This window comes from Streptomyces sp. NPDC030222, assembly GCF_055573115.1.
Genome location: NZ_JBVICA010000009.1, coordinates 114,147 through 160,110, shown reverse-complemented (window position 1 = coordinate 160,110; position 45,964 = coordinate 114,147). Strand labels below are relative to the sequence as shown.

Sequence of the window (45,964 nt, the reverse complement as noted above, 5' to 3'; positions counted from 1 at the left end):
GCTCGCTGCGGTTTGGCAGGCGCGGAGCGCGGCGCCCTAAACGTGCTGACGGAGATCAAAACGAGTGATTCCTCGCCCCCCCGACCGGAGGGGCCCGCCCCCCGCCCACCTGCCGCGGCCCGGGCCCTTCCGTTGGTGGAGGCGGACGGGGCACTACGAGCACGTCCGCGTCCGCGTCGTCGGCTTACGGGCCCGCCCGGGCCCTCGCCGGCCACTCCGGAGCTTCTCTGATCGGCTCAGTGATCCCCGATGTTGTTCAGGGATGTGAGCCAAGCGCCTTCGTACCCTGGTGCCGAACGGCAGGAGCCGACAGCCCTCGTGACACGTCCCTCCGGACGCAGGTCGGTGAAGGTCTCGCGACCTCACCGAGGAGGGTGCCCGACGTCGCCTGGGCGCCCGGCGTGCACATGACGGTCTGCCATCGCATCGCTACGGATCGCTAATCCGACTGGTGAGCCTTGCGGGGTGCCGGACCGCGCCAGTCGCGGCACCGCAGCGGCATGCCGGAGGCTCCGGACGCCGCGGGGCGCACCGCGAGGACCTGGTTCACGCCGATGCGGCCGCGCTCGAAGGAGATGGCGGAGGCGGCCATGTAGAGCAGCCAGACGCGGGCGCGTCCGGGGCCGACGAGCCGCACGGCCCGGTCCCATCCGGCTTCCAGGTTGCCGACCCAGCGGCGCAGCGTGAGGGCGTAGTGCTCCCGGATCGACTCGACGTCCCGTGCCTCGAACCCGGCTTCCTCCAGCAGGGCGACGGTACGCCCGACGGGGGCGAGCTCGCCGTCCGGGAAGACGTAGGCGTCGATGAACTCGTCGACGCGGTACGCCTCCTCGTTCCGCTCGGGACGCCGGGAGATCTGGTGGTTGAGCAGTCGTCCGCCCGGCTTGAGGAGGCCGAACAGCTGGTCCGCGTACTCGCGGTAGCGTACGGCGCCGACGTGTTCGGCCATGCCGATCGACGAAATCGCGTCGAAGGGGCCGTCGGTGACGTCGCGGTAGTCCTGGACCCGGATCTCGACCCGGTCGGTCAGCCCCTCCTCCGCGACCCGCTTGCGGGCGTACGCGGCCTGCTCGCGGGAGAGGGTGACGCCGACGACCCGGGTGCCGTACTCCCGGGCCGCGTGGATGGCCATGGAGCCCCAGCCGCAGCCGACGTCCAGCAGCCGGTCGTCCTCGGACAGCGCCAGTTTGCGGCAGATCAGGTCGAGTTTGTCGTGCTGGGCCTCTTCGAGGGTGCCGTGGTCCCAGTAGGCGCACGAGTAGACCATGGACGGCCCGAGGACCAGTTCGTAGAAGTCGTTGCCGACGTCGTAGTGGTGGCTGATGGCCTTCTTGTCCCTGCGCCGGGTGTGCAGTGGGCCGGTGCGCCGCACGGCCTCCTCGGGGGGCGGGGCGGGCGGCAGCCCTGGGCCGGCGAGGGCGAGCAGCGAGCGGACCGCCGTGCGCGTTCCGGGGTCGCGTACGGCCCTCAGTGCGGCCGGGAGTCCGCCGGGACCGCCCGCGCGCCTGTCGGTGTCCTCCCCGCCGCGTTCCCAGAGGACCCCGGCGAGCAGCTCCAGCATCTCGTAGAGATCACCGTCGACATCCAGCTCACCGGCCACCCAGCCGCGCACGAGGCCGAGTTCACCCGGCCTCCACACCAGCCTCCGCAGGGCCCGGCGGTGCCGGACGACGAGGGTGGGCGCACCGGGCGGTCCGGCCTCGCTGCCGTCCCAGGCCCGGATCCGTACGGGGAGCGGGGCTCCCAGCAGATCCTCGGCGAGCGTGGTGAGCCGCTGTGCGGCGTCGGCCATGGTGCACACCTCCGTGACATGGGGTACCCCCGGCTCAACGGAACAAGGGGAGGGATCGCAGAAATGTCCGGCACCACGTAAACACGGCCGACCGCGGATCGAGTCCTCACCTCGCGCAAGGTCGCAGCAAAACAGGCGCACGCGTCCGTCTCATGCGCCCCCGGCGTGCGCTCCTGTGCCCGCGGAGGCACCGGAAGCATCGGAAGCAAGGAGGCCGGAGGCAGGGAGATACGCCGGGGGGGCGCGGGGCGCGCAGGGCGCGGCCGGGCATCGGCGGACACATGCACCGGCGACATGCCCGTTCACCCCCGTAAGGGCGCGGAAAGCCGGGGCGGCGCGGACGGCCAGGAGACCGTGAACGCCCGAAATGACACGGATGGCCGGGAGACCGTGAATGGCCAAGACGCACGGATGGCCGAGACCGCGAATGCCCGGGACGGCACGGACCGCCGAGACCGCGAATGCCCGGGACGGCACGGACCGCCGAGAGAGCGCGAAAACGCCGAGAACCGCCCGCACCACGGATGGCGGACGGTTCTCGGAAGGGACCGCGGAGGGTCAGGAGGCCTTGGCCTTCTCCGTCTTGTCGGCGGAGGCGGCGGCCGGAGCCGGTGCCGGCTTGGCTGCCTCGTAGAACTCCTCGCGGGGGGTCTCCATGGCGCCGAGGGAGACGACCTCGCGCTTCAGGAACATGCCCAGGGTCCAGTCGGCGAAGACGCGGATCTTGCGGTTCCAGGTCGGCACGGCCATGCCGTGGTAGCCACGGTGCATGTACCAGGCGAGACGGCCCCGGAGCCTGATCTTCATCTTGCCCATGACGATCATCGCCACGCCCTTGTGCACACCGAGGCCCGCGACGGCTCCCTTGTTGGCGTGCTCGTAGGTCTTCTGCGGGAAGCCGCGCATCCCGGCAATGACGTTGTCGCCGAGGACCTTGGCCTGGCGCAGCGCGTGCTGGGCGTTGGGCGGGCACCAGGCGTTCTCGACGCCGGCCTTGCGGGCCGCGACGTCGGGGACCTGGGCGTTGTCGCCGGCCGCCCAGATGTAGTCGGTGCCCTGGACCTGGAGGGTCTCGGAGGTGTCCACGTGACCGCGCGGGCCGAGGGGCAGACCGAAGCGGACGAGCGCCGGGTTGGGCTTGACGCCCGCGGTCCAGACGATCGTGTTGGAGTCGACCTCGAGGCCGTTCTTCAGCACGACGTGGCCGTCGACGCAGGAGTCCATGGAGGTGCTGAGGTACACCTCGATGCCACGTGCCTCGAGGTGCTCCTTGCCCCACTTGCCGAGCTGCGGGCCGACCTCGGGGAGGATCTTGTCCGCGGCGTCGACGAGGACGAAGCGCATGTCCTCGCGGCTGACGCTGGAGTAGTACTTGGCCGCGTCGCGGGCCATGTCCTCCACCTCGCCGATGGTCTCGGCACCGGCGAAGCCACCGCCGACGAAGACGAACGTGAGCGCCTTCCGGCGGACGTTCTCGTCGGTCGTGGAGTCGGCCTTGTCGAGCTGCTCGAGGACGTGGTTGCGCAGGCCGATCGCCTCCTCGACGCCCTTCATGCCGATGCCCTGCTCGGCGAGGCCGGGGATCGGGAAGGTGCGGGAGACGGCGCCGAGCGCGATCACCAGGTAGTCGAAGGGCAGCTCGTAGGCCTCGCCGACGAGCGGCGCGACCGTGGCGACCTTGCGGTCCTGGTCGATGCTGGTGACCCGGCCGGTGAGGACCTCGGCCCCGGGCAGCACGCGTCGCAGCGGGACGACGACGTGCCGGGGCGAGATGCTGCCGGCGGCGGCTTCGGGCAGGAAGGGCTGGTAGGTCATGTACGAACGCGGGTCGACGACCGTGACGGTCGCCTCGCTGTGGCGCATCTTCTTGAGGATGCGCCGAGCTGCGTACAGGCCTACGTACCCACCGCCTACTACGAGGATCCTGGGACGCTCCGTGGTGCTCATGCCATCGAGTATCCACCCCCCTCCGAGGGGTCGCTCGTGAGCCCCTTCACAAGCTCCCACCGACCCTCTGCTACACTCCGCCGCCCACGTGACCGAGGTCATGGCGCCGTCCGGGAACCTCGGTGTAACGGGGGACGCTGTCAACACCGCGTGAGCTGGCCCTTGACCGCGCAGGGCAGGCGGAACGCCGCCTTCGTTCATATGGGCGCAACGCGCCCCACACATGCCGGAGTGGGGGCGCTCGGCCGCAGCAGGGCACGAAAAAGGGCCCAGAAGGCCGTCCGGAGGCACTTTCCACGGCAGTCGGGGCCCAATTCCTTGTGAAGAACTTCACGAACTTTCCCGGCAACGGCTCTCCGGAGGGCCGGATTCAGCCGGATCCGGCCCTCCCGGGGGCTCCGAGGAGCGCGGATCGCCGCTCAGGCGACGGACCAGGCGATGCCGTCGAGGATGTCGTGCTCGCTGACCACGACCTCGCGCGCCCCGGTCCGGTCCATGATCGACAGCAGTACCAGCGCCCCGGCGGCGATGACGTCGACCCGGCCCGGGTGCATGACCGCGATGGCGGCCCGCTCGGCGTGTGAGGAGGCGACCAGCCGCTCGGTGATCTCGGCGACCTGCTCGTAGGAGATGCGGGCGTGGTGGATGCGCGACGAGTCGTACTCCTCCAGGCCCAGCGCGATGGCGGCCACCGTGGTGACCGAGCCCGCGAGGCCGACCAGCGTGCGGGCCTCGCGCAGCGGCACGGTCCGCTCGGCCAGGTCCAGCGCCGCCTCGACGTCGGCGCGGATCGCGGCGATCCGCTCGGGGCCGGCGGGGTCGTCGACCACTCCGTCCCGGACCAGATGGCGCTCGGTCATCCGGACGCAGCCCACGTCCACGGAACGGGCGGCCCGGACGTGCTCCTCGCCGACCACGAACTCGGTGGAGCCGCCGCCGATGTCCACCACCAGGAACGGCTTGTCCAGATCCGTGCGCCCGGACAGCTCCTTCGTGGCACCGGTGAAGGAGAACTCGGCCTCCTGGCCGCCGCTGATCACCTCGGGCTCGACGCCCAGGATGTCCATGACCCCGCGCACGAAGTCATCGCGGTTCTCGGCGTCGCGGGACGCCGAGGTGGCGACGAAGCGGACCCTCTCGGCACCCAGCTCCTTGATCACCGCGGCGTAGTCGCGGCAGGCGGCGAAGGTGCGCTCCAGGGCCTCGGGGGCGAGCCTGCCGGTACGGTCCACGCCCTGGCCGAGCCGCACGATCTCCATGCGCCGGTCCAGCTCCACAAGCTCACCGGTGGCGGGGTCGGCGTCCGCGACGAGGAGGCGGATCGAGTTCGTACCGCAGTCGACGGCGGCGACACGGGTCATGCCGACTCCTCCTTGTCCTCCACGGCCGGAGCGTTGTCCGACTGCCCGCACGGCGTGACGCACGGCCCCTTGGCCCACCACTCCGGCAGCATGGCGATCGCCTCGTCGCCCAGCGGGTTCACCCCGGGGCCCGCGGCCAGCGAGTGGCCCACCAGCACGTGCAGGCACTTCACACGGTCGGGCATGCCGCCCGCGCTGGGGAAGCCCTCCAGCACCTCGATCGCGTCGCGGCGCCGGATGTAGTCCTCGTGCGCGGCGCGGTAGGCGGCGGCCAGCTCGGGGTCGGTCGCGAGGCGCTCGGTCATCTCCTTCATGACGCCGTTCGCCTCCAGCGTGCCGATCGCCGAGGCGGCCCGCGGGCAGGTCAGGTAGTAGAGGGTGGGGAACGGCGTGCCGTCCTCCAGGCGGGGGGCCGTCTCGACCACGTCCGGCTGCCCGCAGGGGCAGCGGTGCGCGATGGCGCGCAGACCGCGCGGCGGGCGGCCCAGCTGCTCCTTGAACGCGGCGATGTCCGCGTCGGTGGGCGGGGTGTGCGGGGTCGGCGGGGGTGCGGCTTCCATGCGTGCCTTCGTCTAGTTCCTGCTGCCGGCCGTTCTCGTCACCGGCGGCTCTCGGTGCCGGCGGTCACGGGGTGCCGGCGGTTGTCGGTGGCGGCGGCTCCTGCCGCCGGCCGTCACGGCGTCACTGCCGCTCGGGACGGTCGGCGGAGTCGACGCCGTCCCAGAAATTGTCGTACCAGGGGCGGTCGGTCGCCGCCTCGTCGGGACGCCTCTGCCTGGCCGCGTCCGGGTCGACCACGGTGAAGGACGTCTCCCCCGGCCGTACGTAGTGCAGGTGCTCGCGGGCCAGCCGCTCGATGTAGGCGGAGTCCTGGAGCCGCGCCTTCTCGTCGCGCAGCTCCTCGACGCGCTGCCCGGCCCGGTCGGCCTCGCGCTGCTGCTCGGCGATCTCGCCCCGTTGCGACACGTACTGCCGCATCGGGTAGGCGAGCGCGACGATCAGGGTGCACACCACCAGGGCGAGCAGGGCGGCGCGGCCGGTGAGCCGGGAGCGGCGGGCCTGGCGACGGGTCTGCGAGCGGTAGACCCGGGCGGCGGTCTGCTCGCCGAGCAGCCGCAGCCTGGTCGCGGTGGAGAACCGGTCCCGGTCCTTCCCGGCCATGTCCGCCTCCCCTGTCGCCACACACGTACGTCCCCGCACACGGTACGGGACCGAGTGCGGGGACGTACGGATCTGCCTGTCGTCAGCCCTTGAACCGGGGGAACGCGGAGCGGCCCGCGTACACCGCGGCGTCGTCGAGGATCTCCTCGATGCGCAGCAGCTGGTTGTACTTGGCGACGCGGTCCGAACGGGCCGGGGCACCGGTCTTGATCTGGCCGCAGTTGGTGGCGACGGCCAGGTCGGCGATGGTGGTGTCCTCGGTCTCGCCGGAGCGGTGGGACATCATGCACTTGAAGCCGTTGCGCTGGGCGAGCTCGACGGCGTCGAGGGTCTCGGTCAGCGAGCCGATCTGGTTGACCTTGACCAGCAGGGCGTTGGCGGTGTCGTTCTCGATGCCGCGGGCGAGGCGTTCGGGGTTGGTGACGAACAGGTCGTCGCCGACGAGCTGGACCTTGTCACCGAGCCTGTCGGTGATGGTCTTCCAGCCGTCCCAGTCCTCCTCGTTCAGCGGGTCCTCGATGGAGACCAGCGGGTACGCGTCGACGAGCTCGGCGTAGTAGTCGGTCATCTCCGCGGCGGTACGGGTCTGGCCCTCGAACTCGTAGACGCCGTCCTTGTGGAACTCGGTGGCGGCGACGTCGAGCGCCAGCGCGATGTCCTGGCCCGGCTGGTAACCGGCCTTCTTGATGGCCTCCACGATCAGGTCGAGGGCGGCGCGGTTGGACTCCAGGTTCGGGGCGAAGCCGCCCTCGTCGCCGAGGCCGGTGGACAGGCCGCGCTCCTTGAGCACGCCCTTGAGCGCGTGGTAGGTCTCCGTGCCCCAGCGCAGGGCCTCGGAGAACGACTCGGCGCCGATCGGGGCGATCATGAACTCCTGGATGTCGACGTTGGAGTCCGCGTGGGCTCCGCCGTTGAGGATGTTCATCATCGGCACGGGCAGGACGTGCGCGTTGGGTCCGCCGAGGTAGCGGAAGAGCGGCAGGTCGGAGGCCTCGGACGCGGCGTGCGCGACGGCGAGGGAGACACCGAGGATGGCGTTGGCGCCGAGCGAGGACTTGTCCGGGGTGGCGTCCAGGTCGAACATCGCCTGGTCGATCAGACGCTGCTCGGTGGCGTCGTAGCCGACCAGCTCGGGGCCGATCTGCTCGATGACGGCGAGGACGGCCTTCTCGACACCCTTGCCGCCGTAGCGGTTCGTGTCACCGTCGCGGAGCTCGAGGGCCTCGAACGCACCGGTGGAGGCACCGGACGGCACGGCAGCACGGCCGGTGCTGCCGTCGTCGAGGCCGACCTCGACCTCGACGGTGGGGTTGCCTCGGGAGTCGAGGATTTCCCGGGCTACGACGACGTCGATGGACGGCACGAGCATCTCCTTCTGGGATGTGACGCTTGAAACGCATGGTCTCTTTGGCCTTGCGGCAAGAGACTAACCGGCCCGGGGGCGGAGCCCCGCCGGTGCCCGCCCCGTGGGACGAAAAGAATCACGAAAGCCTGCGATCCGGCCTTACGACACCGAAACGGGAAGAAGCCCCGACCCGGCGCGCACGGGGGGAAAAGCGCACCGGGCCGGGGCGGTCGGCGGATGCATCGCCTCAGAAGAGGTGATGCACGCTCAGGCGAGACGGAGCTTCTGTCCCGGGAGGATCAGGTCGGCGCTCTTGAGGACGTCCTTGTTCAGCTCGAAGAGCTTCTTCCAGCCGCCCTTGACCTTCTGCTGGGTCGCGATGCCGCCGAGGGTGTCACCGGCCTTGACGGTGTAGACGGCCTTCTTGACGGCCGGTCGGGCCTCGCTCCGGGAGGCCCGCTCCGCCGCGACGGCGGCCTTCGGCGCGGCGGGCTTCGACACGGCGGGCTTGGGGGCAGCGGTCACGGCGCCGGTGTAGGGGGCATTGGAGAGACCGACACCGCAGACGGGCCAGGCGCCCTTGCCCTGTCCGGCGAGGACCTTCTCGGCGATCAGGATCTGCTGCTGCTTGGTCGCCTTGTCGGCGGTCGGCGCGTAGGCGGTGCCGCCGTACGCCGCCCAGGTGGAGGCCGAGAACTGCAGGCCGCCGTAGTAGCCGTTGCCGGTGTTGATGGACCAGTTGCCGGTGGACTCGCACTGGGCGACCTTCTCCCACTCGGCGGCGGTCGCGGCGGACGCGGACCCGGACGCCATGAGCGGCACGGCGACGGCGGCGCCGGCGACACCGGCGTACGCGACGAGACGGGTGGCCTTGGACGGACGACGGTGCTTGCCCTTGCTGGAAAACAGCATGGTTCGACTCCTCACCGACGCCTGCGAGGTGAGCTGTCGGGTTCGGGCCGGATGAGTGCCCGGCCGCGCGCTGGGCGCGCGGCTCCACCCCTAGCCGGCCAAGGCCGTCCGACACGGCGTCACAGAGGACGCGTGTCAACGGCCAGGCCCGGCACTTACCTTGGGTCCCCCGCTCCTGCCTTCGGCGCTTGCGCGACGCATGGTCCCGGCGTCCGCCGGCAGGACTCGGCGTGCGGTCGTCGGGGCTCGCGGTGGCGAGCGGTTACGACCGTAAACACACATCTCGGCGCGGTACAAAGCCGATCAGGGTCAAAGAGACTCATGTCTCACTTACACAGAAACGGACAATCCGCCGCGAACTACTTGTGATTGATGAGCAAGTTGTCCGACTTGCCCGCCTCGGCCGACTCTGTGGCCTCGGTCTCGCCCTCCGTTGCAGACGTTCCGAGTGCAAGGCTCTGGCCAGGGCGAATGAGATTCGGGTTGGCGCCGATCGTCTCGCGGTTCGCCTCGTAGAGGGCCGCCCAGCCGCCGTCAAGCTGCTGCTCGTCGACGATGACCGACAGGTTGTCACCGGGCCTGACGGTGTAGGCATCGGCACCGACGGCCGCGTCACGCGCCGATCCGTCACCTCGTGAGGCATGACGGCCACTCTGGTGGATATTGTCCGTATTGCCAGCATCTGCCCCGGCTTCAGCAGCCGGGACTCCGCGATGCTTGCCGGTACCGGCCTGGACCTCGGGGGCCGTGGACTCCGTGGCACCCGGGGCCCCGGTTTCGACCTCCTCCGCGGCACCCTTCGCGGCTCCCTCGGCGCCGCGTGCGGGCGCACCGGTCGTACCGGCCTCCGGAGCGACGGCGACGGCCCCCTCGGCCGCGTCCGCTGCCGCACCCTCGACGGACTCGCCACCCTCGCCCTGTTCGCCGGACTTGTCCGACCCATTCGATCCATCCGACTCGTTCGCCTTGTCGGACTCCACCGGATTCGTGGGCTTCACCGGCTGCACGGGGGTTCCCGGGTCCACGTCCGCATGGGCGCCGCCCTCGGCCAGTCCGGCGCTCACCGCGCAGGACTGCCAGGCGTCGGGGCCGCTGCCGGCGAGGACCTTCTCCGCGACGGCGATCTGCTGGGCGCGGCTGGCGAGGTCCGGGCGCGACGCGTAGGCGGAGCCGCCGTAGGCGTCCCACTGCTCCTGCGTGAGCTGGAGACCGCCGTACTCGCCGTTGCCGAAGTCGGCACTCCACATCCGGCCGCTCTCGCAGTCGGCGACCCTGTTCCAGGTCTCCGCGTCGGCGGCGTTGGCGTTGGCCGCCGCGAGCAGCGGAAGGGCCAGTGCGGAGCCGGTCACCCCCGCGGCGACGACAAGGGCGGGAGCCTGACGGGGTCGGCGGTGTCTACCGTTCCCGGAGCGCATGCGGTGGGCCTTTCGCGTGACTACTGGGATGGACGGTGAACCTAGCCGCATTCGAACGTCAGTCACAAGTCGATGCAGCGCAGATCACGTGAAAGTCACGAATTTGATGGTGCGTCAGTTTCGATGAGGGGTGAACTCTACGGGCAATGTGCGCAATCCCCGCATGATGAGTCCCCCACGCCATCGCAAATCGGCTGGATCGACCGCAAGCCGCAGATCGGGCAAGCGGGTCAGGAGCGTCGCAAGTGCCGTCTGGCCCTCCAGTCTTGCCAGCGGCGCTCCGAGGCAGTAGTGGATGCCGTGCCCGTAGCCGAGGTGCTGGTTGTCGCGCCGGGCCAGGTCCAGCGTGTCCGGGTCGTCGAAGCGCTCCGGATCACGGTCGGCGGCGGCGAGAACGACCAGCACGGGATCGCCGGCCTCGATGCGCTCCCCCCCGAGGGAAAGCGCTTGCGTGGCGAACCGCCACGTCGCGAGCTCCACCGGCCCGTCGTAGCGCAGCAGTTCCTCGACGCCCGTTGCCAGCAGGCCGGTCTCCCCGGCGGCCAGCGACGTCTGCAACCGCTCCCGCTGGACGGGGTTCCGCAGCAGTGCGTAGGTGCCGTTGCCGATGAGGTTGACGGTCGTCTCGAAGCCGGCGAAGAGCAGGATGAACGCCATCGCGGCGGCTTCGTTCTCGGTCAGGTGCTCGCCGTGGTCACTGGCCCGGATCAGACCGGAGATCAGGTCCTCGCCCGGGTCCTCCCGCTTGCGGTGGATGAGCTCGGCCAGATAGCCCCGCATCCTCTTCACCGAACGGGCGACCCCGCCGCGCGGACCTCCCCCGTGCCGGATCATCATTCCCGCCCAGTCACGGAAGTCGTCCTGGTCTTCCGAGGGGACCCCGAGCATGTCGCAAATGGCGTAAATGGGGAGCGGGAAGGCGAATTCGTGGATGAGGTCGGCCTCCCCTTTTGTTGCAAAGCCGTCGATGAGACGGTCCGTCAGCTCCTGCACGCGCGGCGCGAACTCCGCGACGCGGCGCGGGGTGAACGCCTTGGACACCAGCCGCCGCAGCCGGGTGTGGTCCGGCGGGTCGATGTTGAGCAGATGCGTCATCAGCTCGGCCTTGCGCTCGCCGGGAATGCCCGTCTTCCCCTTGGCGTGGGCGGGTTCGTCATGGTGCGCGGGATTCTTCGACAGCCGCTGGTCGGCCAGCGCCTGCTTGGCGTCCGCGTACCGCGTCACCAGCCAGGCCTCGACCCCGCTGGGCAGCCTGGTGCGGTGCACCGGCGCGTGCTCCCGCAGCCAGGCGTACGCGGGATAGGGGTCGGAGGCGAACTCCCAGGTGAAGAGCTGGGGAGGCGTTCCTGCGGAGTCGTGGGCGGGGCTGTCGGCGTTCACCCCTCGACGTTAGCCCCGACGGTCAGTCACCGGTCGGGCAGTCCCTCGGCCACGCGGATGGCGTCACGGTAGGCACGGCCCGCGGCGCGCAGCGCGGCCTCCGGGTCGACGCCCTCGGACTGGGCGCGGACGGCCAGGGCGAGGAGTTCGTAGCCGATGCCGTCACCGGCTGGCAGCGGGACGTCCAGCCCCGCCGTACGGACCCGGGAGGCGAGCTTCGCGACGAGGGCCAGACCCGGCTGGCCCAGCGGTACGCCGTCGGTGACCGACTCGCGCTGCTTCTCCGCGGCCTTGGTGCGCAGCCAGTGCTCCTTGACGTCCTCCGCGGTCTCGGCGGTCTCCTCGCCGAAGACGTGCGGGTGGCGGTGGATCAGCTTCTCCACGATCGTCCCGGCCACGTCGTCGACGGAGAACGGCTCCTCCGGGTCCTCCTCGGCGATCCGGGCGTGGAAGACGACCTGGAGCAGGACGTCGCCCAGTTCCTCGCGCAGTTCGTCCCGGTCGCCGTCCTCGATCGCCTCGACGAGTTCGTACGCCTCCTCGATGCCGTACTTGGCGAGGCCCTTGTGGGTCTGCTGCGAGGACCAGGGGCACTCGACGCGGATGCGGTCCATGACCTGGACGAGGTCGAGCAGCCGGGAGCCCGGCAGATCGTACGAGCCGGGCAGCAGCTCCAGCTCCGGCATGGCCACCCGGCCCGAGCCGGCGAGCCGGGCGAGCCCGTCGGTCAGTGCCCTGTCCCCCTCGCCGGACGGCAGGACGACGACGGTCCGCCCGCCCGCGCAGGCCTCCAGCAGTTCCCGAGCGGTGGGAGCGGTGTGCTCGACCTCGACGCCGGCCTCACGCAGATACGGCAGCTGGGGGTGGCCCGGGTCGGCGCACAGCACCCGGTCGGCGGTGCGCAGGGTCTGCCACGCGGGCCAGGACAGCAGTCCCGGCGCCACCCGGTGGCTGGCGGTGAGCAGCACCACGCGTCCCGTGCCGGGGGCGTCGGGTGCGGTGCTGCGGCGGTCGGGGGTGTCTTCGCGGGTCACCCTCCGAAACTACCCCGCCGTCGGCGCGTCCCCGGAGCCGCCCTGGGGGGCCTGGGCGATCCACGGCGCACGGTAGTCGCCGAGCTGGATCCTGGCGTCGTCCCAGGTGCCGTACCTGGGGTTCACGTCGATGCGTAGCGCCTTGGACGCGGCTGTGAGCGCCGTGCCGACCTTCTGCTGGCCTTCGGGAGTGCCGAGGTTCGCCCCCAGCGCCCCGGCCAGCTTGGTGAGCAGCACCTCCTCCCGGACGGCCTGGTCGATCTGGGCGGGGGCGACACCGCGCTGCTGGAGCAGCATCGCGGCCAGCTGGTCCGGGCCGCCCGCCTGCGCGGCTGCCGCCGCGCGGGCCTGCTGCACGTCCTTGCGGGTCACCGTCACCCCGGCGTCCTGAGCGGCCCGCTCCAGGATCCGGTCGAGGATCATGCCGTGCAGCTTCGCCCGGCCGAGACGTCCGGTGTTGCGGACCAGCTGGGCGGCGTGCGGCGAGGCCTCCTGGGCGGCACGGACCTCGGCGACCTGTGCCTGCAGGGTGGAGACCTCGATCCGGTCGCCGCCGACGAGGGCTGCCGCCCCCGGGTGGGCCTGGCCGCCGCACGCGGCGAGCAGCGGTCCGATGGCGAGGAGTGCGGCGGAGACGGAGAGCGCGGTGCGACGGCGGCGGTGCAAAGGAGCCTCCCGGCGTGGGTCGTGCGACTGAGAACGACCTTGCGGTGATCGATGTTAGGCAGTTGATGTGGCGGGGGCCACTACTTCGCGGTCACTGCTCGGCCCTGCGTGGCCGCCGCGGCCGCTGCCTGCCCTGCCCAACGACTGCGGGCGCCGCGGGTCTCGCCCGGCGGGGCGGGCCGGACGGGGCGGGCCGGACGGGGCGGGCCGGACGGGGCGGACGGGTTCGTCCCGTCCGGGTGCCGGTCCCGGTCCCGGTGCGGTCGGGGTGCGGTCCGGGTCGGGGCAGCGTCCGGGTCCGGCCCCGGGCGGGGGCCGGGTCCAGGCGGGTCCGGCTCCGGGTCGGCGTCCGGGTCCGGGTCCGGGTCCAGGCGGGTCCGGGTCCGGGCGGGTCCGGGTCCGGGCGGCTCCGGCTCCGGGCGGGGTCGGCGTCCGGGTCGGGGCGGGGTCGGCGTCCGGGTCGGGGGCGGCGTCCCGGTCCGGCCCCGGGCAAGGACCTGGTCCCGTCCGGGCAAGGACCTGGTCCCGTCCGGACCCGGGCGCGGCATCCGGGTCCGACCCCGGGCAAGACCCCGTCCCCGTCCGGACACGACACCCGGGCCCGGCCCCGGCTGAGGTCCGGGTCGGCTCAGATGCGGCGTACGGCCTGGTGCCGGGCGAGCTGCCGGCGCAGTTCGCCGGACATGGGATGGTGCGGTCCGTAAGTGCGTTCCACGTCGAACAGCAGCGCCTGCAGGTGCTGGTACGCGGCCGCGTGGTCGCCCACCGCCAGGAGGAGGTTGCCCATGCGCTGGCGTATCTCGAAGGCGCGAGCCGGGTCGGTGCCGCCGGTGACGTACTGGTTCTCGAAGTAGGGGAGCAGGGCGCGGTACTCGGCGAGGGCCGCGGTCGCCTCGCCGAGCTGCTCCAGGCAGTGGGCCGCGTCGTAGCGGTACTGGAGGGCCTGCGGGTCGGCGAGTCCGGACTCGGCGGCACGGTCGTCGGCGAGGCGACGCAGCTCGGGCAGCGCGCGGCGGTACTGGCCGTCGTCCATCAGGGTCGTCGCGTACTGCTTGCGGAGGATCCGGACGACCGGGGAGTGCTCGCCGTGCTGGGCGGCGGCCGCGGGCAGGATCCCGCCGAGGATGTCCACGGCCTGGGTGATCCGGCCCTCGCCGAGGAGCCGCTTGACCTCGTCGACGGCGCCCGCGACATCGGGGGCCGCCGGGCCGGACACGGGTGTCGGCACCGGTACGGACGGGGCCGGCGCGGCCGGGCGGTCGGGCCAGGGCGCGTGCGGGCGCAGGAACGGACGGGTCGGGTCGAGGGGTCCGGTGACGGCGGCGCCCCGGGCGGGCAGCAGGGGGAGGAGCTGCTCGTACACCTGCTGGGCCGACGCGGGACGGTGCTGCGGATCCTTCGCGAGGAGGTTCAGCACCAGCGTTTCGAGGGCCTCGGGCACTTCCGGGCGCAGCCGGCGCACCGGGAGCGGCGGCTCGTACAGATGGCGGTGGAGTACGCCGAGGGCGGTGTTGCCGGTGAACGGCACGTTGCCGCTGAGGAGTTCGTGGAGCACCACGCCGAGCGCGTACAGGTCGGTGGCCGGGCCGACGGCTCCGCCCATGGCCTGCTCCGGCGCCATGTAGGCGGGGCTGCCGATGGGTGAACCGGTGTGGGTGAGGCGGGTGGTGTCGGTGTCGATGACGGAGGCGACACCGAGGTCGAGGACGGTCACGGTGCCGTCGGGCCGGACCATCAGGTTCCGCGGCTTGAGATCGCGGTGCACGATCGGCACGGCGTGCACGGCGGACAGCACGGCGCACAGCTGCGCGGCGACCGAGACGGCCCAGGGCCACGGATACGGGTCGTGCTCGGCCAGATGGTCGGAGAGGTTGGCGCCCTCGACGTACTGCATGACGAGGTAGAGCTCCTCGGCGTCGCTCCCCGCGTCGTGCACCGTGACCAGTCCGGGGTGGTCAACCTGTGCGGTGACCCGGCACTCCCGGAGGAAGCGGCGGCGCAGCTCCTCGGCGTCGTCGGCCCCCGCGACCCGGTCGGGGCGGAGCAGCTTCACGGCCACCCGGCGGTCGAGCCGGCGGTCGTAGGCGGTCCAGACCTGGCCCATGCCGCCCTGGCCGAGGACTGTGGCCAGTTCGTAGCGGCCCGCGACGATCCGGCCGCCGCTCACCGGCCGCCGCCCTCGCCGTCGGTCCTCCGCGGGTCATTGCGCAAGAGGTCGCTGAGTTCGTCGAGTTCGGCGCGGACCTGGTCGATGCGGTGCGGGGCGGGCCGCTGCGGCGGCTGCTGGGCCGGGGGCTGCTGCGCCGGGATCTGCGGCTGCGGCGGCTGCGGCGCGGGGTAGCCGTATCCCGGGCCGGTCGGCGGCACGTAGGGACCGGGCTGCATGGGAGCCGTGGTCTGGGCGGCGCCCGGCCCGTAGGGGGCTGTGTACGACGCCGGGTAGCCGGGTTCCGGGGCGCGGCGGTCGGAGTGGATCGCGACGTCCACGGCCAGGAAGTAGATCGAGACGATGAGTGCTTCGGAGAACATCAGGGCCGCGCCGACGTCGGACCACGTGTTCTCCTCGGGGAACGTGCCGACGAGGGTGAACCCCGTGACGGTCCAGGCGGCCGACAGGCAGAGCAGGACCCAGTCGACCACCTTGCGGCGCAGGATCGCCAACCGCAGCATCGGCGCGAACGCGAGGAGGCCGCAGCTCAGGAACGCGCACAGACAGAAAAGTACGCGCAGCGTGATGACCGTGCCGTCGCTGGACTGGCGCGGTGCGTTGCCTGGGCCGTTCACGATCGCTCCTGGACAGCTAATGGGAATGGTATGGCGAGACTATCGGCACGCCCTGACGCGGGGACCTCCAGTCCGCCATCTGATTCCGTCCTGATACACCCGATCCGTCGTTCTAGTCCGGGCGTACGGTTCCGTCCGCCAGCCCGTCGTGCAGTCCCTGCACCAACTGATCCCCCAGACGTCCCGCTTCACGGAGGGCCTCCTCGAACGAGGCGAGGGCACGGAAGTGCGCTCCGTAGCGCTGTTGTTCCGCGAGCGGCAGCCGGGGCAGCTGTACGCGCCTGACGTCGAGCCGGGTGGCGGTGGAGGCGTAGCTGCTGGCCTTGCGGCTGTTGGCGGTGGCGCGCAGGAAGCCGGCGAGGAACCAGGGGTCGAGGGCGGCCGGGTCGGGGCGTAGCAGCTGGAGGTTGCGGCCGATGGCCGCACCGGCCGTCTCGGCGTCGACGACCCGGGCGACGGAGCCGCCGCCGAGGATGGGGACGACGACGTCACCATGTTCGGTCCTGACGGGTTCGTCGACCAGCCCTCCGGGCCCCGCCGGGACGGTACCGGAGGGCGCGGTGCCGGCGAGAACATCGTGTTCGGTGAGGAGCGGACCGCCTGTGGGTGAGCTGCCGGAGCCGCCCGAGTGCAGTACCAGTGCGCCGGCGCGGGCGAGTTCACCGATGGTGGTGAGCGGCCTTCGGGCGGGCGGCGCCGGTTGCGCGGTCCGGGGCGTGAGGTCGGCGGTCCTCCGCAGGGTCTCGCCGAGGCGTTCGCTGACCCGGGTGAGGTCGGCGGGGCCGCCGCTCGCGTCGGGCGGCAGGTGTCTGGCGGGGGCCAGGTCGACGTCGTCGTCGAGGAGTTCGATGACGGGCACGGTACGGCTGACGCCGGGCTGCTCCACGACGGTTCCCTCGCGCTCGAAGGGCTGCCAGGCGTCCAGGACGGCGGTCTGCACGGCGTGCCAGGGCAGTTTGTCGCGTCCGCCGTCGGCGGTCAGGCCGGAGGTGTCGACGACGAGGAGTTCCGGTGTGGGCCGGTCGCCGGGCACGGGCCTGCGCAGCACCCAGATGTGGAGCGGGATCCCGTAGGGGGGTGCGGCGCCGGGGGGCAGGGCGATGACGGCGCGCAGTACGCCACGGCGCAGCAGGTCGGCGCGGACCCGGCGGCCGGAGCGGCGGGACGCGGCGGCCGGGGGCATGAGGAGGACGGCGGTGCCGCCGTCGCGGAGCCGGGCAAGCGCGTGCTGCACCCAGGCGAGCTCGGATTCGGTGCGGGCCGGAAGGCCGTACTCCCACCGGGTGTCGTAGGCGAGTTCCTCGTGTCCCCAGTTCCGTTCGTTGAACGGCGGATGGCAGAGCACGGCGTCCGCGCGGAGGGTCGGGAAGGCGTCTCCGCGGAGGGTGTCGCCGACGGCGGCGCGGACGTCCGCGTCACCGTGCAGGGCGAGGCGCAGCGCGGTGAGCGCGGCCAGTTCGGGGACCGACTCCTGGGCGTGCAGCGCGGTCGGGTTCGGTACGGCGCGCAGCAGGGAGCCGGTGCCGGAGGCCGGGTCGAGCACGGTGGCAGGGGTGCCGACGAGGGCGGCCATCAGCTCGGCGGTGCCGGGCGGGGTCAGGGTGTACTGCCGGGGGTTGGCGTCGAGGTGCCGGCCGAGCAGGAACTCGAAGGCCTGGCGGGCGCCCAGTTCCGCGGCGAGTTCGCCCGCGCCGCGCATCAGGGGCACGGATGGCAGCAGTTCGCCCGCGGCGGACGGCCGGTGGGGCGACCGGTCGTGGGGTTCGCCGAAGCGTGCTGTGAGCACCTGACCGAGGACCTCCGGGAGCAGTCCGGCCATGCGCTCGTCGGAGACGGCGGTGAGCTCCCGCCAGGCGGTGGGCCGTTCACGGACCACGAGCAGGGCGCAGCCCGTGTGGACGAGGGCGGCGACGGCTCCGGCGGGATGGGCCGTGAGCTGCTGCCAGACGCGTTCACGGAGCGGCACCTCGGCGAGCTTGCCCTGGGCACGGAGCCATCGTTCGACGTCGGCGAGCGCGAACGAGGGGCTGGTCTCGGTGCCGCCGACCGGCCGGGGAAAATCCGTGTGCCGGCGCCGCCAGTTGCTGACGGCCGCGCGTCCCACACCGGCGAGACGGGCGATCTCCGCGGCGGTGACCTCTGCTGCGTTCTCCGGCACCTGGCTTGCTCCCCTCGTGCGTGCACGCGCGGCTGGTGACTGCTGTGACGGCGAGTTTACCGACGTCCAGTCGTCCATCCTTCACAGCGTACGAGCCCGTTAGGCGAGATGTTCACTGAAACTGGTGTTGACTCGGTTCACAGGCTCTGGTCTTATTGCTCCACCGCTTCACGGGACCGCTGAGATCCCGGAAACACCCATGTCGGAGGAGCCCATGTCCCACCCCGAACCGCAGCGGCAGCAGCCGTGGGCACCTGCGCCGCGGGTGACCGACTCTCGTCCTGCCGACAACGGCCCCGGCACCGCCGCGCTGGTCAGCGGCCTCCTCGGCGTGCTCTTCGGCGCCGTCCCGGCCGTCGTTCTCGGGTTCGCCGGAATCCGCCGCTGGTGATCCTCGCCCTCCTCGTGGGGGCCGTGGACGCGCTGGTGGTCCTGCTCCTCGTCGTGCTGGCCGGCGTACTCGGAATCGTGGCGGTGGGCGTCGGCCTCGGAGGCCGCCGCCGGGCCCGGCTCGGCCGGGCCACCAACCGGGCCGCGGCCACCACGGGCATCGTCCTGGGGCTGGTCGCCCTGGCCCTCTCGGTGCTCGGCGCGGTGGCCGTGTACCGGGCCGTCGGCCCGGCGGCCGAGGGAGAACGACCGCCCGCCGCCGTTCCCCTGGACTCGTCCACGACACCGTCCGGTGGGGCCTGAGGCCCGGGGCCGCCCCGGGCGCTGCCCCGGCCCGGCCCGGTCACCCCGCCGTTCACCTGGTGGGCGGGCCGGTCGCCATGGCCGGGAATGGCCGTCCCCGAGGCTCGCCCCGGCCGCACCTGCTTCCCCTGTCCCGCTGCTTCTCGTCCCCACCTCATCCGCTGGAGGAATCCCATGTCCCGTTCGACCCGCCCCGCCCTGACCCGTTGTGGACTCGTCGCACTCGGCACGGTCGCCGTGTTCGGACTGACCGCCTGCGGCGCGCTGACGGGCACGTCCGCCCCGAAGGCCACCGGACCGTTCGCGGACCTGTCCGGACCCGAGGTGCTGAAGAAGGCCGTCGCCACCACCAAGGCCGCCAAGTCCCTGACCATGGACCTCGACCTCAAGACCGCCGACGGCCCGGTCAAGGCCCATGTGTCCCTCGACACCAAGGGCGAGTGCACGGGCGACATGACCGTCGGCACCGGCAAGGTCGGCATCATCAGGACCGGAGACACCGTCTACATGAAGCCCGACGAGGCCTACCTGCGGGAGCAGAGCAAGGGCGAACCGGCCGAGGAGACCGAAGCCGCCGTGGAGCTCCTCGCCGGCCGCTGGATGAAGATGAAGGCGTCCGACCCGGACGCCAAGGACCTCACGGAGATGTGCCAGCTCGGCACGATGCTGGCCGCGTTCGACAACGAGAGCACCATTGCGCGCAAGGGCGACGTGACCACGGTGGGCGGGCAGCAGGCCCTCGAACTGACGGAGCGGTCGGCCAAGGGCGAGGACTCGGCCTATGTCGCCACCAAGGGCGAGCCGTACCTGCTCAAGGTCGAGGACCGCACCGGGGACGAGCCGGGCACGATCGCCTTCTCGGAGTTCGACAAGCCGGTCGACGCGAAGGCTCCCGCCGCCGGGGACATCGTCGACCCGGAGAAGCTGGGCGCCTGACACCCGCCCGGCCACGCGCCGGGAACGCACCGGTACGACGCCGGAGGGGACGCCGGAGCGGACGGCCCCTCCGGCGTTCCCGGGAGGCCGCCTCCGTGAGGCCTCCCGCGGACCGGCCTCACGGAGGCCCCGCTCTCCCGGTGATGCACCGGGTCAGCCGACCCGGTGCCGGACCCATACGTTGGGCTCGACGTACACCGCGTAGCCGCGTTCCGGTTCACAGTGCACGGGGACGAGCGCGCCCGGGACCTCGACCGGTCCCGCGGTGTCGAAGGGCAGTCCGGTCCACTGCCGCCATTGCGCGAGTCCTCCGGACACCGTCATCGACGCCGGCGCCACCGAGTCGATGGTGCCGCCCGCCCGGACGTGCACCCGGAGCCAGGGGTCGTGCGGGAGCCCGTCCTCGCGTACCCGGTGCGCGTACTCGTCGATCGGCGCGTCCGGCTCCCGGTGCTTGGCGTTGGGGCGGACCGGCGCGACGAGCTCGCCGAAGCCGAGCCGGCGCGTGTTCTCGCGCATCGCCGCGAGCATCCGTCCGGAGATGCCCCGCCCGGTCCGGCCGGCGGCGACGGTGACCTCGATCGCGCTGACCGTGTCGGGCTTCCTGCCGTGCCGCAGGTCCGAGAACGCCCAGAGCAGGACCTGGTCCCAGCCGCCCGCGGGCAGCTCGCGCCGTCCCTCCGCATCGAGCGCGAAGGGGACGCTGAACGCCCGCGCCACGACCTCTCCGTCGTCGTCCGTCGCGACCAGTACGTACTCGGGCAGTTCGGCGACGATCCGGCCCATGTTCGCCCAGCCCACCGGGTCGTGGAGGATGAACTCCGGCCAGGTGTCGAGCATCTTCCAGGCGGCCTCTTGGAGTTGGGGGCGTTCGGCGAGGGTCGTGACGGTCAGGTCTGACATGGCCGCAGGCTATGACCGGCGCGCCGGGACGCGCAGGGAATTTTCCGCGCGCCATACCGTCCCGGTGCGCCCCCTCCCGGGAGGCGGGCCGGTCGCACGGCGAGTAGCGTCGCAATCGGGGACCGACGTCCGCGATGCGAGCGCGGGACCTCCCCCCTCGGGAAGGAGTCCGAGCACAAGGAGTCCGAGCATGGGGATCTTCGACCGGTTCAGACACCACGAGAAGGCCAAGGAGATGTCCGACGCCGCCGAGCGCGATCTGAACGCGCGGACCGGCGGAAAGCACGAGGACAAGATCGACGCCGCCCAGCAGAAGGCGGAAGGGGCGCTCGGCATGAAGGACGAGGACAACCCCGACCGGCCGCCGGCGGCCTGACCTGGCGCCTCTCCCCCGCGCCGCCCGCCTCCCCTCGCGGGCGGCGCCCTCCGTCCCGCCGGGCGGCGTCTCAGCGACGCTTGCAGCCCCGCACTTCACCCTTCGGCGCGCAGTTGTCGGGGTCGTTGCGCCGGACGATGTCGCCGTCCAGTGTGAGCGTGCCGGAGGACTTGTAGATGCCGCCGCCTTCGTCGGCGCGGTTGTCGATGATGGTGTTCCTCTCCAGCGTGGCGGTGCCCTTCTCGTGGAAGAGGCCGCCGCCCTGCGCCGTACCGCCCTTGGCCCTCGCGGTGTTGTGCTCGATCAGGTTCCACCGGGCGGTCAGGTTGCCGCTGTTGTCGATGCCGCCGCCGCGCGCCGTGCCGTCCTTGGCGGTCGCGGTGTTGTCGGCGATGTGGCTGTCGGTCAGCCGGAGGGAGCCGGTGTCCTTGATCCTGATGCCGCCGCCGCGCGCTGTGCCGCGGTCTGCCACCGCTCGGTTGCCGATGATCCGCGAGTCCTCGACGATCAGCGGGCCCTCGCCGGCGATACCGCCGTGGGCGAAGCCGCCCGGGGCTTCGGAGACGTTGTCCCGGACCGTACTGCGAGTGATCGTCATCGCGTCGGGGTACTCGGCGCCGTTGGTGACGGCGGCGCGCGCGAAGCCGCCACCGTCCTGCCCCTCGGTCTTCCTGGCGAAGGCGTGGTTGCCGCCGATGAAGCTGTTCTCGATCGTCGTCTCGGCGTATCCGGCGACGCCGGACCCGGCCGCGACGCTCCCGGGGTTCTCGCTCTCCACCAAGTTGTCGGTCACGAGCACCCGCTCCAGCGTCAGCGGACCGTCGCTCGCGATGCCCCCGCCCTTCGCCTGGCCCGTGGACGTGTCCCCCGTCTCGAAGACGGCGGCGTTGTGCGTGATCTCGGTGTCCCACACGCCGGCCCGGGCCGCGCCGAGGTTCTCGATGCCGCCGCCCCGGGCGAACACCGCGGACTCGGCCCTGTTGTCGCTGATCCTGCTGTGGGTGAGCGTCAGACGCCCCTCGTTGAGGATGCCGCCGCCACACGATGCCTGCTCATCGGTCGGACAGCCCTTGGCAAATCCTCCGCTGATCTCCGTCCGCGTGAGCGTCAGATTCCCCTTCTTGCCCACCCGGAGGATGCGGAACTTCTCGGTGTCCGCGCCGTACCGGTCCCGCCTTTCGCGCCTGATCGTCGCCCACCGCCCGTCGATGGCGATCTCGCTCTCGATCTCCGGCAGCCCGTTGCCGGAGCCGCCCGCAGGCCGCGTCAGCCGGTACGTGCAGTCGCGGGCGAGCCGCAGCGTGTCCGCACCGGGGGACTCGTTCGCGTCGTCGATCGCCTCGATGAGGTCCCGCACCGAACAGCGGACGTCCACCGTCCCCCCATGGGCGGCGGCGGAGGCGGGCAGCGCGACCAGGGCGCCCGCCATCAGGCCGAGGACTGCGGGTACGCGGACCGCCGGCGACCCGGCGTTCCGAAACGGCGTCGACGACATCAAGGGCTCCTCTGCACGGTTCGGCGGCCCTCGTCGCCAGGACCGAGAGGACCGGAACCAGCCGAACACGCGCGTGCGCCGCCTGCTCCCCGGCGGATCCGTTCGGGGTAACAGGCGGCGCGAAAGGAGGACGCCAGGCGGAAGGAAGGCCTACGACCCCAGGATCGTCGTCAGGAACTCGCCGACCCACCCCAGCAGTTCCCGCCCGACCAGCGGCTTGCCGCCGATCTTGCCGGTCTTCGGCCGGGGCACCAGCACCTGGTGGACCGCGGGCTTCACGATCGAGCCGGGGTAGAGCCGCTTGAGGCGCAGTTCCTGCGACTCGCGCAGCTCGACCGGTGCGAAGCGGATGTTCGTGCCCTGGAGGACGATCTCGCCGACCCCGCAGGCGCGGGCCAGCATCCGCAGTCCGGCGACCAGCAGCAGGTTCTCGACGGGCTCCGGCAGCTTGCCGTAGCGGTCCGTCAGTTCCTCCCGGACCGCCGTGATGTCCGCCTCCGAGTTCGCGGAGGCGATCGCCCGGTACGCCTGGAGGCGCAGCCGCTCGCCCGGCGCGTAGTCGTGCGGGACGTGCGCGTCGACCGGCAGCTCGATCTTGACCTCCAGCGGCGGCTCCTCCTCGGCGCCGCCCTCCAGCGAGGCCCGGTAGTCGGCGACGGCCTCGCCGACCATGCGCACGTACAGGTCGAAGCCGACACCCGCGATATGCCCGGACTGCTCGCCGCCGAGCAGGTTGCCGGCGCCGCGGATCTCCAGGTCCTTCATCGCGACGTACATACCGGCGCCCATCTCGGTGTGCTGCGCGATCGTCGCCAGCCGTTCGTGCGCGGTCTCGGTGAGCGGCTTCTCCGGCGGGTACAGGAAGTACGCGTACCCGCGCTCGCGGCCGCGGCCCACCCGGCCGCGCAGCTGGTGCAGCTGCGACAGTCCGAAGTTGTCGCCCCGCTCGACGATCAGCGTGTTGGCGTTGGAGATGTCGATGCCGGACTCGACGATCGTCGTGGAGACGAGCACGTCGTACTTCTTCTCCCAGAAGTCGACGACGACCTGCTCCAGCACCGACTCGGACATCTGGCCGTGCGCGGTGGCGATCCGCGCCTCGGGCACGATCTCGCGAAGCCGGGCGGCGGCCCGGTCGATCGACTCCACACGGTTGTGGATGTAGAAGACCTGGCCCTCGCGCAGCAGTTCACGCCGGACGGCCGCGCCGATCTGCTTCTCCTCGTACGGGCCGACGAAGGTCAGGACCGGGTGCCGCTCCTCCGGCGGAGTGGTGATGGTCGACATCTCGCGGATGCCGGTGACCGCCATCTCCAGGGTCCGGGGGATCGGCGTCGCGGACATGGTGAGCACGTCGACGTTGGCGCGGAGCTTCTTCAGCTGCTCCTTGTGCTCGACGCCGAAGCGCTGCTCCTCGTCGACGATGACCAGTCCCAGGTCCTTGAACCTGGTCTCCGACGAGAACAGCCGGTGGGTGCCGATGACGATGTCCACGGCACCTTCCCGCAGGCCCTCCAGCGTCGCCTTCGCCTCCGTGTCCGACTGGAACCGGGACAGGGCGCGCACCTTCACCGGGAACTGCGAGTACCGCTCGGAGAACGTGCCGAAGTGCTGCTGCACCAGCAGCGTCGTCGGGACGAGGACCGCGACCTGCTTGCCGTCCTGGACCGCCTTGAAGGCGGCACGGACCGCGATCTCGGTCTTGCCGTAGCCGACGTCGCCGCAGATCAGCCGGTCCATCGGCACCGACTTCTCCATGTCCTCCTTCACCTCGGCGATGGTGGACAGCTGGTCGGGCGTCTCCGCGTACGGGAACGCGTCCTCCAGCTCCCGCTGCCACGGGGTGTCGGCGCCGAAGGAATGGCCGGGCGCCGCCATGCGCGCCGAGTACAGCTTGATCAGGTCGGCGGCGATCTCCTTGACGGCCTTCTTCGCCCGCGCCTTGGTCTTCGTCCAGTCGGCACCGCCGAGCCGGTGCAGCGTCGGCGCCTCGCCGCCCACGTACTTGGTGACCTGCTCCAGCTGGTCCGTGGGGATGTAGAGCCGGTCACCGGGCTGGCCCCGCTTGGCCGGGGCGTACTCGACGAGCAGGTACTCGCGGGTCGCACCCTGGACCGTGCGCTGCACCATCTCGAGGTACCGGCCGACGCCGTGCTGCTCGTGCACGATGTAGTCGCCCGCCTGGAGCGTGAGCGGGTCGATCTGCTTGCGGCGGCGGGCCGGCATCCGCTGCCCGTCCTTGCCGGCCGCCTTCTGGCCGGACAGGTCCGTCTCGGTCAGCACGGCGAGCCGCAGCCCGGGGTCCACGAAGCCGTAGTCGATCGAACCGCAGGCGACGTGCACCAGCGACGGAGTCGGCTCTTCGAGGTCCGCGTCGAGTCGCGCCGGGACGCCCTCGCCGCCCAGCACCTCGACGGTACGCGCCGCCGGGCCGTGGCCCTCCGTCACGAACACCGTGCGCCACCCGTCGGCCAGCCAGCCCTTGGTGTCCGCGAGCGCCCGCGCCGTGTCGCCGCGGTACGACTCGGGGGCGTGCATGCCGAGCTTCAGCGTGTCCGCGTCGAGCTCGGCGTCCGCCGCGAACGGCGACACCGACCACCACATCATGCCCAGCTCGCGCGCCCGGTCCCGGACGTCCGCGATGCCCCACAGGGACGCCGCGCCGACGTCGATCGGCGCCTCGCCGCCGCCCGCGGTGGCCGCCCAGGACGCCTGGAGGAACTCCTGCGAGGTCGCCACCAGGTCCGCGGCCCGGGTCCGCACCCGCTCCGGGTCGCACACCACCGCCATCGCACCGGCCGGCAGCACGTCCAGCAGCAGTTCCATGTCGTCGACGAGGACCGGCGCGAGCGACTCCATGCCCTCGACGGCGATGCCCTCCGCGATCTTCCCGAGGAGTTCGCCCAGCTCCGGGTGCTGCTCGGCGAGCGCCGCCGCACGTGCCCGCACCTCGTCGGTGAGCAGCAGCTCACGGCACGGCGGCGCCCACAGCCCGTGCTCGGCGACCTCCAGGGACCGCTGGTCGGCGACCTTGAAGTAGCGGATCTCCTCGATGTCGTCGCCCCAGAACTCGACGCGCAGCGGATGTTCCTCGGTCGGCGGGAACACGTCGAGGATGCCGCCGCGCACCGCGAACTCGCCGCGCTTCTCGACCAGCTCGACCCGTCCGTAGGCGGCGGCCGACAGTGCCGCCGCGACCTCCTCCAGATCGGCCTGCTGTCCGGTGCGCAGGGCCACCGGCACCAGGTCCCCGAGGCCCTTCACCTGCGGCTGGAGCACGGACCGCACCGGAGCGACGACCACGGACACCGGACCGGCGGACGGATCGTCCTCCACGGGGTGCGCGAGTCTGCGCAGCACCGCCAGCCTGCGGCCCACGGTGTCGCTGCGCGGCGACAGCCGCTCGTGCGGCAGGGTCTCCCACGCCGGGTAGTCCACCACTGTGTCCGGGTCGAGCAGCGACCGCAGCGCGGCCGCCAGGTCCTCGGCCTCCCGGCCGGTCGCGGTCACCGCCAGCACCGGCCGCCCCGCGTCCCGGGCGAGTGCCGCCACCGCGAACGGGCGGGCGGCGGGCGGTCCGACCAGGTCGACGTGGGTGCGGTGACCGTCCGTGGCGGCTTCCACCGCCTCGGCGAGGGCTGGGTCCTTGGCGACGGCGTCGAGCAGACCGTGCAGGCTCATGAAGAGGCATCCGTCCGGAGAGTGGGCAACGCGAACCGCCCGACACGTCGCACGGGCCGGGGGTCTCTCCAGCCTACGCCCACCGATTTCCCCACGGGATTTCTTCGGACCACGCGTAAACCGGGCGGCGGCACGGGGCGTATTCCCCGTGAGATCTCAGTCCGCAGCAGTACCCGCACAGCCCCGGAGCCGCATTTGACCGTCGAGGAGTTCGAGGAGTTCTACGGCGCCTGCGCCAAACAGCTCGTCGGTCAGCTCTACCTGATGACCGGGGACCTCCATGAGGCCCAGGACGTCGTCCAGGAAGCGTTCGTACGGGCCTGGGGGCGGCGTTCCCGGCTGGACCGGGAGGCCGGCCCCGAGGCCTGGATCAGGACCGTGGCCTGGCGGCTCGCGGTCAGCCGCTGGCGGCGCCGGGTCCGGTCCGCCGAGGCCTGGCTGCGGCACCAGCAGATCCGGCCGCCCGTCGCACACGAACCCGACCCGGGAACGGTCGCGCTGGTCGCCGCGCTGCGGCAGCTGTCCGACCGGCAGCGCCGGGTCGCGGTACTGCACTACGTCTGCGATCTCTCCGTCGACCAGGTGGCGACCGAGACCGGCATGGCGGCCGGGACCGTCAAGTCCCATCTCGCCCGCGCCAGGGCCGCTCTCGCGCCCCACCTCGACGACTCGATCACCGGGAAGGGCCACGGTGTCTGACTTGTCCGACTTCCATGAATCCGATGAGTTCCACGGCCCTGCCGGGGCCGACGGGGCAGGCGAGTTCCGCGAGGACGCTCCGCTCGCGGAGGCGCTCAAGCGTGCCGCGGCGGCCGGGGGCGCGCAGGTCGTCCCGGCGACGGCCGCACACGTGGCGGCGCTGGGCGCACGCCGGAGGCGGCGGACGCTCGCCGTGGCCGCCGCCTGCGCGGTGTGCCTGCTGGCGGGCGGGGGCTCACTGACGGCGCTCCGGCTGACGGGGGGCGCACCCGCCGTGCCCGCCGCGCCGCCGTCGACGGATGGCTCGGTGTTCCCGTCGCCGGTGCCGTCGACGTCGCCGACCCCTCCGGGACCCGATGTCCCGCCGACCCCGACGGTCCCGCCCTCGCCAGGTTTCTCCGTCACCCCGAACGCACCGGAGACGTCGTATCCCCCGGAGGCACCGGAGACGTCGTATCCCCCGGAGGCACCGGGCGGCCCGGCCGCGTCGGTGACGCCGTCGGATGCCCGGCGCCCTCCGTACCGAACCGCGAGCCCGTCGTTCCCGCCCGAGGAACTCCGGGACGTCCCGGACCCCCGGGCCACGGCCTCCCCCGCCCCCGGCGACGGCTGACCGCATGCCCGGCACGGAAACCGACCGCATGCCCGGCACGGAAACCGACCGCATGCCCGGCACGGAAACCGACCGCACGCCCGGCACGGAAACCGAGCCCCGCACGGACGCTGCCGCGCGGCCGGGCACGGCAGCTGCGACCGGTGGCGTCACCATGCCAACGGCACGACCCATCGGCACGACCAGACGCACCGTCGAGCCACCAAGCCGGAACAACGGCGCCGCCCCGGCCGTTCGGACCGGGGCGGCGCCGCGTCACTCCGTCACTCCGTGGCGATCGCGTCGAGCACGTTCATCCGCCCCGCCCGGAACGCCGGGACCAGCGCGGCGAGGAGTCCCACGAACGCCGACCCCACGAAGACGGTGAGGATCGTCGGCCAGGGGATCTCCAGCACGCCCAGCCCTTCCAGGGCCAGCAGCTTCTGCGCACTGGCGCCCCAGCCCATGCCCAGGCCGAGTCCGAGCAGTGCGCCGAAGAGGGCGATGACGACCGACTCCAGCCGGATCATGCGGCGCAGCTGGCGGCGCGAGAGGCCTATCGCCCTCAGCAGGCCGATCTCCCTGGTGCGTTCGACCACCGAGAGGGCCAGGGTGTTCACGACGCCCAGGACCGCGACGATGATCGCGAGGGCCAGCAGCCCGTAGACGATGTTGAGGAGCTGGCCGACCTGGTCCTTCAGGTCCTGCTTGAAGTCGGCCTGGTTCAGCACCCGGTACTGCGGGTAGGGCGCGAGCGCGTCCTTGAGTGCCTGGTAGGCCTGCGTCTCCTTGCCCTCGTCCGCCTCGGCGAACACGATCAGGTTCTGCGGCACCCGCTCGGCGGGCAGGTACTGCCGGGCGGTGGAGATACCGATGTACTTCGCACCCTTGTCGACGTTCCCGTCGTCCGAGGTGATCGCCGCGACCTTCAGCTTCGCCGTGGCACCGCCCTTGAACGCGACGGTGACCGTGTCACCGGTCCTGATGCCGTGCTTCTCGGCGTAGTCGTCGCCCACCGACATCGCGTCCTTGCCGTACGCGGCGGAGAGTTCACCCGCGACGGTCTCCCGGCGCAGGTCCTGCGCGTACGTGGGGTCGGCGGCGACCACGAAGTCGTCCTCGCTCTTCCCGTCCGGGGCGGTCAGCCGGGCTTCCACCAGCTTGTACTCGGTGATGTGCGCGATGTCCGGCACCTTCTCCAGGGCCTTCTGGGCCTGCGGCACGACCGGGCTCTGGTTGCTCGACCGGACGATGAAGTCCGCGCCGACGGACCGGTCCAGTTCCTCGGTCGCGGAGGCCACCATCGACGAGCCGACCACCGACAGACAGGCCACCAGGGCGAGCCCGATCATCAGCGCGGCACCGGTCGCCCCGGTACGCCGGGGGTTGCGCAGCGCGTTGCGCTCTGCCATCCGCCCGACCGGGCCGAAGACCCGCAGGACGAGGGCGCTGAGGACCCGTACGACGCCTGCGGCGAGGAGCGGGCCGACGGCGATGAACCCGAGGAGGCTCAGCAGCACCCCGATCCCGAGGAACAGCGAACCCTCGCTCGCCTTGTCGGCACCCGCCGCGAGAAGGAGCCCGGCGGCGCCCGCCGCGGTGAGCACGAGGCCGGTCACGGCCCGTACGGCACCGGCCCTGCCGTCCGCCGGCGTACCGGCGTCCCGCAGCGCCGCCATCGGGGGCACCTTGCCCGCCCGGCGGGCCGGGAGGTACGCGGCGAGGACCGTGACCACGATGCCGAGCACCATGCCGACGACCGGTGTCGTCCACGCCACCGTGAGGTCGTCGGTGGAGAGGTGCATGCCCATGGCTCCCATGAGCTTCATCAGGCCCACCGCGAGCCCCACTCCGCTCGCCACGCCCAGCACCGAGCCGATCACGCCCAGCAGGAGCGCCTCCGCGAGGACGGACCGGTTGACCTGCCGGCGGCTCGACCCGACGGCCCGCATCAGGCCGATCTCCCGGGTCCGCTGCGCGACCAGCATCGAGAAGGTGTTGACGATCAGGAAGATGCCGACGAGCAGGGCGATGCCGGCGAAGCCGAGCATGGCGTACTTCATGATGTCGAGGAACTCGCCGACGTCGGCGCGGCTCTCGTCCGCGGCCTCGTCCTGCGTCCGCAGCTTGTACGGCCCGCCGCCCAGTTCGTCGGCGACGTTCCGTTTGAGCTGCTCGTCGCCGACGCCGTCGTCGGCGGTGACCGCGATCTGGGTGAACAGTCCGGTGGCGCCCAGGAGTCGGCGCTGTGCGGTGACGGTGTCGAAGTAGACGACGGCGGCACCCGGATTGGTGACCTTGAACGAGACGATGCCGGTGATGTTGGCGTTGATGTCGCCGGTGACGGCGATGGTGCGCAGGGGGTCGCCGAGCTTCAGTCCGTGCTTCTCGACGGTGTCCGCGTCGACCATCACCTCGGTGGGGCCGCGCGGGGCGTGCCCGGAGGTGATCTCCGTGGAACGCAGTGCGCCGGCCGTCCAGTTGCCGGCGATGGTCGGGGCGCCGGTCTCGGAGCCCATGTTCTTGTTGTGGCGGTCGACGACCGTCACGCTCGTGGAGACGACGTCGCCCTCGGCGGACTTCACACCATCGGCCTTCGCGACCTTGTCGACGAGCGCGGCGGGCAGCGTCTCCGGCCTGCCGGTCTGCGGCATCTCGTCGTCGGTCCTCGCCGACTCGGGGCTGACCGTGACATCCGCCGAGGTGGCGGCGAACAGCTTGTCGAAGGTGGCGCTCATCGTGTCGCTGAACACGAGCGTTCCACAGACGAACGCCACCGAGAGCAGTACCGCGACCGCCGACAGCGCCATGCGGCCCTTGTGGGCGAGGAAGTTCCGGAAAGAGGTCTTCAGCACGGTCACGACGTCCGTCCCCGGGCGTCGAAGTCCTTCATGCGGTCGAGTACCTGGTCGGCGGTGGGGGCGGCCATCTCGTCGACGATCCGGCCGTCGGCGAGGTAGAGCACCCGGTCCGCGTAGGAGGCGGCAACCGGGTCGTGGGTCACCATCACGATGGTCTGGCCGAGTTCGTCCACCGAACGCCGGAGGAAGCCGAGGACCTCGGCGCCGGCCCGCGAGTCGAGGTTCCCGGTCGGTTCGTCACCGAAGATGATCTCCGGACGGGCGGCCAGGGCGCGCGCCACGGCGACCCGCTGCTGCTGCCCGCCGGACAGCTGGGCGGGGCGGTGCTTCAGCCGTCCGGCGAGACCTACGGTCTCCACGACCCGCTCCAGCCACTGGGGGTCCGGCTTGCGGCCCGCGATGTCCATGGGGAGCGTGATGTTCTCGATCGCGTTGAGCGTCGGCAGCAGGTTGAACGCCTGGAAGATGAAACCGATGCGGTCCCGGCGGAGCTGCGTCAGCTTCTTGTCCTTCAACTTCGTGATCTCGGTGTCGTCGATGTGGATCTCGCCCGAGGTCACCGTGTCCAGACCGGCCAGGCAGTGCATCAGCGTCGACTTGCCCGAGCCCGAGGGGCCCATGATCGCGGTGAACGCGCCCCGGGCGATGTCCACGTCGACGTGGTCGAGCGCGACGACCCGCGTCTCGCCCGCGCCGTACGCCTTGACCACCTGACGCGCCCGCGCGGCCACGGCTGTTCGCCCTCCGGCGTCTCCGTGCCTGGGAATCGTCACAGCCGTTGTCACGTCATGTCTCCTATATCGGTCGGTTCATATACCGGCGAGCTCCGGCCGGTCGGATTCGGCGGGACTCGGGATGGTCGCGGGATGGTCGCGGGATGGGATTCCGGATCGGGATCGGGATTCGGGATCGGGATTCGGGATCGGGTCGATTGTGCTGCGCCGGGCGCACGGACGCCCTGGGGCAGGTCTCCGTCTTCGCCGGGGGCTGGCCCCACCCTCCTTCGGCCCGTAGGACGAGGGGTTCGGCCCGTAAGACGAAGGTAAGGAAGGGGGCCCCGCCCACACGTCGTCCGCCGGTACGACCGAGCCCTGGCCCGGAGTACGGACCATCCCCTAGGGGGCCGGCGTCGGCGGAACGGCCCGGACTCCGGGAAGCGTGCACCCTCCCGCTGCGTGAGCCTCAAGTGAGAAGGTGTCCGGGGCGCAGATAGATGCATAGGGAAGGGATCTCGGGGTGAGCGAAGCCACGCAAGGTGTGCCGATACCGGGAACGCCCGCTCATCCGGGAGCACCTGTGCCCCCGGATGAGCCCGAGCAGGCCCCCACGGACCCCACGACGGAACATGACGACGAGGTCCGCGCAGGCGACCACCGCCGCCCGGCCGACGCCCGCAAAGCCGACGCCGCCACGGCCGACCGCCACGCACGCGACCGGCGCGTACCCGACCACCACGCAGCCGGGTCCCCGACCCCCCGGGACGCGGACCGCCGGGGCCCGGTCGTCGCCGCGCTCATGCTCGCGATGGCCCTCGCCGCCCTCGACGGCACGGTCGTCGCCACCGCCGTCCCCCAGATCGTCGGGGACCTCGGCGGTTTCTCCGTGTTCTCGTGGCTCTTCTCCGGCTATCTGCTGGCCGTCACCGTCACCCTTCCGGTCTACGGCCGGCTCTCCGACACGTTCGGCCGCAAACCCGTCCTCATCACCGGGATCGGTCTCTTCCTCCTGGGCTCCCTGCTCTGCGCCTCCGCATGGGACATGGCCGCGCTCATCGCGTTCCGCATCGTGCAGGGGCTCGGCGGCGGCGCCGTCCAGGGCACCGTCCAGACCGTCGCGGCCGATCTGTACCCGCTCAGCGAACGCCCTCGTATCCAGGCGAGACTTTCCACCGTCTGGGCCGTCTCCGCGGTCGCCGGACCAGCCCTCGGAGGACTCCTCGCCGCCTACGCCGACTGGCGCTGGATCTTCCTCGTCAACCTGCCGGTCGGTGCCGTCGCCCTCTGGCTGATCACCCGCCACCTCACCGAACCCGCCTGCACGATTCCCCTCACGCGCCCCCGTGTCGACTGGGCCGGAGCACTGCTCGTCTTCGCCACCGGGGCGCTGCTGCTCACCGCACTGGTGCAGGGCGGCGTCGCCTGGCCCTGGCTCTCCGCGCCCTCGCTCGGCCTGCTCGCCGCGAGCGCCGTGCTCGGCGCGCTCACCGTGATCGTCGAACGGCGCGCCGCCGACCCCGTCATACCCGGCTGGGTGTGGCGCCGCCGCACGATCGCCGCGGTCAACCTCGCGCTCGGCGCGCTCGGGCTCCTCATGGTGGCGCCCACCGTGTTCCTGCCCACGTACGCCCAGACCGTCCTCGGACTGGGGCCCGTCGCCGCCGGGTTCGTACTGTCCGTGATGACCCTGAGCTGGCCCGTCAGCGCCGCCCTGTCCGACCGCGTCTACACCCGGATCGGCTTCCGGCTGACCGCGATGATCGGCATCACCGCGGCGGGGCTCGTCCTCCTCGCCTTCCCCCTGCTGCCCTTCCCGGGAGCCGCCTGGCAGCCGGCGTTGCTGATGCTGCTGCTCGGTGCGGCGCTCGGCCTCTTCCAGCTGCCCCTCATCGTCGGTGTCCAGTCGACCGTCGAATGGGGGGAGCGGGGCACCACCACCGCGTCGGTGCTCTTCTGCCGACAGGTCGGACAGAGCGTGGGCGCGGCGCTGTTCGGGGCCGTGGCCAACGCGGTGCTCACCTCACGGCTCGGGACCGCGGCGGACCTCGACACCGTGGCCCGCGCCGCCGGCAGCGGGTCCGGGGGCGGGTCGGGCGGCGACCATCTGCGCCGTGCCGTCGCCGCCGCCGTCGACTCGGTCCACCTCGGGGCGGCCGCCGCGGCGGGGATCGCGCTCCTCGTGCTCGTCCTCCTCGCGCCCCGGCGCTTCCCCGTACTGCCGGAATAGCCCAGGACCGCTCACCGTGCGACCCCGGCCTTCCGCCGTCCGACCCGGGCGCTGGACTCCTCTGCTAGCCGGGCGCGTTCGTGGACGGGGAGACCTCGCACTCGTCCTCGGCCGGCAGGCGGCCCGTGAGAGCGAGCAGGCTGTCGCAGACGTGTGCCATGTGCTCCTGCACGGCCTCCCGCGCCCGGGCGTGCTCCCGCAGCACGCGGTCGGTCTCCCGTGCGACGCGTTCGGCGGCCACCACTGCCCGCGCGATGAGTTCCGCACCGTGGGCCTCGGCCCCCTCCTGGCCGCGCCGCGTGTACTCCTCGGCCTCGGCGACCGCCCGTTCGGCCTCGGTGTAGCGGGCCATCGCGGCTGCCTCCCGCGCCGCGAACGCCTCGTCCGCCTCCGCCTCCCGTTCGGCGAACTCCTGGTCGAGCACGTCCACTTGGACGGCGTGTTCCGCTTCCAGCCCCGTGAGCGCGCCCTCCCCCCGCTTCCGGGTCTCGCGCAGCGCGGCGATCGCCTCGCCGCGCAGTTCCCGGGCCTCGGAGCGGGCCGGGCGGCGCAGTTCGTCGGCCTCGCTCCGCGCGGCACCGAGCACGTGCCGGACGCGGGCGTCGGCCTCCGCCCGTACGGTGTCGGCGTGTTCCCGCGCCGCTTCCCGCGCCTGGCGGGCGGCCGCGTCCGACGCGTCGAGGAGCGCACGCGCGTCGAGCAGGGCCGCGGTCCGTACCGCCCCCGCCTCCTCCAGGGCCAGGGCGAACAGATCGCGCGCCCGGTCGCCCAGCGATTCATAGGTCTGCGGGGGGAGCGCGGCGACCTGCTCGCGCAGCACCCCCAGCTCGGCGTCCATCTCCTTGGCGAGGACGGTGAGACGGGCGGCGCGTTCCCACGCCGCGTCGCGTTCGTCGGACAGGACTGCGATACGGCGATCGACCTGTTCCGGCCGGTAGCCGCGGCCTCGCACGAAGGCAAGGCCATGCCGTGACACCGGTGCACTCATGGGCACATCTTGATGGATGTCGGCGAATTGCCCATAACGAGACACTCCGCCCATCAGTAACGCAGACTAATGGGCCGAACGGTTGACGTGCTCTCTGGCCTGGAGTCCAGGGATTCCGGCCCGGGGCGTCTGAACTTCGAAAGGGGCGCCCGCCGTGCCTCGCACGACGGGCGCCCCCGGTCACACTCGCCGGCCCCCGCGGGTCAGAGCAGGCCGTCCCACATCTGCTCCAGCAGCACCGACCACCAGCTCTCCGGCGACGCCAGGGCCACCGGGTCCAGGGAGGCCAACTGCGCCTGGAAATCGACGGTCCAGCGGCCCGCCTGCTCGGGGTTCAGCCCGAACCGCAGCCGCCACATCCGCCCGAGCAGGGCCAGGCAGCGCATGAACTGCGGGAGCGACGTGTTCACGAACTGCGGCGGCACGGGCTGACCGCCCGGCCCGGCCTCCACCGGCACGGCCACGATGTTCGCCGTTCCGTACTGGACGCAGATCGCCTTTCCGAAGTCACTGCCCATGACCAGGTACGACGCGGCGTCCGACGCGGGCTGGAGCCCACGCTGCGCGGCCAGTTCGGCGAGCGTCGGCACGGGCTGCCCCGGCACGGCCTGCGCCCAGAAGAAGGGCCCGAAGTCCACCGGCAGGCCCGCCCACACGAGCGTCGTCGCGACGATGTCCGGCACACCCTGCCGGGACACCGCCCGCTGGTCGAACCGGAACACACCCTGGGGGCCGAACGCGCCCACCAGTTCGTTCCCGATCGCCTCCGGCGGAATCGCCGGCGCGGCCTGCGGCTGCGGCGGCAGCGGGGCCCGTACCGGTGCCGGACGCGCCGGCCCGTCCGCGACCTGGTGCAACTCGCCCTGGTGCGTGAGCAGATGCTGCACGCCCTGACGGCGGCCGGCGTGGTCCGTCCCGTAGGGGGCGACGCTGGTGATCCGCACCTGCGGCCAGGTCTCCCGGATCATCCGGGCGCAGTAGCCGCCCGGCAGCTCGCAGGAGGCCAGCTCGGTGTGCAGTTCCAGCACCTGGTGCGGCGGCACGTTCATCGCGCGCAGCTCGTGCAGCATCTGCCACTCGGGGTGCGGGGTGCCCGGCGCGGAACGGCGGATCAGCTGCTGCTCGGTGCCGTCGGCCGCCCGGTAGCGCAGCACGGCCTGGTAGCCGGGTCCGACGGTCGGCACCCCTGCCTGCTGCTGCGGATAGCCGTACGCGGGGGCCTGCGGCGGCATCTGCCCGTGCCCCGGCGCCCCATGGCCGGGGGCCCCGGGCACGCCCTGCGGCGGGCCGGGCGGCTGTGGGGCGGCCGGTCCCGCGACGCGGGGGTTCGGTCCGGCCAGCATCGTCTCCGCCTGGTGGACACCGCCGGGCGGGGTCCCGGGCACGCCGGGAGGCCCGGGCGGTGCGGGCGGCTGGGCACCGCCCAGCGAACCACCCACCGGGCCACCCAGCTGCGCGGGCGACGCCAACACCGTCGCCTCATGGTGCACACCACCCGCAGGCGTACCCGGAACACCCGGAGGACCGGGCGGCGCCGGAGGCTGCCCACCACCCAGCGAACCACCCACCGGCCCGCCCAACTGCGCGGGCGACGCCAACACCGTCGCCTCATGGTGCACACCACCCACAGGCGTACCCGGAACACCCGGAGGACCGGGCGGCGCCGGAGGCTGCCCACCACCCAGCGAACCACCCACCGGCCCGCCCAACTGCGCGGGCGAGGCCAACACCGTCGCCTCATGGTGCACACCACCCACAGGCGTACCCGGAACACCCGGAGGACCGGGCGGAGGGGGCGTCGCGCCGGAGCGGGCGCCGGGAACACCCGGGACACCCGGGACACCCGGAGGCGAGGGCGGCGGCGGGGTGGTCTGGCCCGGAACACGCCCGCCGCGCGGCGGCGGTGCCGCCTTGCCGGTGGCCGCGTCGGCGATGTCGGACGCGTCCGGCCCGACTACGGGGGCGATCGTGGTCTTCGGAAGCCGGCTGCCGCCGGAGATCAGCGCGGTCTTCGCCTCCGGGTCGACGCCCGGGGCGGACGGGCCGTCGTCCGAACCGGACAGCGGCGGCGCGAAGACGGTCTCGGGCAGCGGCACGGACGCATCGCCCGGACCGTTGCCGACATCAGTGCCGGCCCAGGGCGTGTCCCCGGTCGCCGCGGGATCCGCGGCGGGCGGCGCCGGCCACGAGACACCGGACCCACCCGGCCCGGGCGCAGGCGCAGGCGCAGGCGCAGGCGCAGGCGCAGGCGCAGGCGCAGGCGCAGGCGCAGGCGGCGGAGTCTGGGCGGCTTGCGCCGACGCGGGGCCGGCGGGCGCCACCATGTCGGCCACGGCCGGTGCGGCGGCATCCGGTGCGGCAGCGGCCGCGGGCACGCGCTCGCCCGGCACGACCCCCGCACCCGCGTCCGCGCCCGAACCGACGCCCGCACCCGAACCCGATCCGGCGCCCGTGTCCGAACCCGAACCGGCGCCCGTGTCCGACGACGGCCGACCGCCCGGCACGCCCGCCCGGTCCGCGGCCTCCTGCAGCCACTCCGGCGGAGTCAGCAGGAACGACGTCTGGTTCAGATCGATGCGCTGCGGTGCCTGCGGCGGCGTGGAGTCCGGCGCCGCCACGGCTCCGTACTCCTCCTCGTACCGGCGGATCACCTCGCCCACCGGCAGGCCCGGCCACAGCGTCGCCTCACCGCTGTCGCGGGCGATGACCAGCCGCTGTCGGCCGCCACCGGACTTCGGACCCTCCTGGCGGTCCTCCGCCCAGGCCACGAAGCCGAGTTCGAACTCCCGCACCTTCACCTCGCGGTGCTGGTACGCGGGCACGTCGCCGTTGATCCACTCTTCCGCGCGCTCCTGCGCCTGCGCGAAGGTCACCATCGCGCTCACCCCTCCACCGGGACGGCACGCGCGAAGCCGCCGTCCACCATCAGGTTCGCCACGGTCTCCAGCTCCGGCGGATTCCCGGCCAGGCGCTGGAGGAAGGCGTCGAAGTCGCCGCCGCACGGCAGCAACAGCCGTTCCACCCGGTCCTGCACGGTCCACCCGTCCTGGTCACGGCCGTCGTCGTACGCGCAGAACCACACCGAACCGGCGCCGGAACCACGGACCTTCACCGCGATCAGGCCGCCCTGCACGAAACCGACGCCCAGGTAGTCCTTGGTGACGTGGTCGCGCAGACACTTGTTGGCGTACACGAGGTCGTTGAGCGCCGCCTGGTCCCGCACCGTGAAGAACGGCTGGTCGACCAGCAGCCCCAACTCGGCGTCCAGCGCGGCTCCCACGGGGGCGCAGCCCCCGGCGGCCTTGAGGAAGTCCCGGTACGCGCCCGGAAGCCGGTAGCCGAGGTCCTCTTCGACTCCCTGGACCTGCGACTCGGTCACCGCCACCGCGCCCTTGGGCACGGCGAAGTGCACCGGCCGGGTCTCCTGCAGCGGACGCGTACCCCGCTTGCCCTGGTCGGCGACGGACGTGGCGAGCCCACCGTGATGCCGCAGCAGCGCCTTCACCTCGACCGGGACCAGTTCCATACGGCGGGAACCCGCGACGTGGTGCCACGTCCAGCCGTGCGGGGTCGCCACCGGGGGGAGCGTGTCCCACAGGTCGTGGCCGGAGGCGTGCATCGCCGCGTTCGCCGACACGTAGTCCGTCAGCCGCAACTCGTCCACGCCGAAACCCTCCGGGGGTTCGGCGATCTCCACGGCGGCACGCGCGTACGGCGAGAAGTCCGGATGGCCGTTCGCGTCCATCCGCACACCTCTGGGGTGCCGGGAAGCCCGAACCGGATCCGGGAAGTTCACGATCTGTCCGGCGTAGGCCGCGTTCGGTGGCGCGGCGTTCCCCCGGCCCTGAGGGCCGGGAGGCGCCCCCAGCCCGAGCGGACCTGTCGTCATGGCGGTTGCCCCCTGCTGCTGCTGGCTCGTGCGACACAGCCTATGCGGTGGGACAGCACCCGTAACCCGGCCCCACGTGCGGTGACGCACTGTCACGGCGGTGTGACCGGTTGGCCACGCGTTCGCAACACGAATACGGATAAAAGCAGGCCAGCTTCCGTACCGCCGGTCACCTTTGGCAGGCTGTCTCCGCAACTCGGGGGATTGCACGGGAGGGACGAGCGGCAGCATGCAGACTGTACAAAGCGGAACAACAGCAGATCCACGCGTCAACTGGGACAGCAGCCGCCCCGCCTCACCGTGGCCCGACCGGGCCGGTGTGCCCCATCCCACACTGCGCCACCGCCGGGACGGCATCCTGCCCACCGTCGCCGCCGCGCTCTCCGTACGCGGCACGACCACGCTCACCTGCACCGCCGCCAAGGGCGACCAGCCACCCGTACTCCACCCGCTGGTCCAGGACTTCCTCGACACACTCACCAGTGGCCAGCGAGAACGTTTCACCGGACGGTGTCCCGAGGCGATCCTGCTCTCCCAGCACATCACCGCCGTCGACTCCGGACGGTCCAGACGCGCCCAGCGCAAACCGCTCAGCCACAGCGAGGCGCGACGCTCCCTGAAACACGCCAAGCTCACCGCCCGCCGGATCCGGGAGGACGGCGACCCCCTGCACGGGAGCTATGCGCCGCCCTGCCGCTCCTGCGACGCGCTACTCGCCCACTTCGGCGTACACCCCGTCGACACCGCCACCGCCGCAAAGGACTGAGCCGCCCCTCATGCCGGACACCAGCACCACCCGCTTCCCCGTACCCGTCGACGCCGCGCTGCGCGCCGCCGGCTGGCAGCCGGGCCGCTGGGACATCAAGCAAGCCGAACACTGGGCGGACGTCCTGCGCTCCCACGTCTCACCCGCAGGCCACCGCCACACCGTGTTCCCCGCGGCCGTCGAGGCGTGGGCCGAATTCGGCGGCCTTCGCGTCTCCGGCCAGGGCCCCGGCCGCCAGACCGCCGTCGCCCCCGTCCGCATCGACCCCCTGGCGGGCCTCCACCTCGCCCGTACCCTCTCCGACCTCGGCCGCGCACTCGACACCCAGGTCGCACCACTCGGCGAGGAAGGCGACGGGCACTCGGTCCTGGCCATCGACACCGAGGGACGTGTCTACGGGATCGACCACACCGGAGACTGGTACCTCGGCCCGGACATCGACCAGGCCCTCGCCACGCTCATCACCGGGATCCACCCCGTCCGCCTCACCTCCGGCTGACGGCCAGGGACGGCCTGCCGATTCGGGTCCGGCCGGTTCAGGTCCGGCCGGTTCAGGTCCAGCCGGTTCGAGTTCGGCCGGTTCAGGTCCGGCCGGTTCAGGTCCAGCCGGTTCGGGAGGGACCCCGCCAGTCCCGGAAGGACCCCACCGGTCCCTGGAGGGACCCCGCCGGTCCGGGAAGGATCACTCCGCCCGGGGCGCTCACGCCGCCGGCAGCACCGCAGAGACGCGGAAGCCGCCCGAATCCGTCGGCCCCGACACGAAGACCCCTCCGAGCGCGGTGACCCGTTCGCGCATCCCCACCAGGCCGTTGCCACCGCTCGGCAGACCCGCGTCCGACGCGGCGGCGTCCGACGGGCCGTTCTCCACCTGCATCGCCACCTCGGCATCGCGGTGCGCGAGCCGCACCCAGGTCCTCGCCCCCGCCGCATGCTTGTGCACGTTCGTCAGCGCCTCCTGGACCACCCGGTACGCCGTCTGCTCGACCAGCGGCGCGTACGCCCGGGCGTCCCCCTGCACCACCAGCTCGACGGTCATCCCCGCGTCACGGGACTCGCCGACCAGCACCTCGATGTCCGCGACTCCGGGCCCCCGGCCCTCGGCCGCCGCAGCGGCCGCAGCGGCCGCGGCCTCCCCCACCGCCGCCAGCGGCACCGGCACCGGAGCCGGCGGCTCGCCGCCGCTGCGCAGCACGCCCAGCATCTGCCGCAGCTCGGTCAGCGCCTGCCGGCCCAGGTCCCCCACCAACGCCGCGTTCTTCACCGCCTTCTGCGGGTCCTTCAACGCCACCGCCTGCAACGCCGCCGCATGCACCACCATCAGGCTCACCCGGTGTGCCACCACATCGTGCATCTCACGGGCGATCCGGGTCCGTTCCTCCGTACGCGCCCACTCCGCGCGCTCCTCCGCTCGATCGGCCAGCAGCGACAACTCGCGCTCCAGCGAGTCCGCGCGCTCCCGCAGGCTCTCCATCAGCCGCCGCCGCGCCCCCGTGTACAGCCCCAGCAGCAGCGGCGGGCCGGTCAACCCCAGCGACATGAAGAGGGACGCCAGGGGAACGAACCAGCCGCTCGGACCGAAGTCCCCGCTCCCGTCCACGCTCTGCCGCAGCCGGACGAACGTCACGACGAACGTCCCCAGGAAGTTCATTCCGGCCAGGGCGACGATCATCCGGCGGGGCACCTCGGACGCAGCCAGCGTGTAGAGGGACACGATCCCCAGCAGGAAGCCCATCTCGGCCGGAATGATCGCGATCGCGACCAGCACCACCGCCACCGGCCACCGGCGCCGCAGCACCAGTGTCGATCCGACCAGCAGCCCGAACACCACGCCCACCGGCACCGGCAACCCGGTCTCGCCCGCGAACGCGACGCCCTCCGCCGCACACTCCAGCGCCGACGCCAGCCCCAGGCCGATGTCCAGCGCGGCACTGCGCCTTCTCTCCCACCACCACCAGCCGCGGGCGGTCGAACCCACGGCTTCCCGGTACGCCCCCGTTGCGGTCATGCGTCCAGCGTACGGGCGGGCGCGAGTCGTTTTCCGGCGACTGCGTCGGCACGGAACGTCACGGTTTGCGACCGGAACGCCGCCTCCGGCCCCGGGGGAACAGCACCGCGTGGCGGCGCCAACTCGTCTTGGCGGATCGAGGAATGGTGAAGGGGAATCGTGGCCGTCACGAGGGCCGCCCTCGGGTAAGGTCTGAGGCACTGTCCCCCGTGGTGTAACCCGGCAGCACACCAGATTTTGGTTCTGGCAGGACAAGGTTCGAATCCTTGCGGGGGAGCAGGGAGCGGCGACGCCTCGGTGCGGGTCCCGGCCACCACGGCCGGGACCCGCACTCGTTTCTCACGGGAAACCCCCCGGTATCCTGCGAATGTCCATCCCCGCATCCCAGAAGCCGAAGGGCATTCCCGTGAGCGCCAACCGCCCGGCAGCCGTCGTCGTCCTCGCAGCGGGTGAGGGCACCCGCATGAAGTCGGCCACTCCCAAGGTCCTGCACCAGATCTGCGGGCGCTCGCTCGTCGGACACGTCGTCGCAGCGGCCCGCGAACTGGAGCCCGAGCACCTCGTCGTGGTCGTCGGCCACGAGCGCGAGAAGGTCGCCGCGCACCTGCACGAGATCGACCCCGGTGTGCGCACCGCCGTGCAGTACGAGCAGAACGGCACCGGGCACGCCGTGCGCATGGCGCTGGAGGAACTCGGGGGCACGGTCGACGGCACGGTGGTCGTGGTGTGCGGTGACACGCCGCTGCTGACCGGGGAGACGCTGGCCGCGCTCGCGGACACGCACTCCGCGGACGGCAACGCGGTGACCGTGCTGACCGCGGAGGTCCCGGACTCGACGGGGTACGGGCGGATCGTGCGGGACGCGGCCACGGGAGCCGTGACGGCGATCGTGGAGCACAAGGACGCGACGGACGGGCAGCGGGCGATCCGGGAGATCAACTCCGGTGTGTTCGCGTTCGACGGCCGGCTGCTGGCGGACGCGCTGGGCAAGGTGCGGACGGACAACAGCCAGGGCGAGGAGTACCTGACCGACGTCCTCGGGATCCTGCGCGAGGCGGGGCACCGGGTGGGTGCGTCGGTGGCGGGTGACCACCGGGAGATCCTGGGCATCAACAACCGCGTGCAGCTGGCGGAGGCGCGCGGGCTGCTGAACGCGCGACTGCTGGAGCGGGCCATGATGGCCGGCGTGACGGTGGTGGACCCGGCGTCGGTGTTCGTGGACGTGACGGTGACGTTCGAGCGCGACGCGATCGTGTACCCCGGGACGCAGCTGCTGGGTGCGACGCATCTGGCGGAGGGCGCCGAGGTGGGTCCGAACACCCGGCTGACGGACACGACGGTCGGCGCGGGCGCCCGGGTCGACAACACGGTCGCGGAGCGGGCCGAGGTGGGCCCCGACGCGAACGTCGGCCCCTTCGCGTACCTGCGTCCGGGCACGCGGCTGGGCGCGAGGTCGAAGGCCGGCGCGTACGTGGAGATGAAGAACGCGTCGATCGGCGAGGGCACGAAGGTGCCGCACCTGTCCTACGTGGGCGACGCGACGATCGGTGAGTACACGAACATCGGCGCGGCGTCGGTGTTCGTGAACTACGACGGCGAGAGCAAGCACCACACGACGATCGGCTCCCACTGCCGGACCGGATCGGACAACATGTTTGTTGCTCCTGTCACAGTCGGGGACGGTGCCTACACCGCGGCCGGCTCCGTGATCACGAAGGATGTGCCGCCCGGTTCGCTCGCGGTCGCCCGCGGCCAGCAGCGGAATATCGAGGGTTGGGTGGCCCGCAAGCGTCCGGGCAGCGCGGCCGCGCAGGCGGCTCAGGCGGCGGCCGAGGCCGTCGAGAGCGAAGGCTGACCGGAAAGCGGTACGTCTCCCACGGCGTACCGTGATAGGTGCACACATTCGGCTGGCTCGCCGCACACGGGACGGGCGGATCAGCAGCAGAGAGACACGTCTGAGGAGACAGTGCTGTGACCGGGATCAAGACGACCGGCGAGAAGAAGCTGATGCTCTTCTCCGGCCGCGCCCACCCCGAGCTGGCCGAGGAGGTTGCAACCCAACTGGGGGTCGGCCTCGTTCCGACGAAGGCCTTCGACTTCGCCAACGGTGAGATCTACGTCCGCTTCCAGGAGTCCGCGCGCGGCGCGGACTGCTTCCTGATCCAGAGCCACACGGCTCCCATCAACAAGTGGATCATGGAGCAGCTGATCATGATCGATGCTCTGAAGCGGGCTTCCGCCCGGAGCATCACCGTGATCGTGCCCTTCTACGGCTACGCCCGTCAGGACAAGAAGCACCGCGGTCGCGAGCCGATCTCGGCCCGTCTGGTCGCCGACCTGATGAAGACCGCGGGTGCCGACCGGATCCTGACGGTGGACCTGCACACCGACCAGATCCAGGGCTTCTTCGACGGCCCGGTGGACCACCTGTTCGCGCTGCCGCTGCTCGCGGACTACGTCGCCACCAAGGTCGACCGGACGAAGCTGACAGTCGTCTCCCCGGACGCCGGCCGGGTGCGGGTCGCGGACCGCTGGTGCGACCGCCTGGACGCGCCGCTGGCCATCGTGCACAAGCGCCGCGACAAGGACGTGGCCAACCAGGTGACGGTGCACGAGGTCGTCGGCAACGTCGAGGGCCGGGTGTGCGTGCTGGTGGACGACATGATCGACACCGGTGGCACGATCTGCGCCGCGGCGGAGGCGCTGTTCGCGCACGGCGCGGAGGACGTGATCGTGACGGCGACGCACGGCGTGCTCTCGGGTCCGGCGGCGGACCGCCTGAAGAACTCCAAGGTGAGCGAGTTCGTGTTCACGAACACGCTGCCCGACCCGGGCGACCTGGAGCTCGACAAGATCACCGTGCTGTCGATCGCGCCGACGATCGCCCGTGCGGTGCGCGAGGTCTTCGAGGACGGCTCGGTGACGAGCCTGTTCGAGGAGCAGTAGGCCTCGTGGGGCGGTAGGCCCCAGCAGATCGATTTCCTGGGCGGCCTCCCCGCCGAGTAGACTGTCGAAGTTGCTCGGCGAGGGAGGCCGTACCCGTGTGTACGGCGGTCCGTTATCGACGCGCTCTTCGAAGCAGGCCAGTCGTGGCCGGGTGACCGCCACTGTCTGATCCGACTGCTTCCAGAGGAGTGCACATGTCCGAGGCGAAGATCACCGCCGCCGTCCGCACCGAGTTCGGCAAGGGTGCCGCCCGCCGCGTCCGCCGCGAGGGCAAGGTCCCCGGTGTTCTCTACGGTCACGGCACCGCGCCGGTCCACCTGGACCTCCCGGGCCACGCCCTGTTCATGGCCCTGAAGACCCCGAACGTCCTGCTCTCCCTGGACTTCGACGGCCGGACCGAGCTGGCGATCCCGAAGGCCGTGCAGCGCAACCCGCTGAAGGGCTTCCTGGAGCACGTCGACCTGCTGCTGGTCAAGCGCGGCGAGAAGGTCACCGTCGAGGTCCCGGTCCACGCCGAGGGTGAGCTGGCCCCGGGCGGCAACCTGCTCGAGCACGTGCTGAACGCCCTGCCGGTCGAGGCCGAGGCCACGCACATCCCCGAGGCGTTCACCGTCTCCGTCGAGGGCCTGGAGGCCGGTGCCTCCGTCCTCGCCAAGGACGTGCCGCTGCCCAAGGGCGTCTCCCTGGCCGTCGACGAGGACGCCGTCGTCCTCCAGGTCCTGGCCGCGCAGGCCGAGGAGCCGGCCGCCGAGGAAGAGGCCGCCGAGGGCGAGGGTGCCGAGGCCTGAGCCTCGGCTTCTGCCTGACGGGGCGGTGGGTGACGGCCCGCCGCCCCGTTCTTTTCGTTCTTCCGCCGTTCGAGGACATGAGGGGACACTGCGCGTATGACGACCGACGTCACCGCACCCTGGCTGATCGTGGGGCTGGGCAATCCCGGGCCGGAGTACGCGGCGAACCGGCACAACGTGGGCTTCATGGTCGTGGATCTGCTCGCGGACCGGATCGGCGGCAGGTTCAAGCGCGCCCAGAAGGCGCAGGCACAGGTCGTGGAGGGCCGGATCGGCCCGCCCGGACCGGCGAACCGCCGGGTGATCCTGGTGAAACCGATGTCGTACATGAATCTGTCCGGCGGCCCGGTGACGGCGCTGCGGGACTTCTACAAGGTGCCGACGGCGAACGTCGTGGCGATCCACGACGAGCTGGACATCGACTACGGCACGCTGCGGGTGAAGCTCGGCGGCGGTGACAACGGTCACAACGGCCTGAAGTCGATCACGAAGTCACTGGGGCCGGACTACCACCGGGTGCGGTTCGGCATCGGCCGTCCGCCGGGCCGGATGCAGGTCGCGGACTTCGTACTGAAGGACTTCTCCTCCGGAGAGCGGAAGGAACTGGACTACTTCGTGGACCGGACCGCCGATTCGGTGGAGTGTCTGGTGACGGAAGGTCTGGAGCGGGCGCAGTCCGCCTACAACTCCTGACGGGCCGGCCGGCTCCTCGCGGGGCCGGCATCGGGGCCCGCAGCGGGTGCCGGGAGCGGCCGGAGGTTGACCGCGCCCGGTCCCATGGCCAAGGATCGCGGCCCATGAGGTTCCTGCTCTTCGGTCGCAGGGCGGCCATGGCCTGCCTCGTCGCACTGCTCGTCGTCGCCGGTGTCTGGTCCGCCTGGAGCGATGCCCAGCACATCATCCTGGCCAAGGGCCGGGAGCACGGCACGATGAAGGTCGCGGCCTGCGGCGAGAACATCTGTTCCGGTCCGTACGTCCCCGACTCGATGTCGGTCGCGCGCGAGCGTGTGACGATCGAGAACTCCGTGGCGGTGCGCAGAGGCGCCGCGTTGCCGGTGGTGGTGAAGCCGGGCACGGACGAGGTGGTGCGGACCGGTGCGGCGGGACTGCTCCACTCCCTGCTGCCGTTCGGGGGCTCGTTGCTGCTGGCCGCCGTGGTGCTCGGCGGCGGACTGGGGCTGGCCCGGACGGCGTGGGGCACGGCCTGCGCGGGAGCGGCCGTACTGGTGGCGTCGTTCTTCGCGCTGCCCTGAGGCGTCCCGAGGAGCGCGGGCCTTCCCGAGGAACACAGGTCTCCGCGAGGAAGCGCAGGCCCTCCGAGCAACCGCACGGCCCGGACGGCCCGCACCGGACGGCCGGGGCCGACAGCCCGCCCGGACAGCACAACGCCGAGGAAACACACGGCAAAGTGACCTGATCGTTATGCGGGACCTATGGGGCCAGGTACG

Annotated in this window: 37 protein-coding genes, 1 tRNA gene and 1 riboswitch; of the genes, 15 read left to right on the top strand and 23 right to left on the bottom strand. The window is 72.1% G+C overall.

From position 1 onward, the window contains the following. Positions 1-439: 439 nt before the first annotated feature. The 14 genes from ACZ4Z5_RS15865 to ACZ4Z5_RS15800 form a co-directional block, all read right to left on the bottom strand. Positions 440-1,792 carry a class I SAM-dependent methyltransferase gene (locus ACZ4Z5_RS15865; RefSeq protein WP_468262420.1) on the bottom strand — a complete coding sequence of 451 codons (1,353 nt, stop codon included), beginning with the start codon at positions 1,790-1,792 and terminating at the stop codon, positions 440-442. Positions 1,793-2,350: 558 nt separating this feature from the next. After that, positions 2,351-3,739: an NAD(P)/FAD-dependent oxidoreductase gene (locus ACZ4Z5_RS15860; RefSeq protein WP_468262417.1), complete on the bottom strand. Its 1,389-nt coding sequence runs from the start codon at positions 3,737-3,739 to the stop codon at positions 2,351-2,353. Positions 3,740-4,158: 419 nt separating this feature from the next. Further along, a complete protein-coding gene (locus tag ACZ4Z5_RS15855) occupies positions 4,159-5,100 on the bottom strand; it encodes a Ppx/GppA phosphatase family protein (protein ID WP_468262414.1) in 942 nt (313 codons plus the stop codon). Next, the gene (locus ACZ4Z5_RS15850; protein WP_468262410.1) at positions 5,097-5,660 is read right to left on the bottom strand and encodes a DUF501 domain-containing protein; all 564 of its coding nucleotides are present in this window, start codon (positions 5,658-5,660) and stop codon (positions 5,097-5,099) included. The genes ACZ4Z5_RS15855 and ACZ4Z5_RS15850 overlap by 4 nt, the downstream gene beginning before the upstream one ends. A 121-nt stretch (positions 5,661-5,781) precedes the next feature. Then, a complete protein-coding gene (locus ACZ4Z5_RS15845; protein ID WP_468262407.1) occupies positions 5,782-6,261 on the bottom strand; it encodes an FtsB family cell division protein in 480 nt (159 codons plus the stop codon). Between the two features lie 82 nt (positions 6,262-6,343). Further along, complete coding sequence (gene eno / locus ACZ4Z5_RS15840) at positions 6,344-7,630, bottom strand: phosphopyruvate hydratase (protein ID WP_468262404.1); 1,287 nt, start codon at positions 7,628-7,630, stop codon at positions 6,344-6,346. Positions 7,631-7,873: 243 nt separating this feature from the next. Continuing rightward, complete coding sequence (locus ACZ4Z5_RS15835) at positions 7,874-8,518, bottom strand: transglycosylase family protein (RefSeq protein ID WP_468262401.1); 645 nt, start codon at positions 8,516-8,518, stop codon at positions 7,874-7,876. Positions 8,519-8,521: 3 nt separating this feature from the next. After that, positions 8,522-8,715, bottom strand: a riboswitch (cyclic di-AMP (ydaO/yuaA leader). 162 nt (positions 8,716-8,877) lie between these two features. Further along, a complete protein-coding gene (locus tag ACZ4Z5_RS15830) occupies positions 8,878-9,867 on the bottom strand; it encodes a transglycosylase family protein (RefSeq protein WP_468262398.1) in 990 nt (329 codons plus the stop codon). A 180-nt stretch (positions 9,868-10,047) separates the two neighbouring features. Next, a complete protein-coding gene (locus ACZ4Z5_RS15825) occupies positions 10,048-11,313 on the bottom strand; it encodes a cytochrome P450 family protein (RefSeq protein ID WP_468262395.1) in 1,266 nt (421 codons plus the stop codon). Positions 11,314-11,339: 26 nt separating this feature from the next. Further along, positions 11,340-12,347, bottom strand: coding sequence for a nucleoside triphosphate pyrophosphohydrolase (locus ACZ4Z5_RS15820; protein WP_468262393.1), 1,008 nt, complete (start codon positions 12,345-12,347; stop codon positions 11,340-11,342). A gap of 9 nt (positions 12,348-12,356) precedes the next feature. Beyond that, positions 12,357-13,013, bottom strand: coding sequence for a SurA N-terminal domain-containing protein (locus tag ACZ4Z5_RS15815; RefSeq protein ID WP_468262390.1), 657 nt, complete (start codon positions 13,011-13,013; stop codon positions 12,357-12,359). 628 nt (positions 13,014-13,641) lie between these two features. Then, positions 13,642-15,180, bottom strand: a complete 1,539-nt coding sequence (locus ACZ4Z5_RS15810; protein WP_468262387.1) for a protein kinase domain-containing protein — start codon at positions 15,178-15,180, stop codon at positions 13,642-13,644. Further along, positions 15,177-15,797, bottom strand: coding sequence for a hypothetical protein (locus tag ACZ4Z5_RS15805; RefSeq protein ID WP_468262383.1), 621 nt, complete (start codon positions 15,795-15,797; stop codon positions 15,177-15,179). Before ACZ4Z5_RS15805 ends, ACZ4Z5_RS15810 begins: the two co-directional genes overlap by 4 nt. 112 nt (positions 15,798-15,909) lie before the next feature. Then, positions 15,910-17,955: an N-6 DNA methylase gene (locus ACZ4Z5_RS15800; protein ID WP_468262381.1), complete on the bottom strand. Its 2,046-nt coding sequence runs from the start codon at positions 17,953-17,955 to the stop codon at positions 15,910-15,912. A gap of 214 nt (positions 17,956-18,169) precedes the next feature. Between ACZ4Z5_RS15800 and ACZ4Z5_RS15795 the strand changes: the two genes are divergently transcribed. The 3 genes from ACZ4Z5_RS15795 to ACZ4Z5_RS15785 all read left to right on the top strand — a co-directional run bounded on the left by ACZ4Z5_RS15795 (position 18,170) and on the right by ACZ4Z5_RS15785 (position 19,584). After that, positions 18,170-18,346, top strand: a complete 177-nt coding sequence (locus ACZ4Z5_RS15795) for a hypothetical protein (RefSeq protein ID WP_468262378.1) — start codon at positions 18,170-18,172, stop codon at positions 18,344-18,346. Continuing rightward, entirely contained in the window at positions 18,343-18,648 is a 306-nt protein-coding gene (locus ACZ4Z5_RS15790) for a hypothetical protein (protein WP_468262375.1), read from the top strand. Before ACZ4Z5_RS15795 ends, ACZ4Z5_RS15790 begins: the two co-directional genes overlap by 4 nt. A 174-nt stretch (positions 18,649-18,822) precedes the next feature. Next, positions 18,823-19,584: a hypothetical protein gene (locus tag ACZ4Z5_RS15785; RefSeq protein ID WP_468262372.1), complete on the top strand. Its 762-nt coding sequence runs from the start codon at positions 18,823-18,825 to the stop codon at positions 19,582-19,584. A 153-nt stretch (positions 19,585-19,737) separates the two neighbouring features. Here the strand turns inward: ACZ4Z5_RS15785 and ACZ4Z5_RS15780 are convergent, their stop codons facing one another. Next, the gene (locus ACZ4Z5_RS15780; protein WP_468262370.1) at positions 19,738-20,487 is read right to left on the bottom strand and encodes an N-acetyltransferase; all 750 of its coding nucleotides are present in this window, start codon (positions 20,485-20,487) and stop codon (positions 19,738-19,740) included. Between the two features lie 190 nt (positions 20,488-20,677). Between ACZ4Z5_RS15780 and ACZ4Z5_RS15775 the strand changes: the two genes are divergently transcribed. Next, a complete protein-coding gene (locus ACZ4Z5_RS15775; RefSeq protein ID WP_468262367.1) occupies positions 20,678-20,863 on the top strand; it encodes an antitoxin in 186 nt (61 codons plus the stop codon). Between the two features lie 70 nt (positions 20,864-20,933). Here ACZ4Z5_RS15775 and ACZ4Z5_RS15770 read toward each other — a convergent pair whose 3' ends face one another. Together ACZ4Z5_RS15770 and mfd are read right to left on the bottom strand one after the other, a co-directional pair. Further along, positions 20,934-22,358 carry a right-handed parallel beta-helix repeat-containing protein gene (locus ACZ4Z5_RS15770; protein WP_468262364.1) on the bottom strand — a complete coding sequence of 475 codons (1,425 nt, stop codon included), beginning with the start codon at positions 22,356-22,358 and terminating at the stop codon, positions 20,934-20,936. 150 nt (positions 22,359-22,508) lie between these two features. Then, on the bottom strand, positions 22,509-26,039 hold the full coding sequence (gene mfd / locus ACZ4Z5_RS15765) for a transcription-repair coupling factor (RefSeq protein ID WP_468262361.1): 3,531 nt from the start codon (positions 26,037-26,039) through the stop codon (positions 22,509-22,511). A gap of 195 nt (positions 26,040-26,234) precedes the next feature. On the opposite strand from mfd, the gene ACZ4Z5_RS15760 reads away from it, so the two are divergent. Together ACZ4Z5_RS15760 and ACZ4Z5_RS15755 are read left to right on the top strand one after the other, a co-directional pair. Continuing rightward, complete coding sequence (locus ACZ4Z5_RS15760; protein WP_468262358.1) at positions 26,235-26,738, top strand: SigE family RNA polymerase sigma factor; 504 nt, start codon at positions 26,235-26,237, stop codon at positions 26,736-26,738. Next, positions 26,731-27,351: a hypothetical protein gene (locus ACZ4Z5_RS15755; protein ID WP_468262355.1), complete on the top strand. Its 621-nt coding sequence runs from the start codon at positions 26,731-26,733 to the stop codon at positions 27,349-27,351. The genes ACZ4Z5_RS15760 and ACZ4Z5_RS15755 overlap by 8 nt, the downstream gene beginning before the upstream one ends. 263 nt (positions 27,352-27,614) lie before the next feature. Here the strand turns inward: ACZ4Z5_RS15755 and ACZ4Z5_RS15750 are convergent, their stop codons facing one another. Together ACZ4Z5_RS15750 and ACZ4Z5_RS15745 are read right to left on the bottom strand one after the other, a co-directional pair. Beyond that, on the bottom strand, positions 27,615-30,191 hold the full coding sequence (locus ACZ4Z5_RS15750) for an ABC transporter permease (protein ID WP_468262352.1): 2,577 nt from the start codon (positions 30,189-30,191) through the stop codon (positions 27,615-27,617). Then, the gene (locus tag ACZ4Z5_RS15745; RefSeq protein WP_468262349.1) at positions 30,188-30,976 is read right to left on the bottom strand and encodes an ABC transporter ATP-binding protein; all 789 of its coding nucleotides are present in this window, start codon (positions 30,974-30,976) and stop codon (positions 30,188-30,190) included. The genes ACZ4Z5_RS15750 and ACZ4Z5_RS15745 overlap by 4 nt, the downstream gene beginning before the upstream one ends. A gap of 511 nt (positions 30,977-31,487) precedes the next feature. On the opposite strand from ACZ4Z5_RS15745, the gene ACZ4Z5_RS15740 reads away from it, so the two are divergent. Then, entirely contained in the window at positions 31,488-33,134 is a 1,647-nt protein-coding gene (locus tag ACZ4Z5_RS15740) for an MFS transporter (protein ID WP_468262347.1), read from the top strand. A gap of 64 nt (positions 33,135-33,198) precedes the next feature. On the opposite strand, the gene ACZ4Z5_RS15735 is transcribed toward ACZ4Z5_RS15740, so the two are convergent. The 3 genes from ACZ4Z5_RS15735 to ACZ4Z5_RS15725 all read right to left on the bottom strand — a co-directional run bounded on the left by ACZ4Z5_RS15735 (position 33,199) and on the right by ACZ4Z5_RS15725 (position 38,011). Further along, positions 33,199-34,122 (bottom strand): cellulose-binding protein, encoded by a 924-nt coding sequence (locus tag ACZ4Z5_RS15735; protein ID WP_468262344.1) that lies wholly within the window; start codon positions 34,120-34,122, stop codon positions 33,199-33,201. Between the two features lie 203 nt (positions 34,123-34,325). Beyond that, positions 34,326-36,998, bottom strand: coding sequence for an SUKH-4 family immunity protein (locus tag ACZ4Z5_RS15730; RefSeq protein WP_468262633.1), 2,673 nt, complete (start codon positions 36,996-36,998; stop codon positions 34,326-34,328). Between the two features lie 5 nt (positions 36,999-37,003). Next, positions 37,004-38,011 carry an SMI1/KNR4 family protein gene (locus ACZ4Z5_RS15725; protein WP_468262342.1) on the bottom strand — a complete coding sequence of 336 codons (1,008 nt, stop codon included), beginning with the start codon at positions 38,009-38,011 and terminating at the stop codon, positions 37,004-37,006. 229 nt (positions 38,012-38,240) lie between these two features. On the opposite strand from ACZ4Z5_RS15725, the gene ACZ4Z5_RS15720 reads away from it, so the two are divergent. After that, complete coding sequence (locus tag ACZ4Z5_RS15720) at positions 38,241-38,777, top strand: YwqJ-related putative deaminase (RefSeq protein WP_468262338.1); 537 nt, start codon at positions 38,241-38,243, stop codon at positions 38,775-38,777. A gap of 10 nt (positions 38,778-38,787) precedes the next feature. After that, entirely contained in the window at positions 38,788-39,276 is a 489-nt protein-coding gene (locus ACZ4Z5_RS15715; RefSeq protein WP_468262336.1) for an SUKH-3 domain-containing protein, read from the top strand. A 201-nt stretch (positions 39,277-39,477) separates the two neighbouring features. Here the strand turns inward: ACZ4Z5_RS15715 and ACZ4Z5_RS15710 are convergent, their stop codons facing one another. Then, on the bottom strand, positions 39,478-40,782 hold the full coding sequence (locus ACZ4Z5_RS15710) for a sensor histidine kinase (RefSeq protein ID WP_468262333.1): 1,305 nt from the start codon (positions 40,780-40,782) through the stop codon (positions 39,478-39,480). A 203-nt stretch (positions 40,783-40,985) separates the two neighbouring features. Here ACZ4Z5_RS15710 and ACZ4Z5_RS15705 point away from each other — a divergent pair. The 6 genes from ACZ4Z5_RS15705 (at position 40,986) to ACZ4Z5_RS15680 (ending at position 45,769) form a co-directional block, all read left to right on the top strand. Next, positions 40,986-41,059, top strand: a tRNA-Gln gene (locus ACZ4Z5_RS15705). 129 nt (positions 41,060-41,188) lie between these two features. Next, the gene (gene glmU, locus ACZ4Z5_RS15700; RefSeq protein ID WP_468262630.1) at positions 41,189-42,637 is read left to right on the top strand and encodes a bifunctional UDP-N-acetylglucosamine diphosphorylase/glucosamine-1-phosphate N-acetyltransferase GlmU; all 1,449 of its coding nucleotides are present in this window, start codon (positions 41,189-41,191) and stop codon (positions 42,635-42,637) included. A gap of 116 nt (positions 42,638-42,753) precedes the next feature. Further along, a complete protein-coding gene (locus ACZ4Z5_RS15695; RefSeq protein ID WP_468262330.1) occupies positions 42,754-43,728 on the top strand; it encodes a ribose-phosphate diphosphokinase in 975 nt (324 codons plus the stop codon). Positions 43,729-43,922: 194 nt separating this feature from the next. Then, positions 43,923-44,516 (top strand): 50S ribosomal protein L25/general stress protein Ctc, encoded by a 594-nt coding sequence (locus ACZ4Z5_RS15690; RefSeq protein WP_468262326.1) that lies wholly within the window; start codon positions 43,923-43,925, stop codon positions 44,514-44,516. 96 nt (positions 44,517-44,612) lie between these two features. Next, positions 44,613-45,209 (top strand): aminoacyl-tRNA hydrolase, encoded by a 597-nt coding sequence (gene pth, locus ACZ4Z5_RS15685; RefSeq protein ID WP_468262323.1) that lies wholly within the window; start codon positions 44,613-44,615, stop codon positions 45,207-45,209. 104 nt (positions 45,210-45,313) lie between these two features. Then, positions 45,314-45,769 carry a hypothetical protein gene (locus ACZ4Z5_RS15680; protein WP_468262320.1) on the top strand — a complete coding sequence of 152 codons (456 nt, stop codon included), beginning with the start codon at positions 45,314-45,316 and terminating at the stop codon, positions 45,767-45,769. Positions 45,770-45,964: the final 195 nt, after the last annotated feature.

Excerpts from the sequence above, each read along its gene's own strand:
- mfd (WP_468262361.1), bottom strand. The coding sequence starts at position 26,039 with ATGAGCCTGCACGGTCTGCTCGACGCCGTCGCCAAGGACCCAGCCCTC.
- ACZ4Z5_RS15850 (WP_468262410.1), bottom strand. The coding sequence starts at position 5,660 with ATGGAAGCCGCACCCCCGCCGACCCCGCACACCCCGCCCACCGACGCG.
- ACZ4Z5_RS15795 (WP_468262378.1), top strand. The coding sequence starts at position 18,170 with ATGTCCCACCCCGAACCGCAGCGGCAGCAGCCGTGGGCACCTGCGCCG.
- ACZ4Z5_RS15715 (WP_468262336.1), top strand. The coding sequence starts at position 38,788 with ATGCCGGACACCAGCACCACCCGCTTCCCCGTACCCGTCGACGCCGCG.
- ACZ4Z5_RS15680 (WP_468262320.1), top strand. The coding sequence starts at position 45,314 with ATGAGGTTCCTGCTCTTCGGTCGCAGGGCGGCCATGGCCTGCCTCGTC.
- ACZ4Z5_RS15770 (WP_468262364.1), bottom strand. The coding sequence starts at position 22,358 with ATGTCGTCGACGCCGTTTCGGAACGCCGGGTCGCCGGCGGTCCGCGTA.
- ACZ4Z5_RS15725 (WP_468262342.1), bottom strand. The coding sequence starts at position 38,011 with ATGACGACAGGTCCGCTCGGGCTGGGGGCGCCTCCCGGCCCTCAGGGC.
- ACZ4Z5_RS15775 (WP_468262367.1), top strand. The coding sequence starts at position 20,678 with ATGGGGATCTTCGACCGGTTCAGACACCACGAGAAGGCCAAGGAGATG.
- ACZ4Z5_RS15785 (WP_468262372.1), top strand. The coding sequence starts at position 18,823 with ATGTCCCGTTCGACCCGCCCCGCCCTGACCCGTTGTGGACTCGTCGCA.
- eno (WP_468262404.1), bottom strand. The coding sequence starts at position 7,630 with ATGCTCGTGCCGTCCATCGACGTCGTCGTAGCCCGGGAAATCCTCGAC.
- ACZ4Z5_RS15730 (WP_468262633.1), bottom strand. The coding sequence starts at position 36,998 with ATGGTGACCTTCGCGCAGGCGCAGGAGCGCGCGGAAGAGTGGATCAAC.
- ACZ4Z5_RS15690 (WP_468262326.1), top strand. The coding sequence starts at position 43,923 with ATGTCCGAGGCGAAGATCACCGCCGCCGTCCGCACCGAGTTCGGCAAG.
- ACZ4Z5_RS15835 (WP_468262401.1), bottom strand. The coding sequence starts at position 8,518 with ATGCTGTTTTCCAGCAAGGGCAAGCACCGTCGTCCGTCCAAGGCCACC.
- ACZ4Z5_RS15865 (WP_468262420.1), bottom strand. The coding sequence starts at position 1,792 with ATGGCCGACGCCGCACAGCGGCTCACCACGCTCGCCGAGGATCTGCTG.
- ACZ4Z5_RS15780 (WP_468262370.1), bottom strand. The coding sequence starts at position 20,487 with ATGTCAGACCTGACCGTCACGACCCTCGCCGAACGCCCCCAACTCCAA.
- ACZ4Z5_RS15845 (WP_468262407.1), bottom strand. The coding sequence starts at position 6,261 with ATGGCCGGGAAGGACCGGGACCGGTTCTCCACCGCGACCAGGCTGCGG.
- ACZ4Z5_RS15710 (WP_468262333.1), bottom strand. The coding sequence starts at position 40,782 with ATGACCGCAACGGGGGCGTACCGGGAAGCCGTGGGTTCGACCGCCCGC.
- ACZ4Z5_RS15720 (WP_468262338.1), top strand. The coding sequence starts at position 38,241 with ATGCAGACTGTACAAAGCGGAACAACAGCAGATCCACGCGTCAACTGG.
- ACZ4Z5_RS15855 (WP_468262414.1), bottom strand. The coding sequence starts at position 5,100 with ATGACCCGTGTCGCCGCCGTCGACTGCGGTACGAACTCGATCCGCCTC.
- ACZ4Z5_RS15735 (WP_468262344.1), bottom strand. The coding sequence starts at position 34,122 with ATGAGTGCACCGGTGTCACGGCATGGCCTTGCCTTCGTGCGAGGCCGC.
- pth (WP_468262323.1), top strand. The coding sequence starts at position 44,613 with ATGACGACCGACGTCACCGCACCCTGGCTGATCGTGGGGCTGGGCAAT.
- ACZ4Z5_RS15860 (WP_468262417.1), bottom strand. The coding sequence starts at position 3,739 with ATGAGCACCACGGAGCGTCCCAGGATCCTCGTAGTAGGCGGTGGGTAC.